Annotated in this window: 54 protein-coding genes, 1 other RNA gene, 1 pseudogene and 1 riboswitch (2 of these 57 only partly in view); of the genes and pseudogenes, 17 read left to right on the forward strand and 39 right to left on the reverse strand. The window is 71.7% G+C overall.

Translation table 11 applies throughout. The features are described from left to right. A protein-coding gene (locus FB554_RS09810) for a DEAD/DEAH box helicase (RefSeq protein ID WP_142005791.1) crosses the window boundary here: on the reverse strand, positions 1-1210 show its 5' portion. 548 nt of this gene lie to the left of the window's left edge; 1210 of the gene's 1758 nt are visible here — the first part of the coding sequence; its start codon is at positions 1208-1210; its stop codon lies off the left edge, out of view. A 104-nt stretch (positions 1211-1314) separates the two neighbouring features. Then, entirely contained in the window at positions 1315-2286 is a 972-nt protein-coding gene (locus FB554_RS09815) for a zinc metalloprotease (RefSeq protein ID WP_142005792.1), read from the reverse strand. Positions 2287-2439: 153 nt separating this feature from the next. Between FB554_RS09815 and FB554_RS09820 the strand changes: the two genes are divergently transcribed. Next, positions 2440-2763, forward strand: coding sequence for a DUF3039 domain-containing protein (locus tag FB554_RS09820; RefSeq protein ID WP_142005793.1), 324 nt, complete (start codon positions 2440-2442; stop codon positions 2761-2763). Positions 2764-3312: 549 nt separating this feature from the next. Here the strand turns inward: FB554_RS09820 and FB554_RS09825 are convergent. The 12 genes from FB554_RS09825 to ssrA form a co-directional block, all read right to left on the reverse strand. Beyond that, entirely contained in the window at positions 3313-4521 is a 1209-nt protein-coding gene (locus tag FB554_RS09825; protein ID WP_142005794.1) for a hypothetical protein, read from the reverse strand. A gap of 678 nt (positions 4522-5199) precedes the next feature. Next, entirely contained in the window at positions 5200-5670 is a 471-nt protein-coding gene (locus tag FB554_RS09830; protein ID WP_142005795.1) for a hypothetical protein, read from the reverse strand. Positions 5671-5821: 151 nt separating this feature from the next. Continuing rightward, positions 5822-6070, reverse strand: coding sequence for a hypothetical protein (locus FB554_RS09835; RefSeq protein ID WP_142005796.1), 249 nt, complete (start codon positions 6068-6070; stop codon positions 5822-5824). Positions 6071-6453: 383 nt separating this feature from the next. Then, positions 6454-6669 carry a helix-turn-helix domain-containing protein gene (locus FB554_RS17935; RefSeq protein ID WP_142005797.1) on the reverse strand — a complete coding sequence of 72 codons (216 nt, stop codon included), beginning with the start codon at positions 6667-6669 and terminating at the stop codon, positions 6454-6456. Positions 6670-6993: 324 nt separating this feature from the next. Then, positions 6994-7335 carry a hypothetical protein gene (locus FB554_RS09845; protein ID WP_142005798.1) on the reverse strand — a complete coding sequence of 114 codons (342 nt, stop codon included), beginning with the start codon at positions 7333-7335 and terminating at the stop codon, positions 6994-6996. Between the two features lie 46 nt (positions 7336-7381). Next, the gene (locus tag FB554_RS09850) at positions 7382-8755 is read right to left on the reverse strand and encodes a recombinase family protein (RefSeq protein ID WP_170206839.1); all 1374 of its coding nucleotides are present in this window, start codon (positions 8753-8755) and stop codon (positions 7382-7384) included. Positions 8756-8829: 74 nt separating this feature from the next. Beyond that, positions 8830-9192 (reverse strand): hypothetical protein, encoded by a 363-nt coding sequence (locus tag FB554_RS09855; protein ID WP_142005800.1) that lies wholly within the window; start codon positions 9190-9192, stop codon positions 8830-8832. Positions 9193-9310: 118 nt separating this feature from the next. Next, on the reverse strand, positions 9311-9877 hold the full coding sequence (locus FB554_RS09860; protein WP_142005801.1) for a YqgE/AlgH family protein: 567 nt from the start codon (positions 9875-9877) through the stop codon (positions 9311-9313). A 60-nt stretch (positions 9878-9937) separates the two neighbouring features. After that, positions 9938-12148, reverse strand: coding sequence for a DEAD/DEAH box helicase (locus tag FB554_RS17120; protein WP_170206840.1), 2211 nt, complete (start codon positions 12146-12148; stop codon positions 9938-9940). 210 nt (positions 12149-12358) lie between these two features. Continuing rightward, a complete protein-coding gene (locus tag FB554_RS09870) occupies positions 12359-13768 on the reverse strand; it encodes an NAD-dependent malic enzyme (RefSeq protein WP_142005802.1) in 1410 nt (469 codons plus the stop codon). A 4-nt stretch (positions 13769-13772) separates the two neighbouring features. Continuing rightward, positions 13773-14006, reverse strand: coding sequence for a hypothetical protein (locus FB554_RS09875; RefSeq protein WP_142005803.1), 234 nt, complete (start codon positions 14004-14006; stop codon positions 13773-13775). Positions 14007-14054: 48 nt separating this feature from the next. Beyond that, positions 14055-14422: a transfer-messenger RNA gene (gene ssrA, locus FB554_RS09880) on the reverse strand. A gap of 168 nt (positions 14423-14590) precedes the next feature. Between ssrA and FB554_RS09885 the strand changes: the two genes are divergently transcribed. Beyond that, positions 14591-15112, forward strand: coding sequence for a hypothetical protein (locus tag FB554_RS09885; RefSeq protein ID WP_142005804.1), 522 nt, complete (start codon positions 14591-14593; stop codon positions 15110-15112). Positions 15113-15132: 20 nt separating this feature from the next. On the opposite strand, the gene FB554_RS09890 is transcribed toward FB554_RS09885, so the two are convergent. The 3 genes from FB554_RS09890 to FB554_RS09900 all read right to left on the reverse strand — a co-directional run bounded on the left by FB554_RS09890 (position 15133) and on the right by FB554_RS09900 (position 18450). Beyond that, positions 15133-16410, reverse strand: coding sequence for an SAM-dependent methyltransferase (locus FB554_RS09890; RefSeq protein ID WP_142005805.1), 1278 nt, complete (start codon positions 16408-16410; stop codon positions 15133-15135). Continuing rightward, positions 16407-17789, reverse strand: coding sequence for an FAD-binding oxidoreductase (locus tag FB554_RS09895; protein ID WP_236022359.1), 1383 nt, complete (start codon positions 17787-17789; stop codon positions 16407-16409). The genes FB554_RS09890 and FB554_RS09895 overlap by 4 nt, the downstream gene beginning before the upstream one ends. A gap of 109 nt (positions 17790-17898) precedes the next feature. Next, positions 17899-18450 carry a TIGR03086 family metal-binding protein gene (locus FB554_RS09900; RefSeq protein ID WP_142005806.1) on the reverse strand — a complete coding sequence of 184 codons (552 nt, stop codon included), beginning with the start codon at positions 18448-18450 and terminating at the stop codon, positions 17899-17901. 115 nt (positions 18451-18565) lie between these two features. Between FB554_RS09900 and FB554_RS09905 the strand changes: the two genes are divergently transcribed. Genes FB554_RS09905 through FB554_RS09915 form a run of 3 tightly spaced genes read left to right on the forward strand, consistent with a single transcriptional unit; the run spans position 18566 to position 20597 of the window. Beyond that, a complete protein-coding gene (locus tag FB554_RS09905) occupies positions 18566-19405 on the forward strand; it encodes a helix-turn-helix domain-containing protein (protein WP_236022360.1) in 840 nt (279 codons plus the stop codon). A 20-nt stretch (positions 19406-19425) separates the two neighbouring features. Next, positions 19426-20316: a class I SAM-dependent methyltransferase gene (locus tag FB554_RS09910; protein ID WP_142005808.1), complete on the forward strand. Its 891-nt coding sequence runs from the start codon at positions 19426-19428 to the stop codon at positions 20314-20316. A gap of 26 nt (positions 20317-20342) precedes the next feature. Next, positions 20343-20597: a biotin/lipoyl-containing protein gene (locus FB554_RS09915; RefSeq protein WP_142005809.1), complete on the forward strand. Its 255-nt coding sequence runs from the start codon at positions 20343-20345 to the stop codon at positions 20595-20597. Positions 20598-20664: 67 nt separating this feature from the next. Here the strand turns inward: FB554_RS09915 and smpB are convergent, their stop codons facing one another. The 5 genes from smpB to prfB all read right to left on the reverse strand — a co-directional run bounded on the left by smpB (position 20665) and on the right by prfB (position 25684). Then, positions 20665-21168: an SsrA-binding protein SmpB gene (gene smpB, locus FB554_RS09920; RefSeq protein ID WP_142005810.1), complete on the reverse strand. Its 504-nt coding sequence runs from the start codon at positions 21166-21168 to the stop codon at positions 20665-20667. Between the two features lie 339 nt (positions 21169-21507). Next, a complete protein-coding gene (locus tag FB554_RS09925; protein WP_142005811.1) occupies positions 21508-22815 on the reverse strand; it encodes a M23 family metallopeptidase in 1308 nt (435 codons plus the stop codon). A gap of 19 nt (positions 22816-22834) precedes the next feature. Beyond that, entirely contained in the window at positions 22835-23749 is a 915-nt protein-coding gene (ftsX, locus tag FB554_RS09930; protein WP_142005812.1) for a permease-like cell division protein FtsX, read from the reverse strand. After that, entirely contained in the window at positions 23749-24453 is a 705-nt protein-coding gene (gene ftsE, locus FB554_RS09935) for a cell division ATP-binding protein FtsE (protein WP_142005813.1), read from the reverse strand. The genes ftsX and ftsE overlap by 1 nt, the downstream gene beginning before the upstream one ends. A gap of 118 nt (positions 24454-24571) precedes the next feature. Further along, a complete protein-coding gene (prfB, locus tag FB554_RS09940; RefSeq protein WP_142005814.1) occupies positions 24572-25684 on the reverse strand; it encodes a peptide chain release factor 2 in 1113 nt (370 codons plus the stop codon). A gap of 58 nt (positions 25685-25742) precedes the next feature. On the opposite strand from prfB, the gene FB554_RS09945 reads away from it, so the two are divergent. The 8 genes from FB554_RS09945 to FB554_RS09980 all read left to right on the forward strand — a co-directional run bounded on the left by FB554_RS09945 (position 25743) and on the right by FB554_RS09980 (position 34639). Beyond that, positions 25743-26357, forward strand: coding sequence for a nucleotidyltransferase family protein (locus tag FB554_RS09945; RefSeq protein ID WP_142005815.1), 615 nt, complete (start codon positions 25743-25745; stop codon positions 26355-26357). 151 nt (positions 26358-26508) lie between these two features. After that, positions 26509-27411 (forward strand): AAA family ATPase, encoded by a 903-nt coding sequence (locus tag FB554_RS09950; RefSeq protein ID WP_142005816.1) that lies wholly within the window; start codon positions 26509-26511, stop codon positions 27409-27411. Next, positions 27408-28592: a vWA domain-containing protein gene (locus tag FB554_RS09955; protein ID WP_236022361.1), complete on the forward strand. Its 1185-nt coding sequence runs from the start codon at positions 27408-27410 to the stop codon at positions 28590-28592. The genes FB554_RS09950 and FB554_RS09955 overlap by 4 nt, the downstream gene beginning before the upstream one ends. Beyond that, positions 28585-29727 (forward strand): XdhC family protein, encoded by a 1143-nt coding sequence (locus FB554_RS09960; RefSeq protein WP_142005817.1) that lies wholly within the window; start codon positions 28585-28587, stop codon positions 29725-29727. Before FB554_RS09955 ends, FB554_RS09960 begins: the two co-directional genes overlap by 8 nt. Positions 29728-29822: 95 nt before the next feature. Then, on the forward strand, positions 29823-30308 hold the full coding sequence (locus tag FB554_RS09965) for a (2Fe-2S)-binding protein (protein ID WP_142005818.1): 486 nt from the start codon (positions 29823-29825) through the stop codon (positions 30306-30308). Continuing rightward, the gene (locus FB554_RS09970; RefSeq protein ID WP_142005819.1) at positions 30305-32893 is read left to right on the forward strand and encodes a xanthine dehydrogenase family protein molybdopterin-binding subunit; all 2589 of its coding nucleotides are present in this window, start codon (positions 30305-30307) and stop codon (positions 32891-32893) included. The genes FB554_RS09965 and FB554_RS09970 overlap by 4 nt, the downstream gene beginning before the upstream one ends. Next, complete coding sequence (locus FB554_RS09975) at positions 32890-33747, forward strand: FAD binding domain-containing protein (RefSeq protein WP_142005820.1); 858 nt, start codon at positions 32890-32892, stop codon at positions 33745-33747. Before FB554_RS09970 ends, FB554_RS09975 begins: the two co-directional genes overlap by 4 nt. A 4-nt stretch (positions 33748-33751) precedes the next feature. Continuing rightward, positions 33752-34639, forward strand: a complete 888-nt coding sequence (locus tag FB554_RS09980) for an SRPBCC family protein (protein ID WP_142005821.1) — start codon at positions 33752-33754, stop codon at positions 34637-34639. Between the two features lie 214 nt (positions 34640-34853). Here FB554_RS09980 and FB554_RS09985 read toward each other — a convergent pair whose 3' ends face one another. Together FB554_RS09985 and FB554_RS09990 are read right to left on the reverse strand one after the other, a co-directional pair. Next, entirely contained in the window at positions 34854-35672 is an 819-nt protein-coding gene (locus tag FB554_RS09985) for a DeoR/GlpR family DNA-binding transcription regulator (RefSeq protein ID WP_142005822.1), read from the reverse strand. Beyond that, positions 35669-37636, reverse strand: coding sequence for a DUF5107 domain-containing protein (locus tag FB554_RS09990; protein WP_142005823.1), 1968 nt, complete (start codon positions 37634-37636; stop codon positions 35669-35671). Before FB554_RS09990 ends, FB554_RS09985 begins: the two co-directional genes overlap by 4 nt. A 154-nt stretch (positions 37637-37790) precedes the next feature. On the opposite strand from FB554_RS09990, the gene ngcE reads away from it, so the two are divergent. The 3 genes from ngcE to FB554_RS10005 all read left to right on the forward strand — a co-directional run bounded on the left by ngcE (position 37791) and on the right by FB554_RS10005 (position 41180). After that, positions 37791-39215 (forward strand): N-acetylglucosamine/diacetylchitobiose ABC transporter substrate-binding protein, encoded by a 1425-nt coding sequence (ngcE, locus tag FB554_RS09995; protein WP_142005824.1) that lies wholly within the window; start codon positions 37791-37793, stop codon positions 39213-39215. Between the two features lie 76 nt (positions 39216-39291). Then, positions 39292-40278 carry a carbohydrate ABC transporter permease gene (locus FB554_RS10000; RefSeq protein ID WP_392423927.1) on the forward strand — a complete coding sequence of 329 codons (987 nt, stop codon included), beginning with the start codon at positions 39292-39294 and terminating at the stop codon, positions 40276-40278. Further along, positions 40275-41180, forward strand: a complete 906-nt coding sequence (locus FB554_RS10005; RefSeq protein WP_142005825.1) for a carbohydrate ABC transporter permease — start codon at positions 40275-40277, stop codon at positions 41178-41180. Before FB554_RS10000 ends, FB554_RS10005 begins: the two co-directional genes overlap by 4 nt. A gap of 207 nt (positions 41181-41387) precedes the next feature. Here FB554_RS10005 and thiD read toward each other — a convergent pair whose 3' ends face one another. The 8 genes and pseudogenes from thiD to FB554_RS10045 all read right to left on the reverse strand — a co-directional run bounded on the left by thiD (position 41388) and on the right by FB554_RS10045 (position 49947). Beyond that, entirely contained in the window at positions 41388-42233 is an 846-nt protein-coding gene (thiD, locus tag FB554_RS10010) for a bifunctional hydroxymethylpyrimidine kinase/phosphomethylpyrimidine kinase (protein ID WP_142005826.1), read from the reverse strand. Between the two features lie 83 nt (positions 42234-42316). Further along, positions 42317-42967, reverse strand: coding sequence for a thiamine phosphate synthase (gene thiE, locus FB554_RS10015; protein ID WP_142005827.1), 651 nt, complete (start codon positions 42965-42967; stop codon positions 42317-42319). Then, positions 42964-43793: pseudogene (thiM, locus tag FB554_RS10020) on the reverse strand (hydroxyethylthiazole kinase). Before thiM ends, thiE begins: the two are co-directional and overlap by 4 nt. Next, a riboswitch (TPP riboswitch) is annotated at positions 43785-43908 on the reverse strand. Its footprint overlaps the pseudogene before it by 9 nt. A 59-nt stretch (positions 43909-43967) precedes the next feature. Then, on the reverse strand, positions 43968-45659 hold the full coding sequence (locus tag FB554_RS10025; protein WP_142005828.1) for a glycoside hydrolase family 13 protein: 1692 nt from the start codon (positions 45657-45659) through the stop codon (positions 43968-43970). 46 nt (positions 45660-45705) lie between these two features. Then, positions 45706-46584 carry a carbohydrate ABC transporter permease gene (locus FB554_RS10030; protein WP_142005829.1) on the reverse strand — a complete coding sequence of 293 codons (879 nt, stop codon included), beginning with the start codon at positions 46582-46584 and terminating at the stop codon, positions 45706-45708. Further along, a complete protein-coding gene (locus FB554_RS10035; protein WP_142005830.1) occupies positions 46581-47507 on the reverse strand; it encodes a carbohydrate ABC transporter permease in 927 nt (308 codons plus the stop codon). Before FB554_RS10035 ends, FB554_RS10030 begins: the two co-directional genes overlap by 4 nt. A gap of 21 nt (positions 47508-47528) precedes the next feature. After that, entirely contained in the window at positions 47529-48815 is a 1287-nt protein-coding gene (locus FB554_RS10040) for an ABC transporter substrate-binding protein (RefSeq protein ID WP_142005831.1), read from the reverse strand. Between the two features lies 1 nt (position 48816). Continuing rightward, complete coding sequence (locus FB554_RS10045) at positions 48817-49947, reverse strand: ABC transporter ATP-binding protein (protein ID WP_142005832.1); 1131 nt, start codon at positions 49945-49947, stop codon at positions 48817-48819. A gap of 117 nt (positions 49948-50064) precedes the next feature. Here FB554_RS10045 and FB554_RS10050 point away from each other — a divergent pair, with 117 nt between their 5' ends. Beyond that, the gene (locus tag FB554_RS10050) at positions 50065-51303 is read left to right on the forward strand and encodes an ROK family transcriptional regulator (RefSeq protein ID WP_142005833.1); all 1239 of its coding nucleotides are present in this window, start codon (positions 50065-50067) and stop codon (positions 51301-51303) included. 78 nt (positions 51304-51381) lie between these two features. Here FB554_RS10050 and FB554_RS10055 read toward each other — a convergent pair whose 3' ends face one another. The 7 genes from FB554_RS10055 to FB554_RS10085 all read right to left on the reverse strand — a co-directional run. Further along, positions 51382-51867, reverse strand: coding sequence for a pilus assembly protein TadG-related protein (locus FB554_RS10055; RefSeq protein ID WP_142005834.1), 486 nt, complete (start codon positions 51865-51867; stop codon positions 51382-51384). Positions 51868-51881: 14 nt separating this feature from the next. Continuing rightward, complete coding sequence (locus tag FB554_RS10060; protein ID WP_142005835.1) at positions 51882-52343, reverse strand: pilus assembly protein; 462 nt, start codon at positions 52341-52343, stop codon at positions 51882-51884. Positions 52344-52345: 2 nt separating this feature from the next. Next, the gene (locus FB554_RS10065; RefSeq protein ID WP_268885481.1) at positions 52346-52696 is read right to left on the reverse strand and encodes a TadE family protein; all 351 of its coding nucleotides are present in this window, start codon (positions 52694-52696) and stop codon (positions 52346-52348) included. Positions 52697-52749: 53 nt separating this feature from the next. Next, positions 52750-52962: a hypothetical protein gene (locus tag FB554_RS10070; RefSeq protein ID WP_142005836.1), complete on the reverse strand. Its 213-nt coding sequence runs from the start codon at positions 52960-52962 to the stop codon at positions 52750-52752. A gap of 61 nt (positions 52963-53023) precedes the next feature. Next, on the reverse strand, positions 53024-53965 hold the full coding sequence (locus tag FB554_RS10075) for a type II secretion system F family protein (protein ID WP_142005837.1): 942 nt from the start codon (positions 53963-53965) through the stop codon (positions 53024-53026). After that, positions 53962-54828 (reverse strand): type II secretion system F family protein, encoded by an 867-nt coding sequence (locus FB554_RS10080; protein ID WP_142005838.1) that lies wholly within the window; start codon positions 54826-54828, stop codon positions 53962-53964. Before FB554_RS10080 ends, FB554_RS10075 begins: the two co-directional genes overlap by 4 nt. Continuing rightward, positions 54825-55649 carry the 3' portion of a TadA family conjugal transfer-associated ATPase gene (locus tag FB554_RS10085; protein ID WP_142005839.1) on the reverse strand. The gene runs 402 nt beyond the window's last position, so the window shows 825 of its 1227 coding nt (coding positions 403-1227); its start codon lies off the right edge, out of view; it ends in the stop codon at positions 54825-54827. The genes FB554_RS10080 and FB554_RS10085 overlap by 4 nt, the downstream gene beginning before the upstream one ends.

Raw genomic sequence — 55649 nt, forward strand, 5'->3', positions numbered from 1 at the left:
CCAGCGACGCCGCGTGGTCGAGGATGACCGGCACGCTGGGGAGGAAGACCGACGCGGTCTCGCCGCGGCGCCGCGCGCGCACGAACCGGCCGACCGCCTGCGCGAAGAACAGCGGCGTCTGGGTCGAGGTGGCGTAGACGCCCACGGCCAGGCGCGGCACGTCGACGCCCTCGGACACCATGCGCACGGCGACCATCCACCGCGCGTCCGACCCGGCAAAGTCTTCGATGCGCGCCGACGCGCCCGCGTCGTCGGAGAGCACGACCGTGGGCTTCTCGCCGCTGATCGCCTCGAGGAGCCGGGCGTACGCCCGCGCGCTGGTCTGGTTGGACGCGATCACCAGGCCGCCGGCGTCCTCGACGTGCCGCCGCACCTCGGTGAGCCGCTGGTCGGCCGCGCGCAGCACCGACGGGATCCACTCCCCCTGCGGGTCGAGCGCGGTGCGCCAGGCCGCGGCGGTCGCGTCCTTGGTCATCGCCTCGCCCAGCCGGGCCGCGACCTCGTCACCCGCGCGGGTGCGCCAGCGCATGCTCCCGCCGTACGCCATGAACAGCACCGGCCGCACGACGCCGTCGCGCAGCGCGTCGGCATAGCCGTAGGAGTAGTCGCTCGCCGAGCGCCGCACGCCGTCGGCGCCCTCGTCGTAGCGCACGAACGGGATCGGGTTGGTGTCGGAGCGGAACGGCGTGCCGGTGAGGCTCAGCCGCCGGGTCGCCGCGCCGAACGCCTCGCGCAGCCCGTCGCCCCACGACCGGGAGTCGCCGCCGTGGTGGATCTCGTCGAGGATCACCAGCGTGCGGCGCGCCTCGGTGCGGCGGCGGTGCAGCTCCGGGCGGCTCGCCACCCCGGCGTACGTCAGCGCCACCCCGTCGAAGTCGGTCGCGTGCTGCTCCTGGGCGTTGGTGAAGCGCGGGTCGAGGTTGATGCCGACCCGGGCCGCAGCGTCGGCCCACTGGGTCTTCAGGTGCTCGGTCGGGGCGACGACGGTGACCTGCTCGACCACGCCCGCACCCAGCAGCTCGGTGGCCACCCGCAGCGCGAAGGTGGTCTTGCCGGCGCCGGGGGTCGCGACCGCGAGGAAGTCGCGCGGCGCCTGCTCGGCGTAGGACTGCAGCGCCTCGGCCTGCCACGCGCGCAGCTTGTCGGCGGTGCCCCACGCAGCACGCTCGGGGAACGCGGGAGACAGGTTGGAGGCAGCCGACGTAGACATCGCGGGCAACCTTAACCGGGCCCGGTGACAGGCTGGCGAACGCAGGTCGAGGGCCCCGCCACCAGCGGTGACGGGGCCCTCGATCGAGCGGGTGATGCGGCGCGTCAGGCGCGGTAGGTCACCCACAGGTTCTGCATGCGGGTCACCTGGCCGGGCGTGAACTCGTTCATGCACGCGTCGGCGGTGTAGTCCATGTAGTTGCGGATCGGGTCGAGGCCGGGAGCGGTGCAGGTGTCGCGGCCGACCGGGCAGCCGGTGGCCGGCGAGGCCTCGGCCGGGGTGTCGGCGACCTGGTCGCCCTGGCCGCCGCAGCCGCCCTGGAAGGTGTGGTAGAGCCCGAGCCAGTGGCCGACCTCGTGGGTGGCGGTGTCGCCCTCGTTGTACGGCGCGGCCGTGCCGCCGGGCAGGCTCTCGTCGAGGATCACGACGCCGTCGTTGCTGCTGGTCTTGCGCGTCGGGAACGTCGCCCAGCCGAGCAGGTCGTTGCCGAGGTCGGCGGTGTAGACGTTGAGGTCACCCTGGTCGCCCTTGCGCAGGGCCGCCTTCATGGCCTGCTCCTGCGGGCCGGAGACCAGCCCGTTGTACCAGGACGCGTTGTTGGTGCTGTCGCTCGAGACGAGGCGGAAGGAGAAGCCCGAGCCGGCGTACGCGTTGTTCAGCACGGTGATCTGCGAGGCGATCTCGGCGTCGCTGATGGCCCCGCGCGTGCCGTCGGTGATCGTGTGCCAGTAGACGTCGATGACGACGGGCGTGAACGCCGTGGGGCTGCCCGGCTTCTTCGCGAGGCGACCGTCCGAGCGCTTCGTCAGGCCCTTCGCGGCGGCGTCCTTGCCGAACGCCTTCTCGCGGGCGTCGAGCTGGGCCTGGCTCAGCGCGTTCGGGTCGTGCTTGGAGGAGGACCCTCCGCGGACCTTGGCGCTGGCGGGGGCGTCGTCGGCGCAGCTGCTCGCGGTGGCGGACTTCCACCCCGAGCCGCTGTCGGCCAGCTGCGCGGCCTGGCTCGACGGACCGGCGATCGCGGCCCCGCCGGTGGCCAGGGCGACAGCGGCGAAGAGCGGCATGGTGCGACGAATCATGAGTCTGTAGACCTCCATCGGGAGCCCACGGGGAGGGGGCTCGTCCGCGCAACGTATGGCACCTGCACCACGGCGTGGGGCGTTGCGCGCGCCGAATCTTGGGAGCCTCGTCCGCGCAGGTGCGCCCGGGCCGCCCGACCTACACTGGAGCGCATGTCCTCTCCGCTGAACGAGCCCACCGACCCCGGCCAGGTCCCCGAGCCCGAGCCGCTGGGGCCGAGCACCACCACCGCCGTGCTCGAGCGGGAGCAGGTCGAGGAGCAGAAGCAGGAGCCCGGCGACCACGAGCGCTTCTCGCACTACGTCCGCAAGGAGAAGATCCTCGAGAGCGCACTGTCCGGCGAGCCGGTCACCGCGCTGTGCGGCAAGGTCTGGGTGCCCGGGCGCGACCCGAAGAAGTTCCCGGTCTGCCCCGTCTGCCAGGAGATCTATGAGCAAGTAGGGCCAACGGGCGACGACGACACGGGCGGCGAGTAGCCGCTCCTCGCGTTCCCTTCGCGTTGCGTGCTGCGCCCTTGCTCGCACGCTCCGTGTCACTGCGTGCTGCGCCCGGGCGCGGCATCGGCTGCGCCGTAGCGCCGCGTGCTCGCGCTCGTGTCCGTGGTTGCGTGCTGCGTTGTCGCCGCTGCGTGCTCGATCGAGCCCGGCCGGAGGACCGGGGCTCGCCGAGTCCCTCGAAGAAGCTTGGGCAAGCCTCGAACGGCTGAGAGCCTCTCTAAGGCGTTGAAAGCCGCCTACCCTCACTCGCCTACCCATGAGGGCAGAACGTCGCTCAGGATCGCGTACAGACACGTTAACGGCGGCGTGTGGTCCTTGACGTGTGTGCGTGCGTGTGCTAAGCGGCAAGGGTGGGGGGTGGGACCCTCTCAGCGTCGCGCGCGTGGACCGGGTGGTCTTAGAGGCTCCGCCCCCGCGCAACCCGAGGAGCCCGTGAGCAAAGGCCCGGAACGCAGAAAATCCCCCGCCAGTAAGCGGGGGATTCTGCGGACTGAGGTTGCCTCAGAGACGGTCTCGCGCGGGTGTTGCTCAGATGGAGGCGGCCTTCGAGACGACGGTCAGCTCCAGGCCGGTGTCAGTAACCTTCGAGGAGACCGAGACCACTCGGCCGATGCCGGCGGTCAGGCGGTCGGTGAGGTCGCCGTTCTCGATGGCGGCGTTGACCCGCTCTGCGAGCGAGTAGTTGACGGCGCCGCCGATGTGCAGGCCCTTGCTGTCCAACCGCGCCAGGCCGCCACCGTGGCCGGGCATGGTCGTGCGCACTACCTGCCCGCCATGCTGCTCCGTGAAGCGGACGCGGCCAATCGTGGTAACCCGCCGAACGCCGTCGCGCCTGCGAACCGTGACCTCGGGGGCGCCCACCGGGACGATGGGGAACATCTTCATGGGCTTGTCGAGGTTGACCGCGACGAGCGCCAGCTCTGCCAGGCTCTCGGCAGCGAGCGACGGTGCAATCACCTCGGGCAGGACCGGGAGGGGTGGCGCGTAGATCGTGCCGGCGGGCATCTTCCAGTAGTCGCGCACCACGTCGCTGCCGGTCTTGTCGTGAACGACGGTCAGGCCGGGGATGCTCTCCAGCGGAGTGCGGACCGCGCCGGACTTGTTGTCGGCCTCGACATCGGGGACGAACAGCGTCTCGGTGTCTTCGCCGGTCCGGACGATGGCATAGGGGTCGAGCGGTGCGTATACCGGGCTGCGGAAATAGAGGATGGCGATGCCGTCGTCGCAGCGGATGTGGCCGCCGTCGTTGGTGCTGCCGTGCTTCGTCTGCTGGACCACGATCACCGGGCAGTGCTCGGGCGTGGGCTCCGGGACGTTCGGCGCCATCGTGGTCACGACGGGCACGCTCTGCGCGTACACCCGGCGCAGCACGCCGGCGACAATCTCCGCGACCGACTCGCTCGTGTTAGGCAGCGCCTTGGGCGGTCGGGACGCCATCTCCAGCGCCTCGACGGCGAGGTCGTACAGGTCGAGCTGGGATCGAGCCGAGGAGTACGCGGCCGCTGCGTCGGGCGAGACATTGCCCTTCCGGGCGTCGTTCTCCAGCCGGTCGAGGGTGTTGCGGATGGTGGCCGCCTCGTCCTCCACGCGGTCAAGGTTGTCGGCGGCATCCTCGCGGCGCTTCATCCGTGCATCGGTGGCGGCGAGGTGCTTCGCCTTGGCCTCCTCCAGGGCTGCGACGTACTCGCGCGAGACCTGCGCCATATCAGTGGACAGGGTGTTGGTGTTGCTGGGCATGCTTGTGACTCCGATCATCTTGGGGTTGAGTTCGTGGGTCGGCAGCGCTGGCGTTCGTCACCGAGCGCTGCGGATGCACCGGCAGCCCGGTGATGGGCTCCGGCGAGTTGGCGTTGAAGGGGTGCCGCACCTCAGGGGGTCGAGGATCAGCGGCAGGATCAGCGGCCACCGGGCAGGGTTGAGAGCAGCACTGTCGTTGCTGAGAGCCCCCGCGCCGGCAGGGTGCTGAGCACCGGCAGAGACAGCGTGCAGAGGTAGGGCTCCAGCCCTCAGGACACATTGAGCGCTGTCCGTCGAGCGGTGCGCGGATGCTCGCGCCTGTGCCTTCGGCGGCGCGACACCGACAGCCGTGCGACGTGAGGCGTGCGATGTGGCGCTGGTCCTCAGGTACTGAGTTGCGGCTCGGAGAGTGCCGCGCACCTCGGTCGCTCAGGCCCCTAGGCCGTGGCGACCTTGTGGCTTACGGGGTGCTCCCTGCCGCTGGTCGCGCCGAGCGGTACTCCACGGGGCAGGCTGGCGCTGGCTCGCCTAGGGGCTCGCCTGCTGCCTGCCGGTGGCAATCCGTACTGCGCGCTCAGTGCTCTGTCGATGCTCAGGGGTAGGGCGCTGGTCCTGCCCTTCCTCAGCAACTCCGCCGGTGGGAAAGATAACTACTATGTATGGGTCACTTTTGCCGGTCTAGGCCGCCATTGCGGGGAACTCGTGGGCGTCCCGGTCGCGTTCGGCCTCGCCCCACGGGCACCCTCTCGCGAGCGCGAACCAATCGACGCTGAGGGCACCCTCCAGCTCGTGATGCAGCGATGCTGGTGGCTCGATGGCGACACCGGCAGCCGTGTAGATCGGCGTCCGCCGCTTCCCCTGGACGAGTTCGACGTACTCGCCGGTCGGCTCGATCAGTCCCTCGTCACGAGCCCATCCAAGCCAGCGCTTGGCCGCCGCCTCCGACGTTCCCGCCACCTTGGCGAGGTAGGTCTGTGCGGTCGGCTTCATCTGGTGGCCGGTGGCATCGAGGGACCGCGCGAACGCGCGCGCGATGCGCATGCGGCTCGGGTGCGGGGAGCGTCGTTCCACCTCGCGCAGCCACGCGGCGGGTTCCGTCGCCAGCCACTCGGGGAAGATCACCGTCCGCACCGTCTCGCTTGCGGTCATGCGCGCAGCCGCATCCTGTCGGTGGCGGTCAGCCCGCCGAGGTCGAGCGGGTGCCCGTTGATCCAGTAGGCCCGATCGTGCGTCATGCAATAGATCGCCGCGCTCGTGCGTCTCGGCAGCGCGCAGTCCTTGACCGCGCACGTCGGTGCGTTCACCGGCTGTCCCCGAGCGCTCGTCGCGCGCGCCGCCCGTGCCGCTGCGCCTCGGCCACCGGATCGTAAGCGTCGTACGGTCCGCTGCCGTGCGGATCGAGTCCACCTCGACCAACGGGCTCGTACTCCTCGGCCTCGACGGTCGCGGGGAAATCTCGCCGGCGCCAGTCATTCAACGCCTTGCTCGGGTCGTTACCCGACCTCACGGCCTGGACAATGACCTGCTCCTCGGTGAGCTTCTCGTTCAATGTTCGACTCCTTCAAGTTCGTGATTGGGGGTGAGCGGGGAGAATCTCGCGATTAGCCGCGACACGCTAACCGCGTCGCTGTCCTGCGACCCGCTCCCACAGGCCATCGCCGCGCAGCCGTAGCGCTGGCGTTCCATCTGTGCGGAGCACAATCGCCGGGTCGAGGCAGATTCGTCGGTCGTCCACGGTGGATGCCCTGTGCAGGTCGAACGCGGCTAGCGAGGTGAATACCTCCCGGCACCGGGCGCATTTGCACTCACTACCCCTGAGGCGGTGTCGCACACGGCGTGTCGCGGGAGTTCCGGGCCGGTCCGGTACTCGGGTAGGAGCCTCGGTGGTCGACGCCTCGAATGGCCTCTCCGACAGCTCGGGCGTTCTCATGGTCATGACCGGCACCGTCGTCGGCGCTGGTGCATGTAGGCGAGTACGTCGCTCTCCCGGTAGAGCACGCGGCGCTCGGCAGTAAGCGTCCAGACGGGACCTTTCCCCCGCGAGCGGTAAACGCGGAGAGTCTGTGGCCGGATGCCGAGGACGAGGGCAGCCTGGCGATTGGTGAGCCAGCCCCCAGCTAGGGGGATGGGTGGCTTGTGTTCGGGCATGGGTGCGCGTTCCCTTCGCGGGCTTGGGATTCGGGATGGGTGTCAACAACGACGTTGACTCGGTAGGGCAAGCGAAAGCCCCCTCCCCAACCGCAAGTGATGGCGGTCGAGGAGGGGGCTTCCTATTCCCAAGGGAGGAGGGGGATACCCCGGGCGCGGGAGAGTGAGTCAAGCTCTCCCGACATCTATAAATACTGGGTTGGGCTCAGGGTTTCTGAACCCGTCAGGCCGATGAGTTGCGTCACGCTCGTGAGCAACAGCCCTTCACCTGTAAATAAGGGGTTGGGCTCGACGTTTCTGAACCTCGCGGCGGGATCGGTTACGTCACAACGCGGTCATGCCCACCGACGCGGCGAGGCTGTCCAGCGCCTCGGCGTTGCGCTGCGCGTCCCAGCCGTCGACCGGCTCCGCATGCCACAGGCCCCACACCGGGCGCTCGCCAACGCGGCCGACCTGCATCGGCGTGCCGTCGTCCTCCCGCGTGAGGCCCCAGCCGAGCGGGCGGAGCACGGCGAGCATGGGTTCCAGGTCTGCGTCACCGAGCCACGGCCCCAGCGGGTCGAGTGGGTCGGGGGCGTCCTGCTCGGGCAGCGGACCGACGAGTAGCCCCTCCCCGGTCAGGGCGCATCCGAACGCCGTGTGCATTGCGGTCTGTGCGATCTTCATTCCTCGAGTTCCCCTGTTCTGTGTTTCGGTTTCGGGTGGTGCTTGGCTAGTTGGGCTTACGCATGGTGAGCGTGACCATTCCCGCGTTAGCGCGCTCGTTCCGGTTGGTCCGCCTGCGCACCTCGATGCGCTCGACGTACTTACCGACCGCCTCGCGACGCTGCTCTAGCGTGAGTGAGTTCGACTTCCACGCGGCCACCAAATCGGCGGGCGAGAACTTCCGGTCGAGCGGGCTTGCGGAGTAGTACGTCTGCGCTCGCGCTTCGGCGTCCGCGAGTGCGGAGCGCAGCGGCGCGGAACCGCTTGCGAGTTGGTCGCGGGATATCTCCCCGGCGGCAAACGCCTCGCTCAACTCGTCCAGCCGGTCGCGCAGAGTGACCGCCTCACGGGCGGCAGACTCCGCCTCCGGCGCGCTCACTTCCGGTCCAGCGGCGAGCATCCACGCGGGGCTCGTGGCCGCTCTGAGGACAGCTTTGGCAACGTGCGTGTCGAGCCATTCGGCGTTTATCGACGTGCAGTGCATCGGACATTGATAGACGTACGTCTTCAAGACTTCGCCGCCCTTGCGTTTGGAGTGCTGTCGGGTCCGCTTGAACGGCTCGCCGCACTCGCAGCGGGCAATACCTCCGAGCAGCGACCGTACTCGCGAACCTGCCGGGGCCGGGGCCATGCCACTCGCAATGACCTCGGAGCGGTCGAGGATTGCCCGCCATTCCTCCTCGGGGACGATAGGCTCCCACTGTCCGCGACCCTGAACCTCATACCTGTAATGGATGAGTCCGGCGTACTTGGGATCGCGCATGAGGCGTGACAGGTTCGAGCCGTTCCACTGCCTACCGCCGACTGTGGTCGTGAAGCCCTCGGCATTGAGGTAGCGCGCGGCGTCGGCGTACGTCGAGCCCAGCCGCACCATGTCGTAGCACTTGCGCAGCGCAGGCCCTTCGGTCTCGTGAACCTCGCCCTCGGCCGTGTAGCCGAAAGGGCGCCGGTGCGACCACCAGGGTTTCCCCGACTCGACGCGCTGACGGTGAGCGGCCTGCTGCCGTAGCGACTTCTGCTCGCCTTCGAAGGTGGCCCACGCCGTCACGGTGCGGGCAACGGCCCGCCCGCTCGGCGTGCTCAAGTCCAGGTGTCCAGCGGTCACGGCCACGATGGGAATGTCCAGGGCTATGACGCGCTCCAAGTCCGCCGTCTTGCGCACCAGGCGGTCGGTGTGCCACACCACGACGCGGCTCGGCTTGCTCGCGAGGAGACGCTCAAACTCGGGACGCACCTTCCCCGTGGTCGCGCTCACGTCGTTATCGGTGTAGACCTCGGCTACGTCCCAGCCGTTGCGCTCGCAGAGGGCTCGGCACTCCGCCTCCTGGCGCTGCACGCCGAGCCCCTCGCCCGCAACGTCCAGCGAGATGCGGGCGTACACCACGGTGCGCTCTGCGCTGCCTGTGACGGTCTCAGCTCGGCGGCTGGGCCTGCCGGCGCGTGGCGGTCTGCGTGTCATTCCGCACCGAGGCGCTTGCGGAGGCGACGGCGGCGTGTGTTGACGGATGCGATGGTGCGCCCCAGCTCTGCCGCCACGATCACCGTGTCAAACGGCGAGGAGGCCAGCAGTCGGGCATCCTCGTGCGGAGTCCAAGGCTGGCCGCTGCGAGTTGCCACCGCCGCCATAGCGGCATTGCGCAGGCGTTGCGTCTCGCGACTCCGCCTCTCAACGGACGGGTTGTTGCGCCGGTACTCGGCGTTGTACTCGGCGATCTTCTCGCGGTTGTTGCGTCGGTACTCGGCCTTGCGCTCAGCGATCTTCTCGCGGTTGTCGAGGTAGTAGGCCCGGTCGTACTCGCTCTTGCGCTCTCGGTTCATGTGCCGGATTGAACCATAGTTGGAGATCTACGAAGGGCTCCGGCCCCCGCAGGACGGCGGCGACGAGCAGGGCTGAGCCCACCCCGACGTACGCCCTCGCCGCCTCGCGCGGCGACGCTCAGTTCAGCGACGGGTCGGCCGGGAAGGTCGACACCAGCGCCAGCGTGCTGCGCTGGCGGCGCAGCACCGCGGTCCACAGCGCGTCGGGCTCGCGGCTGAACGCGTCGCCGGCCTCGGCGGGGACCACGAACCAGGCGCCCTCGCGGATCTCGCGCTCGAGCTGGTCGCCCTCCCAGCCGGAGTAGCCGGCGTAGATGCGTAGGCCGGCGACCTCGGGCATGACGACGACGGGCGGCGCGTCGAGGTCGACCAGCCCGACCGACCCGAAGAGCCGCTTGATGCCGATGGTCGTGTCATCGCCGGGGATCGAGACCAGGCCGAGCGCGGAGTCCAGCTGCACCGGGCCGCCCTGGAACAGCCGGCCGGGCTTGCTCACGTGCGGCTGCCACCCGGGCAGCACGGCGTCCACGTCGGCGTCGAGGGGCCGGTTGAGCACCAGCCCGTGCGCGCCGTCCTCGTCGTGGTGCAGCAGCAGCACCACGCTCCGCTCGAACATCTCCCCCATCCCCGGCTCGTCGTCCGGGTGTGGGACCGCCACGAGCAGACGCCCCGTCAGGTTCTCCACCGCAATACCTTTACCGGCTCGGCCGCGGTTGCGCGAGACCCCTGGGGAGGGGTCTCGCGCTCAGGCGTCGCGGCGCGGGCGGTGCGGACCGCGCGAGCGGCCACCGTCGTGGCGTCGCTCGCCGTCCCGGCGGGGGCCACCGCGGCGACCGCCGCCGTAGCCGCCGCCACCACCGGGCCCGCCGTAGCCACCGGACCCGCCGTAGCCACCGCGGCGCGGGCCACCCCGGCCGCCGCCGCGGCCGGCCCGGCCCCGGTTGGGCGTCAGCAGGCGGTAGAGGTCGTCCTCGCTGACCTGCTCGCCGCTCGGCGTGCTGCCACCGGCCTGCGCGATCACGTCGTCGCCGGGCTGGGCCCGCACGAGCGTGGTGTCCACGCCGGCCTCGTCGAGCAACCGCTGGACGACCTTGCGCTGGTGCGGCAGCGCCAGCGTGACGACCGTGCCGCTCTCACCGGCCCGGGCCGTGCGGCCCGCGCGGTGCAGGTAGTCCTTGTGGTCGGCCGGCGGGTCGAGCTGCAGCACCACGCCCACGTCGTCGACGTGGATGCCGCGCGCGGCGACGTCGGTCGCGACGAGCACGGGCACCCGCCCGTCCTTGAACGCCGACAGCACCTTGTTGCGCTGGCCCTGGTTGAGCCCGCCGTGCAGCGCGGCCGCGACGACACCGAGGTCGCGCAGCTCTCGCGCGACGCGGTCGGCGCCGAGCTTGGTGCGGCAGAACACGACCGTACGTCCGGGCCGGTTCGCGACCTCGGCCGTCACCACCTTCTTGTGCTGGGGGTCGATGAGCAGCGCGTGGTGGCTCATCGTCGCCACGCTGGCGGTGCCGTCGTCGGTCGAGTGGGTGACCGGGTCGACGAGGTAGCGGTCGACCACGGTGTCGATGCCCCGGTCCAGCGTCGCCGAGAAGAGCAGCCGCTGACCGCCCTCGGGGATCTGGTCGAGGATCTCGGTGATGGCCTCGAGGAAGCCCATCTCGGCCATGTGGTCGGCCTCGTCGAGGATCGCGATCTCGACGCGCGACAGGTCGGCGGCACCGCGCTCGATGAGGTCCATCAGCCGGCCCGGCGTTGCGACCAGCAGGTCGACCCCGCGCTGCAGCGCCTGCAGCTGCGGCTCGTACGGCATGCCGCCGGCGACCAGCTTGTGCCGCAGCCCGATCACGTGGACCAGCGGCATGAGCGCGTCGCTCACCTGCATGGCCAGCTCACGGGTCGGCGTCAGCACGATCGCGCGCGGCTGGTGCGGGCGGGCCTTGCCGCCCGCCGCGAGCCGAGCCAGGGTCGGCAGGCCGAAGGACAGCGTCTTGCCCGAGCCGGTGCGTCCGCGGCCCAGCACGTCGCGCCCGGCGAGCGCGTCGGGGATGGTCGCCGCCTGGATCGGGAAGGGCTTGGTGATGCCGTCACGGGCGAGCCGCTCGACGATCAGGTCGGGCAGGCCCAGCGCGGCAAAACCGTTGTCCTGCATGTCGATCGGCTCGTCGCTGGATGCGGCCGGCGTCTCGACGGGAGCGGTCTGCGCGGCCGGGGTGTCGCGCTCCTCTCGGCGGGGGGCGCGGTCGTCGCGGTCGTCGCGACGCTGCGGGCGGTCCTCGCGCTGGAAGCGGTCGCGGCGGTCGAACCGGTCGTCGCGGCGGTCGCGACGCTCGTCACGACCGAACCGGTCACCGCGCTCGTCGCGGCGGTCACCACGGCGGTCGTCGCGGTTGAACCGGTCACCGCGATCGTCCCGCTCGAACCGGCGCGGGCGCTCGTCCCGATCGAACCGCCGCTGCGGGCGGTCGTCGCGCTCGAAGCGGCGCGGCCGGTCGTCCCGACCGAACCGGTCACCACGCTCGTCGCGGCGGTCACCACGGCGGTCGTCCCGGTCGAACCGGCTGCCACGCTCGTCCCGCTCGAACCGGCGCGGGCGCTCGTCCCGGTCGAACCGCCGCTGCGGGCGGTCGTCGTCGCGACGGTTGCTGCGCTGCGGACGCTCGTCCCGGTCGAACCGGCGCTGCGGCCGGTCGTCGTCCCGGCGGCTGTCGTCGCGGCGGTACCCGTCGCGCCGGTCCCCCCGCGGGGGGCGACGGTCGTCGCGGGCTGCTGACCGACGTACGTCGTCGCGGCGGGCGTCGTCACGTCGCGGCTCGTCGCGGCGGGCGTCGTCGCGGTCGCCCGGGCGACCGCGCACCTGCTTGCGCACCTTGGCGCGCTGGGCCTCGAGCTTCTGCGCCCGGGTCCACCGGGCCTTCTTCGGGGCAGCCTTGTGCCCACGATTGGAGGACTTCACTGATCTCTCGCTTCGTGTCTTGAGTACCGGCCGCGTCGTGGGTCGGAGCGCTGCAGGGAGGCAGTCGGCTCAGGCGGCAAAGATCTCGGCGCTCAACTGAAGAAAGACAGGAAACGAACGCAAGATCGCGTACTGGGGTGTCACCAGCCTAGCGGCGCACGGGCCACCGGCAGAAATCGAACGGGGCCGATGTGTGGCGGCCCACACCGCTCAGGACCCGGCGGGCTCGCCCTTCGCGGCCGCCTCGACCGCCTCGGCGACCGACGCCGAGAGGTTGGGGTGGAACACGCTGGGGATGATGTACGCCGCGTTGAGCTCCTCGCGCGGCACGGTGTCGCTGACCGCCTTGGCGGCTGCGAGCAGCACCTCGTCGGAGACCTCGTCGGCGTGCGCGTCGAGCAGCCCGCGGAAGACGCCGGGGAAGACCAGCACGTTGTTGATCTGGTTGGCGAAGTCGCTGCGCCCGGTCGCGACGACCGCGGCGTGCTGCGCCGCGGCGGCGGGGTCGACCTCGGGCACCGGGTTGGCCAGGGCAAACACGATCGAGCCCTCGGCCATGGTCGCGATGTCGTCGCCGGTCAGCAGGTTCGGGGCGGAGACCCCGATCAGCACGTCGGCGCCGCGGATCGCGTCCTTGAGGTTGCCCTGCAGGCCGCGCTCGTTGGTGTGCTCGGCGATCCACTGCAGGTGCGGGTTGCTGCCGGTGCTCACGTCGGGTCGCTCACGGTGGATGACGCCGTTGATGTCGGTGACGACGACGTCACGCGCTCCGGCCTTGATGAGCAGCTTGAGGATCGCGGTGCCCGCGGCGCCGGCACCGCTCATCGCGATGCGCACGCCCTCGAGCTCCTTGCCGACGACGCGCAGCGCGTTGCGCAGCGCGGCCAGCACCACGATCGCGGTGCCGTGCTGGTCGTCGTGGAAGACGGGGATGTCGAGCTCGTCGCGCAGCCGCTCCTCGATCTCGAAGCAGCGCGGCGCCGAGATGTCCTCGAGGTTGATGCCGGCGAACACCGGCGCGATCGCCTTGGCGGTGCGGATGATCTCCTCGGTGTCGTAGGTGTCGAGGCAGATCGGGAAGGCGTCGATGTCGGCGAAGCGCTTGAACAGCGCGGCCTTGCCCTCCATGACCGGCAGCGCGGCCAGCGGGCCGATGTCACCGAGACCGAGCACGGCGGAACCGTCTGTGAGCACGGCCACCGTGTTGCGCTTGATCGTGAGATTCCTTGCGTCCGAAGGCTTCTCGGCGATCGCCATGCACACCCGGGCGACGCCCGGGGTGTAGATCAGCGACAGGTCGTCGCGGTTGCGGATGGGCACCTTCGGCTTGACCTCGAGCTTGCCGCCGAGGTGGACCAGGAACGTGCGGTCGGACACCTTGCCGATGACGACGCCCTCGACCGAGCGCATCGCGTCGACGATCTGGTCGCCGTGGTCGGTGTCGCGCGCGTTGAGCGTGACGTCGACCTGCATCCGGTCGTTCGAGGAGGAGGTGATGTCGAGAGCGGTGACGAGCCCGCCGGCACGCTCGACGGCTCCGGACAGCTCGCTGACGGCGGTCGGTCGACCGGGGAGCTCGAGGCGGACGGTCAGGGAGCTGGAGATCGACGGACTGGTCATGCCCTCATCTTCTCGGGTTTCGCGGGTCGGCGTGCACGCTGCGGAGACGTCCGCGGCGCAGGATCAGCAGGGAGATCAGCGCGGGAACGACGAGGAAGGCGCCGATGAAGATCAGCGAGGTCCACCCGGCGGCGGCGCCCACGACGAGCACCACGACCCCCAGCAGCAGCCACGCGATTCCGTCGCCCAGAGCACGCCGGTCATGCCGGTCGGAGGAGTCCACGGTCGCGGGAGGCACGAGGAGATTGTGTCAGTCACTGATCAGGGCGACGCGCCCGGCCGTGGATGGTGGAGGTGGCGGGAATCGAACCCGCGTCCGCTGACGGCGATGAAGGGCTTCTCCGGGTGCAGTGCGCTGTGGATTTTCTCGGCCCCAGGGCTCGCACGCACACGTTCCCTGACAGGCCCAGCCGAGTAAGAGTCCCGCGCCGCCCCTCGGCATGGCGGCGCAGCAAGCTCCCTAGCTGACGCCAGGCACTGAGTCGGAAGCTAGCTCAGGCTGACGGACTTCGAGGCTCGCTCAGGCGGCGAGGGCGAAGTCGGTGCGCTTGGAATTGGCACCTATTGGGTTTGCACGGAGCGTTGACGAGATGACCGTGCGTCCTCGACCCGCTTCCCCTGCAACGGCGATCAGCGTCGAAACCGATCACCCCCGCGAGGCACGGGCGCGTCACCACTGTTCAGTTCTGGTCGCCTCTCCTCCTCCGCGCGGGCTCGCAGGCTCACCCGCTCGGCATCGTCGAGGACGACGTCCTGCATGCTACTCGCCACAACCACGTGGGCTCGACGGATATTTCGCCGGCCGCTGGCAGGATGCGGCCCATGACCTCGCCTGCTCCGGCTCCGCCCGGTCCCTCACCGCTCACCTCGCTGCGCATCACGATGGGCGCGCTCCTGGTCAGCCCGGTGATCCTCACCCTCATGATCACGTTCGTGCTCTGGCCCAACCGTGACCCGCTGCCGTGGTGGCCGGTCCTGGCGGTGTTCGCCGCCACAGCCGCTGGCTTCCTGCTCGCGCAGCTCATGGGCTACACCAAGCGGCCGGTCGCCAGAAAGACCCCCGAGGAGCGGGGTCGCGCGTCGCTCGAGAGGTTCCGGGCCGAGCTCATACTCCGGTTCGCCCTGACCGAGACGCCGATCGTCATCTCCATCGTCCTCGCGTTCATCGTGCGCAACCCGATCCCGCTGTACGCCGGCGCTTCCCTGGGCATCCTGTCGCTCGCCTGGCACGCGTGGCCGGCCACGCGACTCATCGACGAGGCAGACGCCCGCTACTCCGCCGCCGACGGACGACCGGCGTACCTCAAGGACGCCCTGGCCGGCCGCGCCGTCACCAGCGCCTGACCCGCGCAGCTCGCCGTGCCTCACACCCCGAAGTCGGGCCGCAGCGGGTAGTCGCCCGAGCCGTCGGGCGCCAGCTTCTCGCCGAGCACCTGGTGCAGCTGGACGACGTTGCGCCGGAAGCCGAGCGAGGACCCGGCGAGGTAGAGCCCCCACACCTTGGCGGTGGCGAGCCCGGCCTCCTCGACCGCGTCGTCCCAGCTGGCGCTGAGGTTGCGCGCCCAGGCGCGGCAGGTGCGCACGTAGTGCTCGCGCAGGTCCTCGACGTGCCGCACCTCGAAGCCCTGGTCCTGCATGCGCGACACGATCGTGCCGACGCCGGTGAGCTCCCCGTCGGGGAAGACGTAACGGTTGATGAAGCCGCCGCGCGGCACCCCGTCGTGCTGGGTGTCGGGCCGGGTGATCGAGTGGTTCAGCAGCCGGCCGCCCGGGCGCAGCTTGGCGTGCAGGAACGCGAAGTAGTCGGGGTAGTTCTTCACGCCGATGTGCTCGGTCAGCCCGATCGAGCTGATCGCGTCGAAGTCGCCCTCGGCCACGTCGCGGTAGTCCAGGTGGCGCACCTCGGCGCGGTCGTCGAGCCGGTCGTTCTTGATCCACTGCTGGGCGTACGTCGCCTGCTCGCGCGACAGCGTGACGCCCAGCGCGGTCACGCCGTAGTGCTGCACGGCGTGCCGCACCATGCCGCCCCACCCGGCGCCGACGTCGAGCAGCCGCATGCCCGGCCGCAGCCCGAGCTTCTTGCACACCAGGTCGAACTTGTGCGCCTGCGCCTCCTCCAGGCTCGCGTCCTCGCGGGGGTAGCAGGCGCACGTGTAGGCCATCGACGGCCCCAGCACCAGCTCGTAGAAGCTGTTGCTCACGTCGTAGTGGTGATGGATCGCCTGCGCGTCGCGGCGCCGCGAGTGGCGCAGCCCCTCCAGCGCCCGGCGCCACCCCGGCACCGCCTCCACGGTCGGCAGCGGCGGCGGCACCAGCGAGCGAATCCCCAGGTCTCGCAACAGGTTCGGCAGCTCACTGAGCGCCGGACGCTGCACCTGGATCTGCTGCGGGAGCGCGTCGAGCAACGCGGTCGGGTCGCCCATGTCGAGCCCCGGCACCTCGAGGTCGCCCTGGACGTACGCCCGCGCCAGCCCGAGCTCGCCCGGCGCCGTGATCAGGTATCGCAGCCCGCGCTCGTTGAGCAGCCGGAACACGACGGGGGCGTCGGCTCCCCCGCCGCTGGAGCCGTCGTACGCCTCGAGCCGGAAGGGTGCGTCGGCCCCGAACAGCCGGGTCGCCAGCTCGCCGATCGTCGTCGTCATCGTCGTCCCACCGCCTTCGCGTAGAGGTCGGGAAGCCGGCCGTCGGGGTCGTACTTGCCCTTCACCTGCTCGTAGGTCCGGCCGCCGTAGAGCGACCAGAAGGTCTCTTCGTCGTAGTAGGCGTCGGAGTAGAGCGACTTGTGACCGCCGAGGTCGGCCACCTCGCGCTCGATCGCCCGGTTCGCGTCGCCGTCGACGGCCGGCGGCTCGATCGGCACGCTCGACCAGAACCCGACGTTGACGTACGTCTCCCCCACCTTGAGCGGATAGAGCGGCCACGGCTGCTCCCCGTGCTCGGTGTCGCGAACGGCCAACGGGCACAACCAGATCGGCTCGATCGGCACCTCGCGCAGGAACCACTCGACGAACTCGGTCGTGCGCTCGATCGGGATCTCGACGTCCTGCACGACGCGCTCGCGGGGTGGCCTGCCGCGTCGCTCCTCCAGGGCGGCCCACCAGCCGTGCCGGTTCTCGAAGCGGATCACCTTGCCGTAGGTCTCGCTGCGCAGGAACCGCCGCGGCACCGCCCGGCGCACCAGCGGGTTCTGCACGAACAGCGCCCGCGAGCACCAGAACCAGTCGGTGTCCCAGCGCCACAGGTAGTCCTTGACCGTGAGGTGGTCCTCGCGCCGCTGCTGGATCGAGCGGTAGAAGATCTGCTGCCCGGTGTAGTCGCTCGTGCGCGGCGCCTCGTCGACGAACGACGCCAGCACGAGATATGCCTCGGTCTCCGAGAAGACGACGCCGTCGACGAAATCGACTGTCTCGCCTGCGTGCTCACGCTCCACCACCACGCGCTGCAGCTCCTCCACCAGGGCCGCGACGCTGGTGAACGGCACGTGGCGCAGGTGCACGAACGGCTGCACGGGTGCCAGGTCGATCTGCACCCGTGTCGCGTAGCCGAGCGACCCGTAGGAGTTGGGGAACGCGCGGAACAGGTCGGCGTGCTCGCTGTCGCTGCAGGTCAGCAGGTCGCCCGCGCCGGTGATGACGTCGAGCTCGCGCACCGACTCGTGCGGCAGCCCGGCCCGGAACGATGACGACTCGATGCCGAGCCCGGTCACCGCCCCGCCGAGCGTGATGGTGCGCAGCTGCGGGACGACGTACGGCATGAGCCCGTGCTCGAGGGTGGCGTCGACGAGGTCCTCGTAGCGGCACATGCCCTGCACGTCGGCGACGCGCCGGTCCGGGTCGATGGCGATGACGCCGTCGAGCGCGGACACGTCGAGGCCGGGGCGGCCGGTCGCGGCGCGCGGTCGGAACAGGTTGGACGACGACTTCGCCAGCCGCACCGGCTCACCGGCGGGGATCGCCTCCAGCTGCGCGCGCAGCTGCTGCTCCGCGGCTCGGTGACGCTCCCAGCCGATGACTTCCACCACGCCCCCGCACCTCCCGGCTCGCTTTCCGGCAATTCTCAGCCTGCCCCGAACCTCTTTCGCCCGCTAGGGGTTTCCCGCGGTGTGACCCACCAGACACGGGGGTGCGCGTTCAGGACGAGCGCCCCAGCCGGGCCAGCAGCCGCTGCTGCCGGTCGGCCCCCTCGGGTGCGGTGACGCCGGGCTTGCAGATGCCCTCGGCGTACAGCTGATCGCCGAATCCCTCGACCGAGGTCTCCAGCGCGCCGATCTCGTCGTCGGTGAACCGCTCGTCACGTCCGGCGGCCTGGGCGAGGTCCCACCGGTGCACCATCAGGTCGAAGCCGTAGAACGTCGTCAGCGTCTCCCCCACCGTCGTGCGCCCGAAGTACCCGTCGAACTCGCGCTCGCCGACCGCGTCGTCGGCGAGCGCGGACCGCACGTCGCGGTCGTGCTCGCGCCAGGCCGCGGCGGGATCGGCGAGGTCGGGTGCGTCACCCAGGTCCACGTCATGGCTGCCGAGGAACTCCCGCTGGGTCTGGACGACGTGCCCGAGCACGTCGCGCGCCGACCAGCCCGCGCAGGGCGAGGCCGCGTCCCAGTCGGTCACCTGCCCGACGACCGCGCCGAAGGGGTCGGCGAGCCGGGCGTACTGCTGCTGGTGGGTGCTGCTGTCGGTGGTCATGGTCGCGCTGCCTCTCGTCCGTGGTCGTCGGGTCGGCACGACGCTAAGGACGCGGCGGCGACGCGGTCTTGTACTTCTCCGACAGCTCGCCGCCGCGCTCCGTAGGCTCCCCGGCGTGGACCACGTCGACCGCGCGCACCTGCGCGACCCCGACGACGACACGTTCACCATGAGCCGGTACGCCGTCGCGGACGACCTGAGCGACCTCGCCCGACGCTTCTGGATCCCGACCTGGGTCGTGCCGCCCGGGCGCGAGGCGCCCCAGCGGGTGCTGCAGTACCCCGTGTGCCTCGTGGTCGTCTCGAACACCTACGCCCGGCTCTACGGCGTGACGCCCGGCCTCGGCGGCACCACGCTGGTGGGTCGCGGGTGGGCCGTCGGCGTGATGCTGCAGCCGGCCGCCGGCGCGCTCCTCGCGACCGGCCCGGTGCCCGACCTCAACGACCGGCACGTGCCGCTGCAGGGCGTCGACGGGTTCGACGACGACCTGGTCGAGGCGGTGCGGGCGGCGATGGAGCCCGACCCCACGTCGGCCGGGTGCCACGCGCGGGCGCGCACGCTGCTCGAGGAGGCACTGCGGACACGGCTGCCCGTCGACGACGAGGGCCTGCTGGTCAACGAGATCGTCGCGGCGGTCGAGGACGACCCGCAGATCCTGCGGGTGCACCAGGTGTGCGACCGGTTCGGTCTCTCCGAGCGGGCCCTGCAGCGGCTCACCCGACGGCGGATCGGGCTGTCGCCGAAGTGGCTGATCCGGCGCCGGCGGCTGCACGAGGCGTCGGGGCGCCTGCGCGAGTCGGGCACCGAGCTGGCCGACCTGGCGGCCGACCTGGGCTACACCGACCAGGCCCACCTGACCCGCGACTTCCGCTCCGCGACGGGCCTCACGCCGGGGGAGTTCGCCGGCCGCTTCCGCTCCGTGGCCGGGCCGCGCACGGCTGACCCGACGGGGTGAAGTCGGTTAGGGTCCGAGCCGTGGCTTTCTCCGACAAGCTCCGCTCCGGTGTCGTCCAGCACGTCAAGCCGCTGCTCTCCGACGAGGGATGGGCCAAGCTGCGCGGCCTCGACCCCACATCTCGCACGCGCGACGTCGACCGGATGCGCGTCCAGCGCGACGAGGCCCGGGCCCGGGCCGTCAAGGCCGAGGCGATCAACCAGGCGCCGGACCACACCACCCGGCGCACCGAGGCGAGCGACGCGGCCGACCTGCGCAGCCTCGCGGGGAAGTACCGCACCGACAAGTGGAGTCACCAGCACCGCTACACCCCGCACTATGCGCGGCACATCGGCTACCTGCGCAACGAGCCGTTCACCCTGCTCGAGGTCGGCATCGGCGGCTACGCCCGCGAGCTCGACGGCGGTGCCTCGCTGCGCATGTGGAAGGAGTTCTTTCCCCGGGCGACGATCGTCGGCCTCGACATCGAGGACAAGAAGTTCGTCGACGAGGACCGGATCATCAGCTATCAGGGCAGCCAGGTCGACCCCTCGATCCTCGACCGGATCCTCGCCGACCACCCCGACATCCGGGTCATCATCGACGACGGCAGCCACGTCAACGAGCACGTCGTGGAGACCTTCCGCCTGCTGTTCCCCCGGCTGCACCCGCAGGGGCACTACGTCATCGAGGACACCCAGACGGCGTACTGGCCGCGCTACGGCGGCTCGCCCGACCTCCTGGCGACGCACACCTCGATGGCGCTCGGCAAGCGGCTGGCCGACGACATCAACTTCCAGGAGTACACCGACGCCGACCACGAGCCGACCTACGACCAGGCCAACGTGGTGGGCGTGCACTTCTACCACAACCTGATCTTCGTGGATAAGGGCAGCAACGACGAGCCGCGAACGTCGTTCCCGCACAACTGATCTCGCCGCCAACCTCACCTGACGCCATGCCCCAGCCCGACACCGTCGCCGTGCGATCCCCGTTCGCCGGGGAGCTCACGCTGCAGGTGCGCGCCGGCGACCGGGTGGCGGTCGGCGACCCGATCGGCACCGTCGAGGCGGTCAAGATGGAGGCCGCCGTGCGCTCCCCCGTCGCCGGTCGCGTGCGCGCCGCGATGACCGAGCTGCACGTGCGCGGCGGCGACCCACTGGTGTGGGTGGAGACGACCCGGGCCGAGCCGACGCCGGACCGGACCGGCTGACCGGAGCTGGCCGAGGGCGTACGTCAACGGCAGCTCCCCCTGCCGGCGGCACCGGCTGCTCGGCGGCTCAGCCGCCGCGCTTGAGCCGCACCTGCATCGCGCGCTGCGCCTCGCGCTCGTCGGTCTGCCGGCGCAGGGTCTCGCGCTTGTCGTACTGCTTCTTGCCCTTGGCGAGCGCGAGCTCGACCTTGACCCGGCCGTCCTTGAAGTACAGCTGCAGCGGCACCAGCGTGTGCCCCGCCTCCTGGCTCTTGCGCACCAGCTTGTCGATCTCGTGCCGGTGCAGCAGCAGCTTGCGGCGGCGCCGCGCGGCGTGGTTGGTCCAGGTGCCCTGAAGGTACTCCGGGATGTGCACGCCCTCGAGCCACAGCTCGCCGTCGCGCTCGCTGGCGTAACCGTCGGTGAGGGTGGCGCGGCCCATGCGCAGCGACTTCACCTCGGTGCCCATCAGCGCGAGACCGGCCTCGACGGTGTCCTCGATGAGGTAGTCGTGCCGGGCCTTGCGGTTGGTCGCGACGACCTTGTTGCGCTGGTCCTCGACGGCCGGCTTCTTCTTCTTGCTCTTGGCCACGACTGCCTCCTCTCGTGCGGTGCGGGTGCCGGGCAGCGGCTCAGCCTACCCGCGCAACGACCGCGCCCCCGAACGGATTCCGCGCCGGCCGACCGACCGTCCCGCGCGCCCCGCCCACCGCCACCCTCGCGCTCAGATCGTGCGACGACGTACGAAATGCAGCCGCGCCCCCCGGAATCCCGCCGGCCATCTCCCCAGATCGTGCGACAACGCACGAAATGCCGCCCCCCGGCCGAGTCCCGCGCCCCGGAATCCCGCAGGACCGGCCCCCGCCTCTCGGGCGACGATGCCGCGCGGGGGAGCCTACGAGCCCGCGCGGAGGAGGAGCCGAGAGAAAGATCAGCCGATGTAGTCGGCGGGGTTCACGTAGTTGCCGTCGGCGAGCACGATGAAGTGCAGGTGGCAGCCGGTCGAGCGGCCGGTGGTGCCGGCATAACCGATCAGCTGCCCCTTCTTCACCGTGCCGCTGCGCACCGCGAACCGGCTGAGGTGGTCGTACTGCGTCGCGAGGCTCTTGCCGGCGACATCGCCGTGGTCGAGCACGATGCTGTTGCCGGAGATCGCGTTGGTACTGGCCGAGACGACCTCGCCCGGGCCGGCGGCGTAGACCGGCTGGCCGCAGCCGAAGGAGAAGTCGGCGCCGCCGTGCAGCATCGGCCGGTTGAGGATCGGGTGCATCCGGTAGCCGAACGGCGAGGTGATGTTGGCCTTCGGCTCGGGACCGGTGAGGAAGAACCCGTCGTTCGCCGGGCGCGGAGCCTCGGCCGCCTGGGCGGGCGGAGGCTGCTTCTTGCGGGCGGCCGCGGCGCGGGCCTTGGCGCGCGCCGAGGCCCGGGCGCGCAGGATGTTGCCGAGGCGCACCGACTCACCCTTGAGCCACTTCAGGTCGCCCTCTTCCTTCTTCTTCTGCTTGCTGAGCACCCCCGCCGCGGTGCGCTGCGCGCGTTGCAGCCCCTCCAGCGACGTCTTGGCCCGGCGCGCGCCGTCGCGGGCCTTGGTCGCCCGGGTCACTCCGCTCTCGGCCTGCTTCTTCAGGCCGGCGACCTGCTTGCGCACGGCCCCGAGCCGGGTGCTCTGCGAGGTGGCCGTCGACTTCTGCCCGGCGAGCGTGCGCAGGACACCGCTCTGCTGGCGTACGACCACGTCGGCGAGCGCGAGGTCGTCGGTGACGTCGGGGCCGTCGGCGGTCAGCACGTTGAGCGTCAGCTGCAGCTGGCCGAGACCACCCTTCATGTAGCTCTCGCGCGCGATGCCTCCGACGAGGACCTTGGTGCGGGCCTGGGCGGTCGTGGTGGTGCTCAGCGACTTGCGGATCTTGGTCTCGGCCGCCTGGGCGGTCTTGAGCCGGCCGCCGACGTCCTTGTTGTAGCTGTTGGCCTTGCGCAGCTCGCCCTCGGCCTTGGTGAGCGTCTTCTTGGCGGCGTCGACGCGCTTGGTGGTGTTCGTCAGGTTCGTCTGGGCGGTGCGCAGCTCGCGAGAGGTGCCGTCGAGGTCCTTGCTGGTCTGGGTGATCCGGCCGTCGATCTTCTTCTTGCGGTCCTCGGGGTCGTCGGCGAGGGCGGTGCCGCACAGCCCGGTCGTGAGCGTCACGACGAGGGTGCCGGCGAGCAGCCGGCAGGCGCGCTCGCGGCGCGTGCTCTCGGGCATGGCTTCTCCTCGTCCTTGGTCAGACCTTGAGGTGGCGGCGCAGCGTGAGCCAGGAGGTGGCCAGCGCCACGACGAACCCGCCGACGGCGAGCCACGGGGCGACGGCCCACACGTCGGAGACGCCGATGAGGCTGACCAGCCCGCCCTGCTCGCCGGACAGCAGCTGGGTGAGCCCGAAGTTGACGGCCGCCCACAGCCCGAGCACCGCGAGCCCGGCCCCGAGCAGCACGGCCAGCACGGTCTCGACGAGGAACGGCAGGTGCACCACGGTCGCCGAGGCGCCGACCGAGCGCATGATCCCGACCTCGCGACGACGGGTGTAGGCGACCTGGCGGATGGTCGTGGTGATCAGCAGCACCGCACACAGCAGCATGATCAGCGCCAGGGCGACCGACCCGATGGACAGCACCCGCAGGAACGTGAAGAACGTGTCGAGCACCTTGCGCTGGTCGCTCACTGCCTCGACGCCGGGCGCCCCGTCGAGCGCGGAGATGATCTCGCCGACCCGGTTGGGGTCGGACAGCTTCACCCGGAACGACTCGGGGATCGAGGCGGGGCTGACGGTGGTCAGCTCGGGGCTGTTGCGGAACTGCTCCTTGAACCGGGCGTACGCCTGTGCCGACGTCTCGTGGCTCACCTGCTCCACGAGGGGCTTGAGGCTGAGCAGGTCCTGGCGGATCTGGTTGCGCTGCGTGGGGGTGACCGCACCGTCCGCGCACGAGGGGGTGTTGCCCGACTGCGGGGTGCACAGGAACACCGAGACCTGGACCTTGTCGTACCAGTAGCCCTTGGCCAGGTCGACCTGGCGCTGCGCGAGCAGGCCGGAGCCGAGGAAGAACATCGACACCATCGACACGAGCACGACAGAGACGACCATCGACACGTTGCGGCGCAGGCCGCCGAAGATCTCGCCGAGCAGGAACTGCAGGCGCATCAGCCGGCCACCCTCCGCGGCACGACGCCGTAGCCGCTCTGCTCGTCGTCGCGCATGACCAGCCCCTCGGACAGCTCGATCACGCGCTTGCGGAACTCGTCGACGATGGTGTGGTCGTGGGTCGCGACCACGACGGTGGTGCCGGCCTTGTTGATCCGCTCGAGCAGCTCGACGATCTCGGCGCTGTTCTCGGGGTCGAGGTTGCCGGTGGGCTCGTCGGCGATGACGATCGCCGGCTTCTTGACCACGGCCCGGGCGATCGCGACGCGCTGCTGCTCGCCGCCCGAGAGTTGGTGGGGGCGCCGGTTCCCCTTGTCGCGCAGGCCGACCAGCTCCAGCGCCTCGGGCACCAGCTGCTTGATCTCGTGCCGCTTGCGGCCGAGCACCTGCAGCACGAACGCGACGTTCTGGGTGACGGTCTTGTCCTCGAGCAGCCGGAAGTCCTGGTAGACCACGCCGATGTCGCGCCGCAGCGCGGGCACCTTGCGGTCGGGCAGCGTGCGCAGGTCGCGGCCGGCGACCCACAGCTCGCCCGCGGAAGCGATCAGCTCGCGGGTCATCAGCTTCAGCAGCGTCGACTTGCCCGACCCGGAGGCGCCGACGACGAACGCGAACTCGCCGCGCGCGATCTCCAGGGAGACCTCGTCGAGGGCGGGCTCGGGCTCCTTGGCATACCGCATCGTCACGTCTTCGAAGCGGATCATCGTGGGGGCGCTACCTCAAGGTCGGCGATCGGGTGCCCAGCAGGCGGTTACACGGTAGGTCGCCGGCCGGGCTCCCGGGCCTCGCCACGCCGCGAAGGACGTACGACGGGGGGTCGGGTCAGGCGTCGGCGCGCTCCTGCGCGCGCTTCCAGCGCACCCCGGCCTCGATGAAGTCGTCGATGTCGCCGTCGAGCACCGCGTCGGTCTTGCCGACCTCGTGCTCGGTGCGCAGGTCCTTGACCATCTGGTAGGGGTGCAGCACGTAGGAGCGCATCTGGTCGCCCCAGCTGGCCTTGATGTCGCCGGCCAGCTCCTTCTTCTCCGCCGCCTCCTGCTCGCGGCGCAGCAGCAGCAGCCGCGACTGCATGACGCGCAGCGCGGCCGCCCGGTTCTGGATCTGGCTCTTCTCGTTCTGCATCGACACGACGGTGCCGGTCGGGATGTGCGTCATGCGCACGGCGGAGTCGGTGGTGTTGACCGACTGGCCGCCGGGGCCGGAGGAGCGGAAGACGTCGATCTTCAGCTCGTTCTCGGGGATGTCGATGTGGTCGGTCTGCTCGATGAGCGGCACCACCTCGACCGCGGCGAAGCTGGTCTGGCGGCGGCCCTGGTTGTCGAACGGGCTGATGCGCACCAGCCGGTGGGTGCCGGCCTCGACCGCGAGGTTGCCGTACGCGTACGGCACGTTCACCTCGAACGTCGCCGACTTCAGGCCCGCCTCCTCGGCGTAGGAGGTGTCCATGACCTTGGTCGGATACCCGTGCCGCTCCGCCCAGCGCAGGTACATCCGCAGCAGCATCTCGGCGAAGTCGGCGGCGTCGACCCCGCCCGCGCCGGCCCGGATCGTCACGACCGCCTCGCGCTGGTCGTACTCCCCCGCCAGCAGCGTGCGCACCTCCAGCTCGCTGACCGCCTTGCGCAGCGCCGCGAGCTCGCGGTCGACCTCGGTGAACGTCTCGGCGTCGTCCTCCTCCTGCGCCATCTCGACCAGCACCTCGACGTCGTCGATGCGCGAGTCCATGCCCTCGACGCGCTCCAGCTCGGCGTTGGCGCGCGACAGGCGGCTGGTGACCTCCTGGGCGTGCTCGACGTCGTCCCACAGGTCGGGGGCGGCCGACTCCTGCTCCAGCTCGGCGATCTGCGAGCGCAGGGTGTCCAGGTCGGTCACGTCGCGGACCGAGTCCATCGTCGTGCGCAGTGCCTTGATCTCGGCGGGATAGTCGTGAGCCACGGGAGGCAAGGGTACGCGCGTGCCCGGCTTTCCCCCGCATCCCCGGCAGGATGGGTGCATGGGTGCGGAGCGTGCGGGTGCCACCGTCGGCCTGCTGCTCGCCGCCGGCGCCGGCCGCCGGATGGGCGGCCCGAAGGCGCTGGTGCTCCTCGACGGGCAGCCGCTGGTGCGGCGCGGCGTGGACCTGCTGCTCGACGGCGGGTGCGCCGAGGTGCTGGTGACGGTCGGGGCTGCCGCCGATGACGTACGCCGGGCGCTGGGTTCGCCCGAGCACGTCACCGTGGTCGATGTGCCGGGCTGGGCCGAGGGCATGGGCGCCTCGCTGCGCGCCGGGCTGGAGGCGGCGCTGCGCGGCGAGGCCACGGTGGCCGTCGTGAGCCTGGTCGACCTGGTCGACGTGGACGCGCGGGTGGTGCGCCGCCTGGTCGACATCGCCGGTGGTGACGCGGGCGCGTTGGTGCGGGCGGCGTACGGCGGGGTCGGGGGTCACCCGGTCGTGCTCGGCCGGGCGCACTGGCCGGGCGTCGTCGAGGTGGCGACCGGCGACCGCGGCGCCCGCGACTACCTGCGCGCCCACCGCCCGCTGCTGACCGAGTGCGGCGACCTCGCGAGCGGCCGCGACGCCGACACCCCCGCCGACCTGCCGCACAACCCCCGAGATCGGCCGCACTGACAGCCCCGCGCGCCCCAGCACCGTCACAACCCCCGACATCGGCCGCACTGACACCCCCGCGCGCCTCAGCACCGTCACAACCCCCGATATCGGCCGCACGGGCCGAGGCCGAATGCCTGTGCGCGGCGCGCGCGTCGGCGATGCTGGTCGGATGCAGGACGTTCTCGCCGACGTCGACCAGGTGCGCAAGGTGCTCGCCGGCACCGGATACCTGGCCGACGAGGCCGTCGCCACCGTCACCTTCCTCGCGAGCGCGCTGAACCGTCCGCTGCTGCTGGAGGGTGAGCCCGGCACGGGCAAGACGGCGCTCGCCGAGGCGCTCGCGGCCGGGCTGGACGCCCCGCTCGTGCGGCTGCAGTGCTACGAGGGCATCGACGCCACGCAGGCCCTGTACGACTGGGACTTCCCGCGGCAGATCCTGCACCTTCGCGCGGTCGAGGCGCTGTCGCCCGGCGCGCGCGGCGACGGCGGGTCGGTCGAGGCGGTCGCGGCCGCGGAGGCCGAGCTGTTCGACGAGCGCTTCCTGCTCGACCGGCCGGTGCTGCGCGCGCTGCGCACCGCTCCGTGCGTGCTGCTGGTCGACGAGATCGACCGCGCCGACGACGAGTTCGAGGCGTTCCTGCTCGAGGTGCTCTCGACGTGGAGCGTGAGCATCCCCGAGGTCGGCACGGTGCGCGCGGCCGAGCCGCCGCTGGCGGTGCTGACCTCCAACCGCACCCGCGAGCTGCACGACGCGCTCAAGCGACGCTGCCTCTATCACTGGATCGACCACCCGAGCCTGGCGCGCGAGCTGGAGATCGTGCACAGCCGCCTGCCGGAGGTGTCCGACGCGCTGGCCGAGCAGGTCGTCACGCTCGTGCACCGCATCCGCGACCGCGGCGACCTGATCAAGTCGCCCGGCGTCGCCGAGACGCTCGACTGGGCCCGCTCGCTGCACGCGCTCGGCACCGACACCCTCACGGTCGAGACGGCCGCGGCGACGCTCGGAGCGGCCGTGAAGTACCGCGAGGACGCCGAGCAGGTCCGCCAGGCCCTCGACCGGATGCTGTCGTGACCCGCTCCTCCCGCACCTCCGCCCCGCTGCGCGACCCCGACCCGCTGCTCGAGGGAGCTGGGCCCGCCACCGAACCCTCCCCCACGACGGTGCTGCTCGGGTTCGCCCGGGCGCTGCGCGCCGCGGGGCTGCGGGTGACCGGCGACCGCGAGCGCACGTTCCTGCTCGCCACGGCCGCCGTCGGTCTCGCGGAGCGCGAGCAGGTCTACTGGGCCGGCCGGGCAGCCCTGACGTCCGGACCGAGCGACGCGACGACGTACGACCGGGTCTTCACGGCCTGGTTCGGCGCGGCCGGTCCGCGGCCGGTCGTGCGCGACGAGCGCCCCCGGCCACCGGTCGTGCAGGCGTCGCTCGCGACCGGTGACGACGTCGACGGCGGGGACGGTCCGGACAGCCTGCTCGGCACCGCCGCGAGCGACGCCGACGTGCTGCGCCACCGCGACGTCGCCACGCTGGCGCCACGCGAGAAGGCTTATCTGGCAAGGCTTTTCGGCTCCCTTCCGTTCCACCCGCCGACCCGGCCGTCGCGTCGCCGCACCCACCGCCGCACGGGCGCGGTCGACGGTCGCGCGACGCTGCGTGAGCAGCTGCGCAGGCTCGGCGAGCCGGGACAGGTGCGTCGGTCGCGCCGCCGCGTGCGCCCGCGCCCGGTCGTGCTGCTCATCGACGTGTCCGGCTCGATGGAGCCCTACGCCGACTCGCTGCTGCGGCTCGCGCACGCGATCACTCGCCGGGGTCGGGAGGCGGGCGGCCGGGTCGAGACGTTCACGCTGGGGTCGCGGCTCACGCACGTCACCCGGGCGATGCACGAGCGCGACGGCGACCGGGCGCTGATCACCGCGGGCGACCTGGTGCCCGACTGGTCCGGCGGCACCCGGCTCGGTCAGTCGCTGCAGGTCTTCCTCGACCGGTGGGGGCGGCGCGGCACCGCCCGCGGGGCGGTGGTCGTGATCTTCAGCGACGGGTGGGAGTGCCAGGACCCGCAGCTGCTGGGCGAGCAGGTGCGGCGGCTGAGCTCCGTTGCGCACCAAGTGATCTGGGCCAACCCGCACCGCGGCCGACCGGGGTACGAACCCGTGCAGGCTGGCATGGCGGCGGCCCTGCCCCATGTGCACGCGCTGGTCGCGGGCCACTCGTGGGCAGCGTTCGAAGAGCTGGGAGAGGTGATCGGCGATGCGTGACGTCCTGCCGGAGCTGGTGGGTTGGTGGCGCGAGGGGCGCACCGTGGGACTGGCGACCGTGATCGCCACCTGGCGCTCGGCCCCGCGCCAGCCGGGCGCGGCGATGCTGCTCGGGCCGCAGGGCGAGGCGGTCGGGTCGGTGTCCGGCGGCTGCGTCGAGGGAGCGGTCTACGAGCTCGCCGGCGAGGTGGTCGAGACGGGCGCGCCGCAGCTGCAGCGCTACGGCGTGAGCGACGACGACTCCCTGTCGGTCGGCCTCACCTGCGGCGGCATCCTCGACGTGCTCGTCGAGTCGGTGTCGCCGGAGTCCTTCCCCGAGCTCGGCGAGCTCGCCGACCTGGTCGACGCGGGCGAGCCGGTGGCGCTGGCGACCGTCGTCGAGCACCCCGACCCCGTGGTCGTCGGCCGGCGGGTCCTGGTGCGGCAGGACGAAGCCGACCAGCCGACCGCCTCGCTCGGCAGCGCACGGATGGACGCCGCGGTCGTCGACGACGCCCGCGGCCTGCTCGAGGCGGGGCGCAACGCGACCCTGGAGTACGGCCCCGACGGCGAGCGCCGCGGCGAGGGGATGCGGGTGTTCGTCAGCTCCTTCGCCCCCGCGCCGCGCATGATCATCTTCGGCGCGATCGACTTCGCGGCCGCGGCGGCACGCATGGGCTCGTTCCTCGGATACCGGGTGACCGTGTGCGACGCCCGCCCGGTCTTCGCGACCAGCACCCGCTTCCCCGACGCCGACGAGGTCGTCGTCGACTGGCCGCACCGCTATCTCGCGGCCGAGGCCGAGGCAGGACGCGTCGACGGGCGCACGGTGCTGGCCGTGCTCACCCACGACCCCAAGTTCGACGTCCCGCTGCTGGAGGTCGCCCTGCGCCTGCCCGAGGTCGGATACATCGGGGCGATGGGCTCGCGCCGCACGCACGACGACCGGGTCGCCCGGCTGCGCGAGGCGGGCGTGAGCGAGGACGAGATCGCCCGGCTGGCGAGCCCGATCGGGCTCGATCTAGGGGCGCGCACGCCCGAGGAGACGGCCGTGTCGATCGCGGCCGAGATCATCTCGCGCAGGTGGGGCGGGAAGGGCGCTCCGCTCACGCGTACGGCCGGTCCGATCCACCACGAGCACGCGTCGCCGGAGTGACCTACCCGATCGGGTCGGCTTGACCGGAATCTCTTGAAAGGTGATCTAGGTCACGCGAGGATCAGAACCCCACCAAGGCGCAGGAGGTCCTCCGCATGGCCAAGATCACCGTCCGCGTCGACGGGGTCGAGAACGTCGACGACGTCGAACCTCGCACCCTGCTCGTCCACTACCTGCGAGAGACGCTCGGGAAGACCGGGACCGTCGTGGGCTGCGACACCAGCAACTGCGGAGCCTGCACCGTGCACCTCGACGGACGCAGCGTGAAGTCGTGCAACGTGCTGGCCGTGCAGGCCGACGGGCACGAGGTCACCACGATCGAGGGCCTCGCCGAGGACGGCGAGCTGCACCCCATGCAGCAGGCCTTCCACGAGCACCACGCGCTGCAGTGCGGCTACTGCACGCCGGGGATGATCATGCAGGCGCTCGACGTGCTGCGCGAGAACCCGCGACCCGACGAGCGGGAGATCCGCGACGGCCTCGAGGGCAACCTGTGCCGGTGCACCGGCTACCAGAACATCGTCAAGGCGGTGGCCTCCGTGGCCGAGTCCGGTGCCGCCGCAGGGGGTGAGCGCAAGTGACCACCACCGAGGCTCCCCCGCAGGAGCAGCAGGGCAAGCCCAGCGGCGAGGTCGGGCAGGCCCGCCGCCGCAAGGAGGACCAGCGGCTGATCACCGGCCGCACCCGGTGGACCGACAACATCGTGCTCCCCGGCATGGTGCACATCGCGATGGTGCGCAGCCCGTTCGCCGCGGCGACGATCAGCAGCATCGACGTCGACGAGGCCAAGAAGAGCCCGGGCGTGGTCGGCGTCTGGACCGGGCGCGACCTCGCCGACGAGCAGGGCGGCCTGCCCTGCGCCTGGCCGATCACCGAGGACCAGAAGGCCCCGGTGCACGCCTCCGTCGCCGTCGACCGGGTCGCGTACGCCGGTGAGATCGTCGCGGTCGTCGCGGCACGCACCCCGGCCCAGGCTCGGGACGCGGCCGAGCTGGTCGACGTCGACTACGACGAGCAGGAGCCGGTGCTCGACCTGCGCCAGGCGGCGGCCGACGAGGGCGGCCTGGCCCACCCCGACCTCGGCACCAACGTCAGCGCCAACTGGGTGTTCGACTCGGCCGAGGCCGGCACGGGCGGCGACGTCGAGGAGGCCATCAGCAAGGCCCGCGACGGCGGCATCGTCATCGAGCGGGAGTACCGCCAGCAGCGGCTGGTGCCGGCCTTCATGGAGCCCCGCTCCGTCGCGGTCGACCCGACCGCCGAGCAGGTCGTCATGTGGTCGGCCACCCAGGTGCCGCACATCCTGCGCCTCATGCTCGCCATGACGCTCGGCATCGACGAGTCCAAGATCCGGGTCATCGCCCCCGACGTGGGCGGCGGCTTCGGCGGCAAGCTGCAGGTCACCCCCGAGGAGATCATCACCCTGCTCGTGGCCCGCCGCACCGGCAAGCCGGCCAAGTGGACCGAGACCCGCAGCGAGTCGCTGCTGTCGGCCCACCACGGACGCGACCAGTGGCAGAAGCTCACGCTCGCGGCCGACAAGGACGGCACCGTCACCGGCCTGAAGGTCGAGCTGCTCGCCGACATGGGCGCCTACCTCGGGCTGGTGACCCCGGGCGTACCCATCCTCGGTGCGTTCATGTTCAACGCGATCTACAAGTTCCCGGCCTACCGGTTCGACTGCACCAACGTCTTCACCAACAAGACCTGGACCGACGCCTACCGCGGGGCCGGGCGCCCCGAGGCGACGTTCGCGATCGAGCGGCTGATGGACGAGCTGGCCGCCGAGGTCGGCGTCGACCCGCTGGAGATCCGCGAGAAGAACTGGATCAAGCACGAGGAGTTCCCGTTCACCACGGTGTGCGGGCTGGAGTACGACTCCGGCAACTACGAGGCCGCCACCGACCGGGCGAAGGAGCTGTTCGACTACGACGCGCTCCGCGCCGAGCAGCAGCAGCGCCGCGAGCGCAAGGACCCGGTGCAGCTGGGCATCGGCGTCTCGACGTTCACCGAGATGTGCGGCCTGGCGCCCTCCCGCGTGCTGGGCTCGCTCAACTACGGCGCCGGCGGCTGGGAGTACGCCCAGGTGCGCATGCTGCCGACCGGCAAGGTCGAGGTCGTCACCGGGTCCAGCGCCCACGGCCAGGGCCACGAGACCGCCTGGAGCCAGATCGTCGCCGACCAGCTCGGCGTCGGGTTCGACGACGTGACCGTGCTGCACGGCGACACCACCAGCAGCCAGAAGGGCATGGACACCTACGGCTCGCGCTCGCTGGTCGTCGGCGGCCAGGCGGTGATCAAGGCGTCGCAGAAGGTCATCGAGAAGGCGCGCCCGATCGCGGCGCACATGCTCGAGGCGAGCCCGGACGACATCGAGTTCGAGCGCGGCACGTTCTCGGTCAAGGGCGCCGGCGAGGGCGCCAAGACGGTCGGCATCGGCGAGGTCGCGCTCGCGACGTTCGCCGCGCACGACCTGCCCGACGGCGTCGAGCCGAGCCTCGACTCCGACGCGACGTTCGACCCGGTCAACTTCTCCTTCCCGCACGGCACCCACCTGTGCGCCATGGAGATCGACACCGAGACGGGCGAGTCGACCATGCGCTCGTACGTCTGTGTCGACGACATCGGCAACATCGTCAACCCGCTCATCGTCGAGGGGCAGATCCACGGCGGGCTCGTGCAGGGCATCGCGCAGGCGCTGTGGGAGGAGGCGGTCTACGACGAGTCGGGGACGCTGGTCACCGGGTCGTTCGTCGACTACACGCTGCCGACCGCGGCCGACACGATCAGCTTCGTCACCGACAACACGGTCTCCCCCGCCACCTCCAACGACCTGGGCGCCAAGGGTGTGGGCGAGGCCGGCTGCATCGCCTCGACGCCCGCGGTGGTCAACGCGGTGGTCGACGCGCTGCGCCCGCTCGGCATCCACGACGTGCAGATGCCGTGCACGCCCGAGCGGGTCTGGCGGGCGATCCAGGAGGCCGAGCAGTCCGGGGCGCAGGCTGCCCAGGGCGCTGGCACCGTGGCCGGCGACGAGCCGACCACGCCCGACGCGCAGCCGCACTTCGAGGGCTCCGCGCCCAACCAGGACACCCCCGACCCCGGGCCCTCCGGTGGCGGGCCCACCGGCGATACCGGCTCTGCCGACCAGGGAGGTCAGCGATGATCCCGGCCAGGTTCGACTACGTCGCTCCGGCCACCCTCGAGGAGGCGCTGGCCGCGCTGGCCGAGCACGGTGACGACGCCAAGGTGATCGCCGGCGGACAGTCGCTGCTGCCGATCCTGCGGATGCGGCTCAACGCCCCCGAGGTGCTCGTCGACCTCGGCAAGATCACCGACCTGCAGGGCGTCACCGACGACGGCGACGCGGTCGTGGTCGGGGCGATGACGACGTACGCCGACCTGGTCCACGACCCGCTGCTGCGCGAGCACGCGGCGGTGCTGCCCGACGCCATCGCCGAGGTGGCCGACCCGCAGATCCGGCACCGCGGGACCATCGGCGGCGCGCTGGTGCACGCCGACCCGGCCGGTGACGTCGGCGCCCCCGTGCTGGCCCTCGACGCCGAGCTGGTCATCGCCGGCCAGGGCGGCGCCACGCGCACGGTCGCGGCCACCGACTTCTTCGAGGACCTGTTCACCACCGCAGTGGGCGACGACGAGCTGCTCACCCAGATCCGCATCCCGAAGCACACCGGGTGGGGCGCGCACTACGAGAAGTTCGTGCGGGTCAAGCACCAGTGGTCGATCGTGGCCGTCGCGGCCACCGTGCGCACCGAGGGCGACACCATCGCGGAGGCCGCGATCGGCCTCACCAACATGGGATCGACCCCGCTGCGCGCGACCGCCGTCGAACAGGCGCTGGTCGGCAGGGCCGCCGCCGACGACGCGATCCGCGAGGCCTGCGCGCAGGCCGCCGACGGCACCAACCCCCCGTCCGACCTCAACGGCGACTCCGACTACCGCAAGCATCTCGCCGGCGTGCTCACGCGTCGCGCCGTGCTCGCGGCCGCGAAGGGATGACCCCATGCAGCTGACGCACACCTTCACCGTGCCCGCCCCCGTCGACCGGGTCTGGGAGACGTTCACCGACCTGGAGCAGGTCGGCGGGTGCTTCCCGGGAGCGACGATCACCGAGGCCGACGGCGACGCCTTCAGCGGCAGCGTCAAGGTCAAGCTCGGCCCGATCGCGTTGGTCTACAACGGTTCCGGGCGGTTCATCGAGCGCGACGACCAGGCGCACACCGCGCGCATCGAGGCCAAGGGGAAGGACAAGCGCGGCAACGGCACCGCCGGCGCCGACGTGAACGTCACGCTCACCCCCGACGGCGACGGCACCCGCGCCGAGGTCGTGACCGACCTGGCGATCACCGGCAAGCCGGCCCAGTTCGGACGCGGCGTGATGCAGGACGTCAGCGACAAGCTGCTGCAGCAGTTCGTCAGCTGCATCGAGCAGCGCCTCGCCGACTCCGGCGCGGCCTCCGACTCCGGCGCCGGCGAGGCTGCCGGCGGGGCTGGCGGCGACCGGTCGACCAGGGCCACCGGGACCGCTGCCGCGGGAAGCACCGGCGGCGCGGCCACGACGACGGCGACCGCCGGCTCGTCCGGCGCCGGCGGCACGGCATCGGTGGCTGACGCCGCCGACGACGGCTCCAGCACGCCCGCCGACGCCGCCCGTGCGGCCGCAGCGGCCACGGCCGCCGGTGAACGTGCCCCCGCGGCCGCCGCCCCCCGGGCCACCCCGCCCCCGCCCAAGCACGCCGCCCCACCGGCCGACGACGCCATCGACCTCGGCAACGTCGCGCTGCCGATCATGCTGCGCCAGCTGGCGCCCTACGTCATCGGAGGCAGCCTCGGCATGCTCGCCGCGGCCGCGTTCCTGCGCCGCCGCGGACGCCGCCACGGGGGCCACTGACTCAGGCGACGCGCTCCGCAGATCGTGCGACGACGTACGAAATGCAGACGCCCGCCCCGGCACCCCGGCGACGCCTCGCTCAGATCGTGCACCAACGTACGAAATGCAGACGCCCGCCCCGGAATCCCGGCGACGCCTCGCGCAGATCGTGCACCAACGCACGAAATGCAGACGCCCGCCCCGGAGGCACCCAGCGGCCGACGTACGCCCGGGCTCAGACCAGCGTGACCTCGACACCGAGCTCGCGGATGCGCTCGACCTCCTCGGGGTCGGCCGTGTCGTCGGTGATGAGCTCGTGCACGTCGACCGTGGGGCAGATGCGGGCCAGGCTGCGACGGCCGACCTTGGCACCCGCGCCGACCACCACCACCCGCTCGGCCGCGCGCACCATCTCGGCGTTGATCGACGCCTCGCCGAGGTGCCGACAGGACACCCCCGCCTGCGCCGAGACCGCGTCGACACCGAGGAAGAGCCGCTCGACGAGCAGGTCGCGCAGGACCATCGAGGCGTACGGGCCGTGCAGCTCGTACGACTCCGGCCGGGCCTCCCCGCCGATGCAGATCGTGCGGATGTAGGGCCGCAGCACCAGCTCGGTCGCGATGTTCAGCGCGTTGGTCACCGTGGTGACCCCGCCCTCCTGCAGCTCCGCGCGCTGCGCCACGTGTCGCGCGACGGCGCTCGTGGTCGTGCCGCCGTTGAAGCCGATGACCGAGCCCGGGGTCACCGACGCGGCGGCCGCCCGGGCGATGCGCTCGCGCGGGTCGTCCTCGGCGAGGCGGTATCGCGCGGGCAGCTCGTAGGCCACCGAGGTCGCGACCACTCCCCCGTGCGTGCGGGTGGCCAGCTGCCGCGCCGCGAGCTCGCGGAAGTCACGCCGCACGGTCGCCGCGGACACGCCCAGCAGCTCCGAACCCTCCTTGACCGACAGCCGCTGCCGCACGGCGAGCACGTCGAGCAGCTGGCGCCAGCGGGTCTGCTGGTCGGGCTCGCTCGGGCCGGGCACGCCGGGTGCGTCGGGCTGGGCCGGGGTCATGACGCCTCCACGGGGTCGTCGCGGGACATCCGGAAGTCGAGCCGCTCGGGCACCGCCGTGCCCGGCGAGACCTGCCACCAGAGCTCGGCGGTCGCGTTGTCGCCCTCGGCCAGGTCGGCGACCTCGAGGTCGTCGAGCACGGCGCGGGCCCGGTCGGTGGCGCCGAGCCCGGCGAGCGCGGTGGCGAGGAGCAGTCGCGTACGTCCGTGCCGGCGGATCTCGTCGGGCAGCGCGGCCTCCACGTCGAGCACGCGCGTGAAACGGCCTGCGGCCACGAGCTTCTCGAGCCGCTCGGTGACGAGTCTGCGCTCGTGCGGCGCCAGCTCGAAGGCGCGCCGCAGGAGGTCGTCGGCCTCGTCGACGTCGTCGCTGAGCAGGGCCAGCCCGCGCAGCGCGACGGCGCTCGGCGTCACCGCGAGGCTGCGGCGATAGCCGTCACGAGCGCGCTCGGCGTCGCCGTCGAGGTGCGCGTGCACCGCCTCGGCGAACAGCGGCCACCAGCCGGCGTCGGGCCGCCCGGCCAGCGCCGAGACGGCCGACCGCCACCGGTTCGACACCCCCGGCAGCGGCGGGCGCAGGGGGTCGGCGTCGACCGGCTCCCCGGCCGCGAGCGGCAGCAGCGTCGCGCTGCCGTCGTCACCGGCACCGCGCGCGCCGGAGGCGGCTGCCGGGAACGGCATCCCGACCGGCGCCGAGGACCCGCGGAGCGTGAGCTCCGTTCTCCCCCAACCGGATCCGACGTGCAACGACTCACCGGGCTCGGCCTCGGCGACCTCGCGCAGCCACGTCGCGTGCAGCTGCTCGAGGCGCTCCGGAGAAGCCTGCTCGTGCACCGCGGCGCGGACCGCCTCGCTCGCCGCGGCATAGTCGCCGGCCACCACCTCGGGCGGCAGGTCGACCCCCGTGAAGCACTCGGTCCAGCTGATGCTGCCGCCGCCCGGCAGCAGGTCGTGCTCGAGCTGGGTGGCGCACACGCCGGCCTGGATCTCGGCGTAGCGACCGGCGTCGCCCCCGAGGTGGCGCTGCCAGCGCCGGCCGCCGGGCCCGCGCCCCCACAGGAACAGCTTGCGACCGCGCAGCGCGGCGGTGGAGGTCTGGGCGAACCCGCGCCCGTCGGGCTCGAACGCGGTGACGATCCGGCCGACCTGGTCCTCGACCTCGAAGAAGTAGTCGGCGGCGAAGTGCGACGCCGCCGGCCGGCTCACGTCGGTGTCGCCGAGGTCGCCGCCCGGCTGCGGCACCGGCACCTGGCTGAGCACCCCGCGGTAGTCGGTGCGCCAGGCGTGCGTGGCCGGCACCAGCACCCGGGTGCCGTCGGTCTCGGGCACGGCGATGTTGGTCCACCAGTACAGCGGCTTGTCCTCCGGGTCGAGGTTGACCAGCCGGGTCGCGGCCATCAGCCGCGGCCCGTCGAGCCACAGGTCGACCGAGAACGGGACGTCGCGGGTGCGCTCCCAGTCCCACAGCCGTACGCCCTCGCCGGACCCGTCCGGCGCCGGCACCACCGCCGCGTGCATCGGCTCGGTGGTCAGCGTGGTGTGCCCGAACGACCCGAAGTTCCACTCGATCCCGCCGGCGAACCAGGCGTCGGACAGGCCGAACGCGGCGAACCGCAGCTGGTCGGGGACGTACAGCAGCTCACGGCCGCGGGTCAGATCCACGAACGACCAGACGCGGCCGCCGAGCGTCGGCAGGATGGTGACCCGCGCCTGGTCGTTGGCCAGCACGACGCCCGGGAGGCGCAGCGGGTGCGCCCCGCGGTCGTAGTCGCTGCGCAGCCCGTAGGGCAGCGGGGTGGCGAGCCGGCCGCGCGCCACGCGCTCGCGCATCTGCGGCGGGGCGGCGGCGTCGACCTGCGGGAACGGCCGCGGCCGCACCGGCGCGTAGGCCGGCAACCGGCTCGGCGGGCCGAGCTGGGCGCCGGTGAGGCCGACTGTCGTGGCGCGCGCCGAAGCCTCCGTCATGTCACGAAACCTGATCGTTTCTGCGCGTTTTGTCAATGTCGTTGACAACTTCGATCACCCTAATCAGCATGGGTTCACCCCTGTGAGTTGGATCACAGCAGCCCCGTCCCGGGGCCTCGTGACTCACCCGGGCGCACGAGACGAGGAGACCTCGATGACCGTTCCTGGCAAGCACACCGACCGGCGCACCGTCCTGCGGCTGGCCCTGGCGACGGGTGTCGCGGTGCCCGCGACCGGGGCGCTCGCCTCGTGCGCCACCAGCGGAGGCGGCGAGGACGCGTCGTCCTCGCCGGCCCCGGGCGCCAGCGGCTCGGCCGACGCGAAGAACCCCTTCGGCATCGCCAAGGGCGCGACCGGCGAGGCGGTGATCTTCAACGGCGGCTACGGCTTCGACTACGTCACGTTCGCGGCGAACATCTTCAACCGCACCCACTCCGGCAAGTTCGGGGTCAAGCCCTCGACGCAGATCGCCCAGCAGCTGCAGCCGCGCTTCGTCGGCGGCAACCCGCCCGACCTGATCGACAACTCCGGCGCCAACTCGATCGGCCTGAACACCATCGTCGACCAGCTCGAGGACCTCTCCGACGTGTTCGAGGCCAACAACCTCGAGGGCACCAAGATCAAGGACACCCTCTACCCCGGGGTCGAGGCGCCCGGCACGGTCGGCGACAAGTTCGCCGCGATCAACTACGTCCAGACCATCTATGCGCTGTGGTACTCCGCGAGCCTCTTCGAGGCCAACGGGTGGACTCCCCCGAAGACCTGGGAGGAGGCGTACGAGCTCGGCGGCAAGGCCAAGTCGAAGGGCAAGTTCCTGTTCCTGTGGGGCAAGGAGGCCGCGACCTACTACCAGACCCTCGTCATCGGCTCGGCCATCAAGGAGGGCGGCGACGAGGTGCGCCTGGCGATGGACAACCTCAAGGAGGGCTGCTGGTCGCTGCCCGCCGTGCAGGGCGCCATCAAGGGCCTGGAGAAGATCGTCAAGGCCGGCTACGTCAAGCCCGGCGGCGGCGGCACCGCGTTCACCGCCGCGCAGGCGCAGTGGAGCCAGAACCAGGACGCCCTGCTCTACCCCTCGGGCTCGTGGATCGAGAACGAGATGAAGAAGCAGACCAAGGCCGACTTCAAGATGACCGGCTTCCCGGAGCTGACCGTGTCGAGCAGCCCGAAGATGCCCTACGAGACCTTGCACGCCGCGGCCGGCGAGCCGTTCATCGTGCCGAGCCAGGGCAAGAACAAGGCGGCCGGCAAGGAGCTGCTGCGCATCATGCTGTCCAAGGAGGCGGCGACCAACTTCGCCAAGACCCGCCTCGCGCCCACCATCGTCAAGGGCACCGTCCCCGACGACGGGTTCGGCTCGACCGCGCTGCAGTCGCAGACCAAGATGCTCACGGCCGCCGGCGACAACGTCTTCACCTGGAACTTCGTCGACCTCTACGGCACCAACCAGGACATGTTGGTCCCGTGGAACGCCTTCCTGTCCGGGCAGATCGATGCCGCCGCGCTCACCAAGCAGCTGCAGGGCATCACCGACAAGGTCCGCAAGGACCCCTCGGTGAAGAAGGTCGAGGTCAAGTGACGTCGCGCGCCCGGTCGCGCTCCCCCGAGCCGGCCGGGCGCCGCCGTCCCCGCAACTCCCGAGGGGGCAACCACACATGAGCGGTGCGCTCGTCCCGCCGCCACAGGCCACCGGCAAGGCGATGGGTCGCCCCGGCCGCACCCGGATGAAGCCCGGCCGGCTCGGCTTCGTCCTGGTGACGCTCGGCATCCCGCTGCTGTTCTACGTCGGTCTCGTCGTCTGGCCGTTCATCCAGGCGTTCGGCTACTCGCTGACCGACTGGCAGGGATTCTCGCCGGAGTTCCGGTTCATCGGGCTCGACAACTACGTCGCGCTGTGGAACGACGAGACCTTCCGAAAAGCGTTCCGCAACAACGTGATCCTGGCGATCGTGGTCCCGCTCGTCACGATCGTGCTGTCGCTGGCGCTGGCCACGATGCTCACCGTCGGCGGCTCCAGCTCGGGCTCGGTGCGCGGGCTCAACCGGTCCTCGTTCTACCGCGTGGTGTCGTTCTTCCCCTACACGATCCCCGCCATCGTCATCGGCCTCATCTGGGCGCAGAACTTCGACCCGTCCAACGGCCTGATCAACGCCTTCCTGACCACGATCGGCCTCGACGGGTTCGAGTCGTACGCCTGGCTCGGCGAGGTGCGCTCGGCCATGCCTGCGTCGATGTTCGTGATCATCTGGGGCTTCGTCGGGTTCTACACGGTGCTGTTCGTCGCGGCCATCAAGGGCATCCCGTCCGAGCTGTACGACGCCGCTCGCGTCGACGGCGCCGGCCGGTTCCGGATGACCACCACGGTCACCCTGCCGATGATCCGCGAGACCATGCAGACGGCGTACATCTATCTGGGGGTCCTGGCCCTCGACGCGTTCGTCTACATGCAGGCGCTCAACCCCAGCGGCGGCCCGCAGAACTCCACCCTCGTCATGCCGCAGGTGCTGTTCAACACCGCGTTCAAGAAGGGCCAGTTCGGCATGGCGAGCGCGATGGGCGTGGTCCTCGCGGTCACGACGCTGCTGTTCGCGGCGCTGGTGTTCCTCGCGTTCCGCCTGATCCGTGGGAGGTCCGACCGATGAGCCTGACCACCGACCGGCAGACCGGTTGGCCCGTCACCGAGGAGCAGCCGCCGAAGCGGCGGCAGGGCCCGAGCGGCAGCGACCGCGCCGTGACGATCACCTCGCACGTGATCCTCGCGCTGTGGTCGGCCATCGTCATCCTGCCGATGCTGTGGGTCTTCCTGTCCTCGTGGAAGACCACGAGCGAGATCTTCGAGTCGCCGCTGTCGCTGCCGAGCACGCTGTCGTTCGACAACTACGTCTCCGCCTGGAACGACTCCAACGTCGGTCGCTACATGCTCAACTCGGTGATCGTGGTCAGCTGCGCGCTGGTGCTCGTCATGATCCTGGGCTCGATGGCGGCGTACTCGCTGGCCCGGTTCGACTTCCCCGGCAACCGGTTCATCTACTACCTGATCCTCGCCGGCAACACGTTCCCGATCTTCCTCGCGATCGTGCCGCTGTTCTTCGTGCTGCGGAACATGGGGCTACTCAACACCCTCCCCGGGCTGATCCTCGCCTACGTCGCGTTCGCCTTCCCGTTCACCGTGTTCTTCCTCTACCCCTTCTTCAAGGGACTGCCGCACGAGATCTCCGAGGCGGCCGAGATGGACGGCGCCGGCGAGTGGCGCACCTTCTTCCAGGTCATGCTGCCGATGGCGCGGCCGGGCATCGCCGCCGTCGCGATCTTCAACTTCCTCGGCCTGTGGAACCAGTTCCTGCTGCCCGTCGCGCTCAACACCAACGAGCGCAACTACGTGCTCTCCCAGGGCATGGCCGGGTTCGCCTCGTCCGCGGGCTACGCCGTCAACTTCGGTGCGCTGTTCGCGGCCGTCGTCATCACCGTGGTGCCCGTGCTCGTCGTGTACGTCATCTTCCAGCGACAGCTGCAGGGCTCGCTCTCCCAGGGGATGCTGAAGTAGCCGCGCGCATCATGCCGGTCGAGTAGCCGCGAGGCCCACCGAGCCGGTCGAGTAGCCGCGAGGCCAACCAAGCCGGTCGAGTAGCCGCGAGGCCAACCAAGCCGGTCGAGTAAGCCGCGAGACCCACCAAGCCGGTCGAGTAACCGCGAGGCCCACCAAGCCGGTCGAGTAGCCGCGAGGAACGAGCGGCGTATCGAGACCCCGCCCTCACCACCACTGGTGGAAGTGGTGCACCGGCCCGGAGCCGTGACCGATCTGCAGGTCGCGCCCGGCCTCGAGCCCTGCCGTGAGGTAGGCGCGCGCGTCGGTGACCGCCCGCACCCAGTCGCCGTCGCGCTGCGGCAGCAGCGCCGCGATCGAGGCCGAGAGCGTGCACCCGGTGCCGTGCGTGTGCGGGGTGTCGACCCGCGGCTGGCGCAGCACGTGCTGCCCGTCGGAATCGGCGTAGACGTCGACCGCCTCCGGACCCGACCCGTGACCGCCCTTCACCAGCACCCGCGGGATGCCGAGCTCGAGCAGCGAATCCGCCTGTCGCTGCTGGTCTTCCAGCGACTCGGCGACCTCGGCGCCGAGCAGGACCGCCGCCTCGTGCAGGTTCGGGGTGACCAGGTCGGTGTGCGGTGCCAGACGGCGTACGGCATCGACCGCGTCGTCGTCGAGCAGCCGGCTCCCGCTCGTGGACACCATGACCGGGTCGAGCACGACCGGGCAGTCGAGCAGGTCGTCGACCGCCGCCGTCACGGCCTCGACGATCGGCGCGCTGGCCAGCATCCCGATCTTGGCGGCGTCCAGCCGCACGTCGTCGACGAGCGTCGCGACCTGCTCGCGCACGAACTCCGGCGGCACCGGGTGCACGCCCGTCACGCCCTGGGTGCTCTGCGCCGTGAGCGCGGTCAGCACCGCGCAGCCGTAGGCGCCCAGCGCGCTGAACGACTTCAGGTCGGCCTGGATCCCGGCGCCGCCCGACGGGTCGCTCCCCGCGATCGTCAGCGCGACCGGTGGACGCGAACCACCCTCGCCCGCACCCTGCGCTGCGCGCTCCTCGCCGCTCATACCTTCTGTCGCGCTCGGTCGCACTCCGCTCCGGGCGCGTGCTCGTCCCTCGCCCGCACCCTGCGCTGCGGGCTCCTCGCCGCTCATAGCGCGATCCCTGTCTCCCACGCCGCGCGCAGGCGGGTCGCCTCGCCGCGCGGGTCGAGGCGGCCGCAGATCGCGCTGACCACCGCGACGCCGGAGATGCCCGACGTGCGCAGCTGCGGGACCTCGTCGACCCCGATCCCCCCGATCGCCACGCTCGGCAGCTCGGTGGCGTGGGCGATCGTGCGCACCCCCGCGGGCAGCAGCGGCGGCACCGTCACCTGCTTGGTGGCCGTCGGCCAGGCCGGGCCGATGCCGAGGTAGTCGACCTCGCCCGATTCCGCTGCGGCACGGGCCTGCTCGACGGTCTGCACCGACTGCCCGAGCCACCGGTCGGGGCCGATCAGCTCGCGCGCCTTGACCGGGTCGAGGTCGTCCTGACCGACGTGCGCCCCCGCCGCGCCGATCTCCTCGACCAGGTGCACCCGGTCGTTGATCAGCAGCGGCACCCCGGTCGGGGCGAGCGCCGCGACCAGGTCGCGGCCGAGGGCCACGACGTCGGCGTCGGACGCGTCGGGCTCACGCAGCTGCACGAGCGACACTCCCCCGGTCGTCGCCGCCACGACGGTGTCGACGAGCCGCCCGCGACCGGTCAGCTCGCTGCTCGTGACCAGATACAGCGACAGGTCCGGGATCCCGCGCCCGCTCACGCCAGCACCACGCGGTCAGCGAGCGCGTCGGGCTCGAGCGCGCTGAGCTCGTCGAGCAGGTTGACCGCGAACGACCCTGGACCGCTTGCGGATTCGGCTGCGACGTCAGCGGCGACGGTGAGCGTCGCGGTCGCCGCGACGGCGGCGACGAACGGGTCGTCGGTGACACCGGCGTACGCCGACATCAGCGCACCCAGCGCGCAGCCCACTCCGGTGACCCTGGTCATCAGCTCGTTGCCGTGCGCACGCGCACGAGCCGGTCCTCGTGGACGATGTGGTCGACGGCGCCGCTGACCGCGACGACCGGGCCGGACAGCGACAGGCCGCGCGCGGGCAGGGTCGCCTGCTCCGGGGCGTCGAGCGAGTCGACCCCGCGGCCGCCTCCCCCGCCGGCCACCGCGAGCACCTCGCTGGCGTTGCCGCGGACGATGGCGGGCTTCCCCGACGACAGCAGCTCGTGCACCAGCGACGTGCGCCAGCGCAGCGAGCCCACCGCGACCGGGTCGAGCACCCAGGGGGTGCCCGCCTCGTCGGCGGCCCTGGCCGCCACCTTCATCGCCTCGGCGGTCGACTCGGTCAGCGTGCCGACGTTGATCAGCACCCCGTCGGCGACCGCGGCGAAGTCGCCGGCCTCGCGCGGGTTGTCCACCATCGCCGGCGCGGCGCCGACGGCGAGCAGCACGTTGGCGGTCCAGCCGGTGACGACGGAGTTGGTGAGGCACTGCACGAGCGGAGCCCGCTCGCGCAGCGCGGCGAGCGCCTCGGCGAGGTCGGCTGGGCCGACGTCCGCGCGGGTCGTGGTGGGCTCGGACTGGGTGGTCGACATCGTTGACGTCCCTTCGCTAGTACGACCTAGATCAGGTGCGACGGGTGTGATCTCAGCCGTGCCGAGCCGAGGCTCTCGCCTCTCCGTCCCGGGCACAGCACCCCGCGTCGTGTGTCCTCGACCCTAACCCGGGGGTGCGGCCTGCGCCTCACCCCCGGGTGGTCGTCCCACCGCTCAGACCGCGGTGCGCACCCAGGCGGTCGCCTCGCCCGGCAGCCGGCCGTCGACGAGCGGACGGGTGGTGAGCACCACCTCGCCCGCGGGGAGCTCGGCCGGCTCGGTGCCGAAGGTCGTCACCACGTGCCAGCCGCCGGGGCGCGAGAAGTGCAGCACGCCCTCGGGCGCGGGCTCCCAGGTGAGCTCCTCGTCGGTCTGCAGCTGCGCCCGCAGCGCCAGGGCGCGGCGGTAGAGCTCCAGCGGAGCCTCCGGGTCGCCCGACTGGGCCTCCACGGAGACCGCCCCGAACGACTCCGGCTGGGGCAGGTGCGCGGCCGAGCTGCCGAAGCCGTACGACGGGCCGGTGGTCGACCACGGCAGCGGCACCCGGCAGCCGTCGCGGCCGATCTGCTCGCCGCCGGTGCGCAGGAAGGTCGGGTCCTGGCGCCGGTCCTGCGGGATGGCCGCGACCTCTTCGAGCCCGAGCTCCTCGCCCTGGTAGAGGTAGGCCGAGCCGGGCAGCGCGAGCATGAACGCGGTCGCCGCGCGGGCCCGGCGCGCCCCGACCTGCGGGTCGATGGCCGGCGTGGTCCCGCCCGAGCGCAGCCACTCGTTCGCGAAGCGGACCATCACGTCGGCGCTGGCCGCGGTGTCCTTGCCCTGCAGCGCGTAACGAGTGGGGTGGCGCACCACGTCGTGGTTGGACAGCACCCACGTGGTCGACGAGCCCGAGGCCGCCGCCTGGGCCAGGTTGTCGGTGACGACCTCGCGGAAGGCCGTGGCGTCGAAGTCGGCCTCGAGCAGGTCGAAGTTGAACGCCTGGCCCAGCCCCTGCGGGCTGGCGTAGCGCGCCCGTCGCTCCGGCGTGGCGACCCACGCCTCGGCCACGGCCGTGCGCGGCGGGTCGTAGCTGTTCAGCACCTGCCGCCAGTCGGCGTAGATCTCGTGCACCTCGTCGCGGTCCCACATCGGGTGCTCGCCGGTGCCGGCCTCGAGCGCGAGCAGCTCGGCGTGGGTGGGCAGCTGCTCCGGCAGGTCCTTGGCGAGCCCGTGCGCGACGTCGACCCGGAACCCGTCGACCCCGCGGTCGCTCCAGAAGCGCAGCGTCGTGAGGAAGTCCTCGCGCACCTCCTGGTTGGCCCAGTTGAGGTCGGGCTGCTCGGGGGCGAAGTAGTGGTGGTACCACTGCCCGTCGCCCATCGGGTGCCACGCGGGGCCACCGAAGCCGGACTCCCAGTCCGACGGCGGCAGCTCGCCGTCCTGGCCGCGCCCGTCGCGGATGACGTAGCGGTCGCGGGCCGGCGACCCCTTCGGCGCGGCCAGCGCCTCCTGGAACCAGGCGTGCCGGTCGCTGGTGTGGTTGGGGACGATGTCGACGATGACCTTGATCCCGGCTGCGTGCAGCGCGGCGACCAGCTCGTCGAACTCCTCCAGGGTCCCGATGGTGGGGTCGACGTCGCGGTAGTCGTCGACGTCGTACCCGCCGTCGGCGAGCGCCGAGGGATAGAACGGGCTCAGCCACACGGCGTCGATGCCGAGCGTCTGCAGGTAGGGGACGCGGTCGATGATGCCGCGCAGGTCGCCGATCCCGTCACCGTTGGCGTCGGCGAAGCTGCGCGGGTAGATCTGGTAGACGCTGGCCTGGCGCCACCAGTCCCGGTCGCGGGGTCGCTGCGGGGTCGGCGCGGGGGCGGTGAGGGTGTCGGTCATGGACGGGCACGTTCCTTTCGGGTCGGACATGGTCGGTCGGAGGGGGCTACTTGATGGCGCCGCGCATGACGCCGGCGATGATCCAGCGCTGCCCGACGAGATAGCCGACGACGGCGGGGATCATGGCGAGGGCGTACGACGCGAAGGCCACGTTGATGTCGAGCGTCAGCGAGTTCTGGTAGGACGCCTGCACCACCGGCAGGGTCTGCTTCTCGACGTCGGAGATGATCAGCGACGGCATCATGTAGTCGTTCCACGAGCCGAGGAACGAGAAGATGCCGACCGTCGCGGCCATCGGCAGCAGCAGCGGGAAGACGATCTTGCGGAACACCTGGAAGGGCGTCGCGCCGTCCAGCGCCGCGCTCTCCTCCAGCTCCTCGGGCAGGTTGCGGATGTAGGCCGCGAACAGCAACGAGTTGAACGACAGCCCGAACATGATGTGCAGGATCGCCACGCCGAGCGGGTTGTCCAGGCCGAGCGCCGACATGAGCTTGATCTGCGGCAGCACGAGCACGACGAACGGGATGAACATCGCGCCGAGCAGGCTGATGAAGCACAGCCGGAAGAAGCGGAACTCCCAGTTGCGCACCACCGCCCAGGCGAACATCGACGGCAGGAAGATGTTGCCGGCGACCGCGATCGCGCTGATGAACACGCTCCAGCCGAAGGCCCGCGGCGCGTTGACCAGCTCCCAGGCGGTGGCGAAGTTGCCGAACGCCGGGTCGGTCGGCAGCGCGAAGCCCGCGCCGGCGTCGCTGTTGGCGCCGGACTTCAGCGCCATGGCGAGCACGAAGTAGAGCGGGACGAGCACCACCAGCGACCCGATCGCAAGGACCGTCGTCGGCAGCAGGCGGTACGGCCGTGGCGGGGCGAGCGGCGGCGGCTCGGTCCGCGCGTGGTCGGGACGCTCCAGCGTGGTGGTCATCTCTTGTCTCCCATCAGCTTGACGACGCCCAGCTGCAGCAGCGACAGCACGACGGTGACCAGGAAGAAGACCATGGCGTTGGCCGTGCCGTAGGCGATGTCGCTGGCCTCGACGGTGCGCACGATGCTCATCGCGATCGAGGTGGTGGCGCCGCTCGGGCCGCCGCCGGTGAGGCCGACGATGATGTCGTAGGCGTTCAGCAGGTTCTTCAGCCCGAGCACCGTGTTGATCACGACGAACGGCGCCAGCAGCGGCAGCGTCAGGTGGCGGAACTTGCCGAGCTCGGTGGCGCCGTCGAGCTCGCCCGCCTCGTAGACGTCGGAGCCGATCGAGGACAGCCCGGCGAGGTAGATGATCACCGTGCCCGGGAACGACGCCCACACGGTGACCAGGACCAGGCCGGTCCACGCCCAGGTCTCGTTGGTCAGCAGCCCCTCGCCGAGCGGGCCCCAGGTGATGATCTTGGGGATCGACTGGTTGAACAGGTACTGGAAGCAGTAGGCGACGACCAGCCCGGACAGCACCATCGGGATGAAGTAGATGCCCTTCCACAGGCCCGGCCAGCGCACCTTGGAGGTCAGCAGCACCGCGAGGTACAGCGAGACGGCGTTGAGCAGCAGGGTCGCGGTCGCCGCGTAGAGGAACGTGAACCGGTAGGACTGCTGGATGTTCGGGTCCTGGAACATCGAGACGTAGTTCGCGAGGCCGATGAAGCGCCACTCGCCGTAGCCGGCGTAGTTGGTGAAGCTGTAGAACGCGCCCTGCACCGCCGGCACGACGATGAACAGCCCGAACAGGATCATCGGCGGCACGACCATCAGGTAGTGCGTGAGCGAGGGCTTCTTGCGCGGCAGCTGCGGGTCGGCGTCGGGCAGCTGCGGCCGGGCCAGGTCGTCGGGGGTGATGGTGCTGGAGGACGTCATCGTGTCTGATCCCTCCTCGGGTCAGGCGGACAGCCGGATGGCCAGCCGCTTCCAGTCACGGTCGAGCTTTCCGAGGAAGGTCTCGACGTCGCCGCCGTAGATGTATTCCTGCAGATAGCGGCGGGCGGGGATCGCGGTCGGGATGTACAGCTCCGGGCCCTGGGAGTAGCGGCCGGAGAGGACGTACGGGTTGAGCCCGGAGACGAGCGGGCTGGACTGCTCCGGGGCCGCCTTGTCGGGCGAGAACGCGAGGTTGTCGGCGTTGTAGCGGTGCACGATCTCGGGACGCATGAGGTAGTCCATGACCGCCAGCCCGCCCGCGCGCTCGGCGCCGGTGGCCGAGGCCGGGGTCCACACGACCTGGTCGAGGTTGATCGTCGCGGTGGTGTCGGCGGGGTCGTCGGTCATCGGCAGCGGGAACATCCCGCCCTTGAACTGCGGGTTGGCGCCCAGCACCCCGGCGTACGCCCACGGCCCCTGGAACATCATCGCCGCCCGGCCGGCGGCGAACTCCCGGTTGCCCTGGTCGTACGCGATCGTGCGGGCGTTGCTGTTGAAGAAGGGCAGCAGCTGCTTGATCTGCACCAGCGGCTCGCGGAAGTTGCTGCTGAACGACTGCGGCGACGCGGGGCTGAGGTCGTCGCCGACGGCCTCCAGGTCGCGGAAGAACTTCGCGACGTCGAGCATCCCGACGACGGAGTAGTTGAACATGCCCTGGCCGAGCGTCCAGTCGTCGGCGAACGTGCCGAGCAGCGGGGTGATGCCGCGCGACTGCAGCCGCCGGCAGACCTGCAGGAACTCGCTCCAGGTGGTCGGCACCCGCACGCCCGCGCGGGCGAACAGGTCACGGTTGTAGAGCACGCCCTGCCCGGCGATGGAGTAGGGGACCGCGCCGATCTGGTTCTGATAGGTGCCGTACGCCTGGACGAACTCGACCATGTCCGGCCGGATCGTGTCGAGCACCGGGTTGTCGCGCTGGTCGGCGAGCACGCCGCGGCGCATGTAACCGCCGAAGGTGATGTCGAAACCGTTGATGCCGACCGCCACCGGGGAGCTGCGCACGAAGTCGGCGATGACCCGGGTGTTGTCGTTGTTCTCCAGCTCGGCGGTGACCCGCGACTGGCTGCGGTTGAAGCCCTCGGTCACCCGCTGGAAGTAGGTGATGGTCTCGCGCTTGTTGGCTGCGAAGCGCACGGTCGTCCGTCCGTCGGACGAGCCGCACCCGGCCAGTCCGCCCGTGCCCGCGGCCGCGACGGCCAGCGCGCCGGCACCGCGCAGCAGCGTGCGACGGTCCACCAGGGCGGGCATCTCAGACCGCCTCCGCGCCGGCGGCCACGACCTCGCGGTCACCGTCGTAGTCGGGCAGCCGCTCGCCGGTCTCGGCGTCGAACAGGTGCATGGCCGAGCGGGCCGGGCGCAGCGTGATGCCCTCGCCCACCGTGTGCCGGGCGCCGGCCGGGCGGCGCACGGTGATCTTCTTGGGCTCGGCCTCCTCGGTGGACAGGTAGATGTAGACGTCGTTGCCGAGGTTCTCGACCACGTCGACCCGGGCGTGCACGCCGGGCTCCCCGTGGCCGAGCACGCGGAAGCCCTCGGGCCGGCTGCCGACGACGACCCGGTCGCTCGTCAGCGCCGCCTGCTGGGTGCGGGTGAGCTGGATGTCGAAGGTGCCGTAGCGCACCTGGCCCTGCGCCCCGACCGGGGCGGTCAGCAGGTTCATCGACGGGGACCCGATGAACCCGGCCACGAAGACGTTGGCGGGGCGGGCGTACATCTCCTCGGGCGGGGCGTACTGCTGCAGGACGCCGGCCCGCAGCACGGCGATGCGGTCGGCCATGGTCATGGCCTCCACCTGGTCGTGGGTGACGTACATCGTCGTGACGCCGAGGCGGCGCTGCAGCTCGGAGATCTGGGTGCGCGTCTGCACCCGCAGCTTGGCGTCGAGGTTGGACAGCGGCTCGTCCATGAGGAAGACCTTCGGGTGGCGCACGATGGCCCGGCCCATCGCGACGCGCTGGCGCTGGCCGCCGGAGAGGTTGGCGGGCTTGCGGTCCAGGAACTCCTCGAGGTCCAGCAGCGCGGCGGCCTCGCGCACCCGGCGACGGATCTCCTCCTTGGGCGTCTTGTTCAGACGCAGGTGGAAGCCGATGTTGTCGGCGACGCTCATGTGCGGGTAGAGCGCGTAGTTCTGGAAGACCATGGCGATGTCGCGGTCGCGCGGCGCCACGGCCGAGACGTCCTCGCCGCCGATGTAGACGCGGCCGCCGGTGATGAACTCCAGGCCGGCGAGCATCCGGATCGTGGTGCTCTTGCCGCAGCCGGACGGGCCGACGACGCAGACGAACTCACCGTCCTCGACCTGCAGGTCGAGGCCGTCGATGGTCGGTGCGTCCAGGCTCGGATATTGCAGGGTCGCTTGGTCGAAGACGACGTTGGCCATGCCGGATCCCTCGCTCGGTCTCGCCGCTGGTGCGAGCACCCATTTAGGAAAGGTGCTTAAGTAAAGGTGCTTGCTATGATTCGGGTCACATCGCCGCCCTGTCAAGAGGAGTCTTGAATGCCCAGTCACGCGCCCGGCCCCGCGGCCCGGCTGGCCAACCAGGTCGCGGTGCTGCGCGCCCTGCACGCGCTGGACGAACCCACCGTCAGCGAGCTGATGGAGCGCACCGAGCTGTCCCGCCCCACGGTGCACGCGGTGTGCGACCAGCTGACCGAGGCCAACCTGGTGCGCGAGGTCGAGCCACGCGTCCTGCCCGCCACCCGCGGGCGGCGTCCGCGCTCGTTCGCCCTGAACACCCGGGCCGCGCACCTCGTGGGCGTGGACCTCGGCGTGGCCTCGGTCCGGGTGGTGGTCACCGACCTGCGCGGGGAGACGCGGGGCGAGGCGCAGACCGAGGGACTGACGTACGACACGCCCGCCCGCGAGCGGATCGCGGCGGCCCACGCGTGCATCGACGAGGCGCTCGGGGCCGCCGGCATCACCCGCGACGCGGTGCTGACGGTCGGCGTCGGCCTGCCCGCGCCGGTGCGGCCCGACGGCCGGCTCGCGGCGACCGGCGGCTATCTCGCCGACCTCCCCGAGCTCGACGTCGCCGCCGAGATCACCAGGGACTCCGGGTGGACGGTGCTCGTGGAGAACGACGCCAACCTGGCCGCCCTGGCCGAGCTGCGCCGCGGGGCCGCGCAGGACGCCCAGCACCTCGTCGCGATCCTCGCCGGCGAGCGGCTCGGCGCCGGGATCATGGTCGACCGCCGCCTCGTGCGGGGTGCCACGGGTGCCACGGGCGAGCTGTCGTTCGCGACGTTGCTGGAGCGGGTGCCCGGGGCGTACGGCGTGGGCACGCTCGCCCGCGAGGCCGCGCTCGGCGCGCTGGCCTCGGCGTCACCGGAGCGCAGCGCGGACCTGCTGGCGCGGTGCGACGGCGACCCGGCGCAGTTGACCGGCAAGCACGTCTTCGACGCGGCCGCGGCGGGCGACCCGCTCGCCCGCGAGGTCATGGACGAGGCGGCAGAGCCGATCGCCCGGCTGATCGTCGTGCTCCAGCTGCTGCTGGACCCCGGCACGATCGTGATCAGCGGTGCCGTGGCGAACGCGCCCGGCCTGCTCGAGGCCGTGCGCCGGCACCTGCCCGACCTCCCGGAGAACGCGGTGCACCCGGCGACCATCGTCGCCTCGACGCTGGGCGGCCGGGTGGTGGCCACGGGCGCCGCGGTGCTCGCGATCGACGACTTCTGGCACCGCCTGTCGACCGACCCGCACTCGGTGGTGCCGCGGCTGCGCGCCCCCGCCTCCTGAGCCGGTGCTGCCGGACGCGGGCGCTGGGGCTCCGGGCTCGGAGCTCGGACTCCGGGCTCGACGTGCGGGGCCGCCGGCTCAGGGTGAGACGTCGGCGCGGGCGCGCGACTCCACGGTCACCGGCACGTCGCCGAGGAAACCGAGCAGACCGCCGGTGATCGGCGGGTCGACGTTGCCACGCAGGATCACCACCGCCGTACGCCCGTCGGGACTGCCCGTGCCCGGCTGCAGTCCCCACGACGTGACGTGGGTGGGCAGGGTCTGCCGCCCCAGGTTGGTGCCGGCCACCTGCTGCACCGAGCCGTCGGTGAGCGTGAGCTCCTGCCCGACCCCGCGGCCGTAGATCGCGCCCTCGTCGATCGCGTCGGCCGCGTCGGACGCCGCGGAGTCGGCGGCGTCGATGATCCGCATCCGCGCGAGCTGCACGGCGGTCACGTCGACCGCCCCGAGGATCAGCAGCGCCAGGATGCCGAGGAGGCCGGCGATGAGCACCGAGATCCGGCCGTCGTCGCGCCCCCGCCATGCACGACGACGGCGGCTGGTCCCCGGATCTCGTTGTGCCACAGAGCTTCTCGAGGTCACGGTTGCTCTCCGAACCGGTCGACCGACTCCACGTGGCGGGCGGTCACGGTGATGGCGGTCGGCACCACGTCGGACACGAACCCCGGGACGAACGGCAGCGGCACCTCGAGCGTGGCCTGGGTGCCCACCTGCGCGTCGCGGGTCAGGCACGGGGCAGCGCTGCAGGTGATCGCCACCTGCCCCTGGCCCGGGAAGCCCTGGTCGGCGAACGCGATGGCGGCCGCGGACCGGGCCCGCGCGGGGGCCGCACCCGAGGACTCGGCGGTCACGAACGTCCGCCCGGCCTCGCGGCTGGCGGCCGACACGGCATAGGCACCGGCCTGGAGCCGGGCCAGCGCGACGACGAGGTAGAAGACCGGAAGGGTCACCAGCACCCCGAGGAAGACGAACTCGACGATCGCGCTCCCCCGCTCGCGCCGGCGGCGGCGCAGCCGCTGCAGGAGCGTTGCAGCCAGCACGGTCACTGGTCCTCCGCGTAGGCACGGCCGCTCACCGTGAGCTCGCGCCCCGGACCGAACGGACCGATGATCGGCAGCGGCGCGACGACCTGCACGCGCACCACCGCCACCCCGCCCTCGCTGCCGCGGGCGGCGCTGACGTCGCGCGCGTAGGAGTCGCGCAGGCTGGTGCGGATCAGGGCGCGGGTGCGGTCGGCCCCGGCCGCGGGCGAGCTGTCGGCGCGGGCGCCGTAGCGAGCGCCCTCGGCTGCGTGCGCGATGAGCGTGTTGCGCACGTGCAGCGCGAAGCCGAGCTGGAACGCGGCGAGGAACAGCACGATCACCAGGACGCTGACCATGGCGTACTCCGCCACGGCCGACCCCTCGTCACCGCGCCGGCGGCCTCCCGGTCGCCCGGGAGGCCGGATCACGGACCGCTGACCCCGTTGATCGCCTGGGTGAACATGTCGCGCAGCGCGGGCCCGGCGACGCTCCACAGCAGCGTCACGATGCCGGCGGTCATGAGTGTGATGAGCACCCAGCCGGGCACGTCGCCGCGGTCGCGCTGAGCGGTGAGCCGGTGCTGGGCGCCGACCATGGCGCGCAGCACCCGGCGGGCAAGCGTCTGGTTGGTCGTCATGGTGTTCTTCTCCTCTGGTGACGGTTCACGAATCTCGTGAGGTGACAGGCGGTTTCGGACATCAGGGGCCTCCGAGCTGGAGGACGGACAGGCCGGGGAAGACGGCGAAGAGGATCGTGACGGGGAGCACGAGGAAGACGACCGGGACCATCATCGCGATCTCACGACGGCCGCCCTCCTCGAGCAGCAGCTGCTTGCCCGCGTCGCGCGCGTCCTGGGCCTGGGCACGCATCACGTCGGCGAGCGGGGTGCCGCGCTCGACCGCCACGACGATGCCGTCGACGAACCGGGCGAGGCTGGGGATGCCGGTGCGGTCGGCGAGCCCCTGCAGCGCCTCGGGCAGCGAGGCGCCGGCCCGGGCGTCGGCCAGGCAGCGACCGAGCTCGCCCGACAGCTCACCGCGGCTGAGCTTGGTGACCCGCTCGAGGGCGGCCGCCGCGCCCTCGCCCGCGGTGATCGCGAGCGCGAGCATCTCTGCGACAGAAGGGAACTCGGCGAGAATGCGCTCCTCTCGGCGACGCGCGTCGCGGGTCAGCTTCTGGTCCCTGGCCACCACGCCGGCCATGACGGACAGCAGGATGAGCAGCACGGCCACCGGGATCGACGTGCCCGAGCGCAGCACCCGCGTGGTCGCGAAGACGATGCCGCCCAGGCCGGCGAGCACTCCCCACAGGGCCTGCTGGGCACGGAACCCCTCGACGTCGGTGGGCTGCCCGGCCCGCTCCAGTCGCCGGCGTACGGACGTGGCGCCACCGAGCAGGTGGTCGACCAGCGCGCCGAGCCGGCCGAGGACCGGCCGCAGCAACCGGTGCACGCTGAGGTCGGCGGTCGGCTGCAGCAGCCGCGAGGGACGCGGCTTGTCGCTGACGTAGGGCCCCACCCGGTCGGCGAGGTCGGGGCGTCGCCCGGCCGGGATCCCGCGCAGCACGAGCAGCAGCCCAACGCCGACGACCGCACCGAGCACGGCACCGGGCCAGCTCCAGGTGAGCGCTTCGAGGCTCATCGCATGATCCGGACTTCTTCGGGCAGCCGGCCGATGCGGCGCATGATCCGGTAGGCCAGCAGCGAGACCGCTCCCCCGAACGCCAGCACCAGCACCCCGGCGGGCGTGCGGTAGGCGTCGAGCGACTGGCCGTTGGTCGCCAGCATGAGCAGCACGATCCACGGGGCGCACAGCGCCAGCCGCGCGGCGTTGACCGTCCAGCTCTGGCGGGCCTCGAGCTCGGCGCGGGTGCGCGCGTCCTCGCGCAGGAAGGTCGACAGGGTCCGCAGCAGCCGGCCGAGGTCGGTGCCGCCGACCTCGCGGGCGATGCGCAGCGACTCGATGAGCCGGTCGGCCACCGGGTCGCTCAGCCGGGTCTTCAGCGCGTCGAGGCAGTCGTGGAACCGGCCGGTGGTGCGGTAGTCCTGCGCGAAGTCGGCGAAGACCGGGCGCAGCTCCTCCGGTCCGCGCACCGACAGCTGGGCCAGCGACTCGGGGAGAGCCAGGCCGGCGCGCACGGCCGAGGCGATGTGGTCGACCACGTCGGGCCAGACGTCGCGCAGCTGCTTGCGCCGCCGCCGGGCGCGCGCCCGCAGCAGCGCGATCGGGGCGTAACCGGCACCGCCGGCCGCGAGCAGACCGAGGGCCGGTACGCGCGTCAGGCCGAGCACGAGCAGCCCGCCGCAGACGCCGAGCAGCACGCACGCGGTGAGCAGCCGGCCGACGGTGACGGCGGACCACCCGGCCTGGGCGATGTCGTCGCGCAACCGGTCGGCGCGGCTGGGCCGGCCGGCGTCGACCGGCTCCTCGGTGCGCGGCCAGAACGACCACCAGACGCAGAACAGCCCCAGCCCGAGCGTGAGCCCGAGGGCTGTGCCGGTCATCCGTGGCTCCCGAGCAGCTCGTTGACGTCGAAGCCCGCGCGCTCGAACTGCTCGACGTGGGGCGGGAACCCGTCGCCACGCTCGAGCGACCGGCCGCGTGAGACGAACAGGTCGGACAGCTCGACGACGTCGCCCTCGGCGCGACCGGGCAGGGCGACGATCTCGCGCACCCGGCGGCGGCCGTCGCGCTCGAGCACCACGTGCACCACCACGTCGATCGCGCTGGCCACGGTCGGGACGACGAACGTGCTGCTCACGTTGGAGCCGGCGAGCAGCGGCAGCGTGCACATCTTGATGACGGCCTCGCGCGCGCTGTTGGCGTGGATGGTGCACATGCCGGGCAGTCCGCTGTTGAGCGCGATCAGCAGGTCGAGGCTCTCCTCCTGGCGCACCTCGCCGACGATGACGCGCGAGGGCCGCATGCGCAGCGCCTCCTTGACCAGCCGCCGCAGCGGGATCTCACCGGTGCCCTCCAGGCTGGCCTGCCGGCACTGCAGCGCGGCCCAGTCGCGCAGCGGCAGCTTGAGCTCGAAGACCTCCTCGCAGCTCACGACCCGCTCGTGCGAGGGGATCGCCGAGGCGAGGCAGTTGAGCATGGTCGTCTTGCCGGCCTGGGTGCCGCCGGAGACCAGCACGTTGAGCCCCGAGGCGATCGCGGCCGACAGGAAGCGCGCCGCCTGCTGCGGCATGCTGCCCATCGACACCAGGTCGTCGAGGGTGTGCGCCCGCACGACGAACTTGCGGATGTTGACCAGCCACTGCTGCCGGGTGACGTCGGGGATCGCGACGTGCAGCCGCGAGCCGTCGGGCAGGGCCGCGTC

This window comes from Barrientosiimonas humi (assembly GCF_006716095.1).
In the GTDB taxonomy this organism is placed as follows: Bacteria; Actinomycetota; Actinomycetes; order Actinomycetales; family Dermatophilaceae; genus Barrientosiimonas; species Barrientosiimonas humi.

Excerpts from the sequence above, each read along its gene's own strand:
- FB554_RS09870 (WP_142005802.1), bottom strand. The coding sequence starts at position 13,768 with ATGACCAGTCCGTCGATCTCCAGCTCCCTGACCGTCCGCCTCGAGCTC.
- FB554_RS10000 (WP_392423927.1), top strand. The coding sequence starts at position 39,292 with ATGAGCGGTGCGCTCGTCCCGCCGCCACAGGCCACCGGCAAGGCGATG.
- FB554_RS09885 (WP_142005804.1), top strand. The coding sequence starts at position 14,591 with ATGACCTCGCCTGCTCCGGCTCCGCCCGGTCCCTCACCGCTCACCTCG.
- ngcE (WP_142005824.1), top strand. The coding sequence starts at position 37,791 with ATGACCGTTCCTGGCAAGCACACCGACCGGCGCACCGTCCTGCGGCTG.
- FB554_RS09925 (WP_142005811.1), bottom strand. The coding sequence starts at position 22,815 with ATGCCCGAGAGCACGCGCCGCGAGCGCGCCTGCCGGCTGCTCGCCGGC.
- FB554_RS09825 (WP_142005794.1), bottom strand. The coding sequence starts at position 4,521 with ATGCCCAGCAACACCAACACCCTGTCCACTGATATGGCGCAGGTCTCG.
- FB554_RS09915 (WP_142005809.1), top strand. The coding sequence starts at position 20,343 with ATGCCCCAGCCCGACACCGTCGCCGTGCGATCCCCGTTCGCCGGGGAG.
- FB554_RS10040 (WP_142005831.1), bottom strand. The coding sequence starts at position 48,815 with ATGCCCGCCCTGGTGGACCGTCGCACGCTGCTGCGCGGTGCCGGCGCG.
- FB554_RS17935 (WP_142005797.1), bottom strand. The coding sequence starts at position 6,669 with ATGCCCGAACACAAGCCACCCATCCCCCTAGCTGGGGGCTGGCTCACC.
- FB554_RS10005 (WP_142005825.1), top strand. The coding sequence starts at position 40,275 with ATGAGCCTGACCACCGACCGGCAGACCGGTTGGCCCGTCACCGAGGAG.
- FB554_RS09990 (WP_142005823.1), bottom strand. The coding sequence starts at position 37,636 with ATGACGGAGGCTTCGGCGCGCGCCACGACAGTCGGCCTCACCGGCGCC.
- thiD (WP_142005826.1), bottom strand. The coding sequence starts at position 42,233 with ATGAGCGGCGAGGAGCGCGCAGCGCAGGGTGCGGGCGAGGGTGGTTCG.
- FB554_RS09960 (WP_142005817.1), top strand. The coding sequence starts at position 28,585 with ATGCGTGACGTCCTGCCGGAGCTGGTGGGTTGGTGGCGCGAGGGGCGC.
- FB554_RS09965 (WP_142005818.1), top strand. The coding sequence starts at position 29,823 with ATGGCCAAGATCACCGTCCGCGTCGACGGGGTCGAGAACGTCGACGAC.
- FB554_RS09845 (WP_142005798.1), bottom strand. The coding sequence starts at position 7,335 with ATGAAGATCGCACAGACCGCAATGCACACGGCGTTCGGATGCGCCCTG.
- FB554_RS10070 (WP_142005836.1), bottom strand. The coding sequence starts at position 52,962 with ATGACGACCAACCAGACGCTTGCCCGCCGGGTGCTGCGCGCCATGGTC.
- FB554_RS10050 (WP_142005833.1), top strand. The coding sequence starts at position 50,065 with ATGCCCAGTCACGCGCCCGGCCCCGCGGCCCGGCTGGCCAACCAGGTC.
- FB554_RS09980 (WP_142005821.1), top strand. The coding sequence starts at position 33,752 with ATGCAGCTGACGCACACCTTCACCGTGCCCGCCCCCGTCGACCGGGTC.
- FB554_RS09830 (WP_142005795.1), bottom strand. The coding sequence starts at position 5,670 with ATGACCGCAAGCGAGACGGTGCGGACGGTGATCTTCCCCGAGTGGCTG.
- ftsE (WP_142005813.1), bottom strand. The coding sequence starts at position 24,453 with ATGATCCGCTTCGAAGACGTGACGATGCGGTATGCCAAGGAGCCCGAG.
- FB554_RS09900 (WP_142005806.1), bottom strand. The coding sequence starts at position 18,450 with ATGACCACCGACAGCAGCACCCACCAGCAGCAGTACGCCCGGCTCGCC.
- ftsX (WP_142005812.1), bottom strand. The coding sequence starts at position 23,749 with ATGCGCCTGCAGTTCCTGCTCGGCGAGATCTTCGGCGGCCTGCGCCGC.
- FB554_RS10025 (WP_142005828.1), bottom strand. The coding sequence starts at position 45,659 with ATGACCGACACCCTCACCGCCCCCGCGCCGACCCCGCAGCGACCCCGC.
- FB554_RS09985 (WP_142005822.1), bottom strand. The coding sequence starts at position 35,672 with ATGACCCCGGCCCAGCCCGACGCACCCGGCGTGCCCGGCCCGAGCGAG.
- FB554_RS09815 (WP_142005792.1), bottom strand. The coding sequence starts at position 2,286 with ATGATTCGTCGCACCATGCCGCTCTTCGCCGCTGTCGCCCTGGCCACC.
- FB554_RS09820 (WP_142005793.1), top strand. The coding sequence starts at position 2,440 with ATGTCCTCTCCGCTGAACGAGCCCACCGACCCCGGCCAGGTCCCCGAG.
- FB554_RS09945 (WP_142005815.1), top strand. The coding sequence starts at position 25,743 with ATGGGTGCGGAGCGTGCGGGTGCCACCGTCGGCCTGCTGCTCGCCGCC.
- FB554_RS09975 (WP_142005820.1), top strand. The coding sequence starts at position 32,890 with ATGATCCCGGCCAGGTTCGACTACGTCGCTCCGGCCACCCTCGAGGAG.
- FB554_RS09890 (WP_142005805.1), bottom strand. The coding sequence starts at position 16,410 with ATGACGACGACGATCGGCGAGCTGGCGACCCGGCTGTTCGGGGCCGAC.
- FB554_RS10080 (WP_142005838.1), bottom strand. The coding sequence starts at position 54,828 with ATGACCGGCACAGCCCTCGGGCTCACGCTCGGGCTGGGGCTGTTCTGC.
- FB554_RS09950 (WP_142005816.1), top strand. The coding sequence starts at position 26,509 with ATGCAGGACGTTCTCGCCGACGTCGACCAGGTGCGCAAGGTGCTCGCC.
- FB554_RS10075 (WP_142005837.1), bottom strand. The coding sequence starts at position 53,965 with ATGAGCCTCGAAGCGCTCACCTGGAGCTGGCCCGGTGCCGTGCTCGGT.
- FB554_RS10035 (WP_142005830.1), bottom strand. The coding sequence starts at position 47,507 with ATGACGTCCTCCAGCACCATCACCCCCGACGACCTGGCCCGGCCGCAG.
- FB554_RS09855 (WP_142005800.1), bottom strand. The coding sequence starts at position 9,192 with ATGAACCGAGAGCGCAAGAGCGAGTACGACCGGGCCTACTACCTCGAC.
- FB554_RS10045 (WP_142005832.1), bottom strand. The coding sequence starts at position 49,947 with ATGGCCAACGTCGTCTTCGACCAAGCGACCCTGCAATATCCGAGCCTG.
- FB554_RS10030 (WP_142005829.1), bottom strand. The coding sequence starts at position 46,584 with ATGACCACCACGCTGGAGCGTCCCGACCACGCGCGGACCGAGCCGCCG.